The sequence below is a fragment of the Streptomyces sp. B6B3 genome (assembly GCF_039871525.1).
Lineage (GTDB): Bacteria > Actinomycetota > Actinomycetes > Streptomycetales > Streptomycetaceae > Streptomyces.
On the sequence record NZ_JBDPLU010000006.1, the window covers coordinates 112,022 to 169,345 of the forward strand.

46 protein-coding genes and 2 pseudogenes (1 of these 48 running past the window's edge) are annotated in these 57,324 nt (G+C 73.0%); 27 read left to right on the top strand and 21 right to left on the bottom strand.

The genetic code is table 11. The features are described 5' to 3' along the window. Positions 1–409, top strand: the 3' end of a protein-coding gene (locus ABGB06_RS15170; RefSeq protein WP_347589399.1) for a helix-turn-helix transcriptional regulator. The gene continues 767 nt to the left of window position 1, outside the view; only the last 409 of its 1,176 coding nucleotides appear in the window; the start codon falls outside the window, past its left edge; the stop codon is at positions 407–409. Between the two features lie 79 nt (positions 410–488). Here the strand turns inward: ABGB06_RS15170 and ABGB06_RS15175 are convergent. Both ABGB06_RS15175 and ABGB06_RS15180 read right to left on the bottom strand, forming a co-directional pair. Next, positions 489–1,622 (bottom strand): annotated as a pseudogene (locus ABGB06_RS15175) (cellulase family glycosylhydrolase); the annotation flags it as partial. A gap of 691 nt (positions 1,623–2,313) precedes the next feature. Continuing rightward, positions 2,314–3,231 carry a glycoside hydrolase family 16 protein gene (locus tag ABGB06_RS15180; protein WP_347589401.1) on the bottom strand — a complete coding sequence of 306 codons (918 nt, stop codon included), beginning with the start codon at positions 3,229–3,231 and terminating at the stop codon, positions 2,314–2,316. Between the two features lie 558 nt (positions 3,232–3,789). Between ABGB06_RS15180 and ABGB06_RS15185 the strand changes: the two genes are divergently transcribed. The 13 genes from ABGB06_RS15185 to ABGB06_RS15245 all read left to right on the top strand — a co-directional run bounded on the left by ABGB06_RS15185 (position 3,790) and on the right by ABGB06_RS15245 (position 17,261). Beyond that, positions 3,790–5,505: an ABC transporter substrate-binding protein gene (locus tag ABGB06_RS15185; RefSeq protein ID WP_347589403.1), complete on the top strand. Its 1,716-nt coding sequence runs from the start codon at positions 3,790–3,792 to the stop codon at positions 5,503–5,505. Between the two features lie 2 nt (positions 5,506–5,507). Further along, the gene (locus tag ABGB06_RS15190; protein WP_347589405.1) at positions 5,508–6,470 is read left to right on the top strand and encodes an ABC transporter permease; all 963 of its coding nucleotides are present in this window, start codon (positions 5,508–5,510) and stop codon (positions 6,468–6,470) included. Continuing rightward, complete coding sequence (locus tag ABGB06_RS15195) at positions 6,470–7,465, top strand: ABC transporter permease (RefSeq protein ID WP_347589407.1); 996 nt, start codon at positions 6,470–6,472, stop codon at positions 7,463–7,465. The genes ABGB06_RS15190 and ABGB06_RS15195 overlap by 1 nt, the downstream gene beginning before the upstream one ends. Continuing rightward, a complete protein-coding gene (locus ABGB06_RS15200; RefSeq protein ID WP_347589409.1) occupies positions 7,462–8,424 on the top strand; it encodes an ABC transporter ATP-binding protein in 963 nt (320 codons plus the stop codon). The genes ABGB06_RS15195 and ABGB06_RS15200 overlap by 4 nt, the downstream gene beginning before the upstream one ends. Further along, positions 8,421–9,302, top strand: coding sequence for an ATP-binding cassette domain-containing protein (locus ABGB06_RS15205; RefSeq protein WP_347589411.1), 882 nt, complete (start codon positions 8,421–8,423; stop codon positions 9,300–9,302). Before ABGB06_RS15200 ends, ABGB06_RS15205 begins: the two co-directional genes overlap by 4 nt. Then, positions 9,299–10,597, top strand: coding sequence for an alpha/beta fold hydrolase (locus ABGB06_RS15210; RefSeq protein WP_347589414.1), 1,299 nt, complete (start codon positions 9,299–9,301; stop codon positions 10,595–10,597). The genes ABGB06_RS15205 and ABGB06_RS15210 overlap by 4 nt, the downstream gene beginning before the upstream one ends. Before the next feature lie 86 nt (positions 10,598–10,683). After that, positions 10,684–11,595: a dihydrodipicolinate synthase family protein gene (locus tag ABGB06_RS15215; protein WP_347589416.1), complete on the top strand. Its 912-nt coding sequence runs from the start codon at positions 10,684–10,686 to the stop codon at positions 11,593–11,595. Between the two features lie 44 nt (positions 11,596–11,639). After that, a complete protein-coding gene (locus ABGB06_RS15220) occupies positions 11,640–12,593 on the top strand; it encodes a proline racemase family protein (RefSeq protein ID WP_347589832.1) in 954 nt (317 codons plus the stop codon). Between the two features lie 50 nt (positions 12,594–12,643). After that, positions 12,644–13,369: a GntR family transcriptional regulator gene (locus ABGB06_RS15225; RefSeq protein WP_347589418.1), complete on the top strand. Its 726-nt coding sequence runs from the start codon at positions 12,644–12,646 to the stop codon at positions 13,367–13,369. Then, entirely contained in the window at positions 13,366–14,529 is a 1,164-nt protein-coding gene (locus tag ABGB06_RS15230; protein WP_347589420.1) for an FAD-binding oxidoreductase, read from the top strand. The genes ABGB06_RS15225 and ABGB06_RS15230 overlap by 4 nt, the downstream gene beginning before the upstream one ends. Further along, positions 14,526–14,801: a (2Fe-2S)-binding protein gene (locus ABGB06_RS15235; RefSeq protein ID WP_347589422.1), complete on the top strand. Its 276-nt coding sequence runs from the start codon at positions 14,526–14,528 to the stop codon at positions 14,799–14,801. The genes ABGB06_RS15230 and ABGB06_RS15235 overlap by 4 nt, the downstream gene beginning before the upstream one ends. Beyond that, positions 14,798–16,276 carry an FAD-dependent oxidoreductase gene (locus ABGB06_RS15240; RefSeq protein WP_347589424.1) on the top strand — a complete coding sequence of 493 codons (1,479 nt, stop codon included), beginning with the start codon at positions 14,798–14,800 and terminating at the stop codon, positions 16,274–16,276. The genes ABGB06_RS15235 and ABGB06_RS15240 overlap by 4 nt, the downstream gene beginning before the upstream one ends. Before the next feature lie 157 nt (positions 16,277–16,433). Next, on the top strand, positions 16,434–17,261 hold the full coding sequence (locus ABGB06_RS15245) for a hypothetical protein (protein WP_347589426.1): 828 nt from the start codon (positions 16,434–16,436) through the stop codon (positions 17,259–17,261). A 55-nt stretch (positions 17,262–17,316) separates the two neighbouring features. On the opposite strand, the gene ABGB06_RS15250 is transcribed toward ABGB06_RS15245, so the two are convergent. From ABGB06_RS15250 to ABGB06_RS15260, 3 genes are read right to left on the bottom strand one after another with little or no spacing between them, the layout of a single operon-like run. Next, a complete protein-coding gene (locus ABGB06_RS15250; RefSeq protein ID WP_347589428.1) occupies positions 17,317–18,168 on the bottom strand; it encodes an alpha/beta hydrolase fold domain-containing protein in 852 nt (283 codons plus the stop codon). Between the two features lie 3 nt (positions 18,169–18,171). After that, positions 18,172–19,443: a kynureninase gene (kynU, locus tag ABGB06_RS15255; RefSeq protein WP_347589430.1), complete on the bottom strand. Its 1,272-nt coding sequence runs from the start codon at positions 19,441–19,443 to the stop codon at positions 18,172–18,174. After that, positions 19,436–20,251, bottom strand: a complete 816-nt coding sequence (locus ABGB06_RS15260; RefSeq protein WP_347589432.1) for a tryptophan 2,3-dioxygenase family protein — start codon at positions 20,249–20,251, stop codon at positions 19,436–19,438. The genes kynU and ABGB06_RS15260 overlap by 8 nt, the downstream gene beginning before the upstream one ends. A gap of 636 nt (positions 20,252–20,887) precedes the next feature. On the opposite strand from ABGB06_RS15260, the gene ABGB06_RS15265 reads away from it, so the two are divergent. The 3 genes from ABGB06_RS15265 to ABGB06_RS15275 all read left to right on the top strand — a co-directional run bounded on the left by ABGB06_RS15265 (position 20,888) and on the right by ABGB06_RS15275 (position 24,453). Further along, entirely contained in the window at positions 20,888–22,084 is a 1,197-nt protein-coding gene (locus ABGB06_RS15265; RefSeq protein ID WP_347589434.1) for a hypothetical protein, read from the top strand. Between the two features lie 261 nt (positions 22,085–22,345). Continuing rightward, positions 22,346–23,533 carry a DUF5005 domain-containing protein gene (locus tag ABGB06_RS15270; protein ID WP_347589435.1) on the top strand — a complete coding sequence of 396 codons (1,188 nt, stop codon included), beginning with the start codon at positions 22,346–22,348 and terminating at the stop codon, positions 23,531–23,533. A gap of 272 nt (positions 23,534–23,805) precedes the next feature. Next, a complete protein-coding gene (locus ABGB06_RS15275) occupies positions 23,806–24,453 on the top strand; it encodes a lytic polysaccharide monooxygenase auxiliary activity family 9 protein (RefSeq protein ID WP_347589437.1) in 648 nt (215 codons plus the stop codon). A 1,092-nt stretch (positions 24,454–25,545) separates the two neighbouring features. On the opposite strand, the gene ABGB06_RS15280 is transcribed toward ABGB06_RS15275, so the two are convergent. After that, positions 25,546–26,592 carry a LacI family DNA-binding transcriptional regulator gene (locus tag ABGB06_RS15280; RefSeq protein ID WP_347589439.1) on the bottom strand — a complete coding sequence of 349 codons (1,047 nt, stop codon included), beginning with the start codon at positions 26,590–26,592 and terminating at the stop codon, positions 25,546–25,548. A 295-nt stretch (positions 26,593–26,887) separates the two neighbouring features. On the opposite strand from ABGB06_RS15280, the gene ABGB06_RS15285 reads away from it, so the two are divergent. The 3 genes from ABGB06_RS15285 to ABGB06_RS15295 are packed head-to-tail and all read left to right on the top strand — an operon-like array spanning position 26,888 to position 30,033. Further along, positions 26,888–27,823, top strand: a complete 936-nt coding sequence (locus tag ABGB06_RS15285) for a sugar ABC transporter permease (RefSeq protein WP_347589441.1) — start codon at positions 26,888–26,890, stop codon at positions 27,821–27,823. Further along, a complete protein-coding gene (locus tag ABGB06_RS15290) occupies positions 27,816–28,697 on the top strand; it encodes a carbohydrate ABC transporter permease (RefSeq protein ID WP_347589443.1) in 882 nt (293 codons plus the stop codon). The genes ABGB06_RS15285 and ABGB06_RS15290 overlap by 8 nt, the downstream gene beginning before the upstream one ends. A gap of 25 nt (positions 28,698–28,722) precedes the next feature. Next, a complete protein-coding gene (locus ABGB06_RS15295; RefSeq protein WP_347589445.1) occupies positions 28,723–30,033 on the top strand; it encodes a sugar ABC transporter substrate-binding protein in 1,311 nt (436 codons plus the stop codon). A gap of 30 nt (positions 30,034–30,063) precedes the next feature. Here the strand turns inward: ABGB06_RS15295 and ABGB06_RS15300 are convergent, their stop codons facing one another. After that, positions 30,064–30,480, bottom strand: a complete 417-nt coding sequence (locus ABGB06_RS15300; protein WP_347589447.1) for a DUF2267 domain-containing protein — start codon at positions 30,478–30,480, stop codon at positions 30,064–30,066. A gap of 184 nt (positions 30,481–30,664) precedes the next feature. Here ABGB06_RS15300 and ABGB06_RS15305 point away from each other — a divergent pair, with 184 nt between their 5' ends. After that, positions 30,665–32,185 (top strand): MFS transporter, encoded by a 1,521-nt coding sequence (locus ABGB06_RS15305; RefSeq protein WP_347589449.1) that lies wholly within the window; start codon positions 30,665–30,667, stop codon positions 32,183–32,185. Between the two features lie 48 nt (positions 32,186–32,233). Here ABGB06_RS15305 and ABGB06_RS15310 read toward each other — a convergent pair whose 3' ends face one another. The 3 genes from ABGB06_RS15310 to ABGB06_RS15320 form a co-directional block, all read right to left on the bottom strand. Beyond that, positions 32,234–33,067, bottom strand: a complete 834-nt coding sequence (locus ABGB06_RS15310) for a geranyl diphosphate 2-C-methyltransferase (protein ID WP_347589451.1) — start codon at positions 33,065–33,067, stop codon at positions 32,234–32,236. 43 nt (positions 33,068–33,110) lie between these two features. Continuing rightward, positions 33,111–34,241 (bottom strand): family 2 encapsulin nanocompartment cargo protein terpene cyclase, encoded by a 1,131-nt coding sequence (locus ABGB06_RS15315; RefSeq protein ID WP_347589453.1) that lies wholly within the window; start codon positions 34,239–34,241, stop codon positions 33,111–33,113. Positions 34,242–34,558: 317 nt separating this feature from the next. Continuing rightward, on the bottom strand, positions 34,559–35,185 hold the full coding sequence (locus ABGB06_RS15320) for an HAD-IA family hydrolase (RefSeq protein ID WP_347589455.1): 627 nt from the start codon (positions 35,183–35,185) through the stop codon (positions 34,559–34,561). Between the two features lie 78 nt (positions 35,186–35,263). On the opposite strand from ABGB06_RS15320, the gene ABGB06_RS15325 reads away from it, so the two are divergent. Together ABGB06_RS15325 and ABGB06_RS15330 are read left to right on the top strand one after the other, a co-directional pair. Next, complete coding sequence (locus tag ABGB06_RS15325) at positions 35,264–35,620, top strand: VOC family protein (protein WP_347589457.1); 357 nt, start codon at positions 35,264–35,266, stop codon at positions 35,618–35,620. Between the two features lie 119 nt (positions 35,621–35,739). Beyond that, positions 35,740–36,075 carry a hypothetical protein gene (locus ABGB06_RS15330; RefSeq protein WP_347589459.1) on the top strand — a complete coding sequence of 112 codons (336 nt, stop codon included), beginning with the start codon at positions 35,740–35,742 and terminating at the stop codon, positions 36,073–36,075. Positions 36,076–36,084: 9 nt separating this feature from the next. Here ABGB06_RS15330 and ligD read toward each other — a convergent pair whose 3' ends face one another. Genes ligD through ABGB06_RS15345 form a run of 3 tightly spaced genes read right to left on the bottom strand, consistent with a single transcriptional unit; the run spans position 36,085 to position 39,442 of the window. Beyond that, positions 36,085–37,020, bottom strand: a complete 936-nt coding sequence (ligD, locus tag ABGB06_RS15335; RefSeq protein ID WP_347589461.1) for a non-homologous end-joining DNA ligase — start codon at positions 37,018–37,020, stop codon at positions 36,085–36,087. Then, positions 37,017–38,111, bottom strand: a complete 1,095-nt coding sequence (gene tal, locus ABGB06_RS15340; protein WP_347589463.1) for a transaldolase — start codon at positions 38,109–38,111, stop codon at positions 37,017–37,019. Before tal ends, ligD begins: the two co-directional genes overlap by 4 nt. Continuing rightward, positions 38,108–39,442 carry an NAD(P)/FAD-dependent oxidoreductase gene (locus tag ABGB06_RS15345; RefSeq protein ID WP_347589465.1) on the bottom strand — a complete coding sequence of 445 codons (1,335 nt, stop codon included), beginning with the start codon at positions 39,440–39,442 and terminating at the stop codon, positions 38,108–38,110. Before ABGB06_RS15345 ends, tal begins: the two co-directional genes overlap by 4 nt. 181 nt (positions 39,443–39,623) lie before the next feature. Between ABGB06_RS15345 and ABGB06_RS15350 the strand changes: the two genes are divergently transcribed. Next, positions 39,624–41,462 (top strand): transketolase, encoded by a 1,839-nt coding sequence (locus ABGB06_RS15350; protein ID WP_347589467.1) that lies wholly within the window; start codon positions 39,624–39,626, stop codon positions 41,460–41,462. 16 nt (positions 41,463–41,478) lie between these two features. On the opposite strand, the gene ABGB06_RS15355 is transcribed toward ABGB06_RS15350, so the two are convergent. After that, positions 41,479–41,880, bottom strand: coding sequence for a pyridoxamine 5'-phosphate oxidase family protein (locus tag ABGB06_RS15355; protein ID WP_347589469.1), 402 nt, complete (start codon positions 41,878–41,880; stop codon positions 41,479–41,481). Between the two features lie 112 nt (positions 41,881–41,992). Continuing rightward, entirely contained in the window at positions 41,993–42,361 is a 369-nt protein-coding gene (locus ABGB06_RS15360; protein ID WP_347589471.1) for a tetratricopeptide repeat protein, read from the bottom strand. 175 nt (positions 42,362–42,536) lie between these two features. On the opposite strand from ABGB06_RS15360, the pseudogene ABGB06_RS15365 reads away from it, so the two are divergent. Beyond that, positions 42,537–43,968 (top strand): annotated as a pseudogene (locus tag ABGB06_RS15365) (MFS transporter); the annotation flags it as partial. Between the two features lie 83 nt (positions 43,969–44,051). Here ABGB06_RS15365 and ABGB06_RS15370 read toward each other — a convergent pair. Both ABGB06_RS15370 and ABGB06_RS15375 read right to left on the bottom strand, forming a co-directional pair. Further along, positions 44,052–44,906: a substrate-binding domain-containing protein gene (locus tag ABGB06_RS15370; RefSeq protein ID WP_347589473.1), complete on the bottom strand. Its 855-nt coding sequence runs from the start codon at positions 44,904–44,906 to the stop codon at positions 44,052–44,054. Continuing rightward, positions 44,903–47,398, bottom strand: coding sequence for a glycoside hydrolase family 2 protein (locus ABGB06_RS15375; RefSeq protein ID WP_347589475.1), 2,496 nt, complete (start codon positions 47,396–47,398; stop codon positions 44,903–44,905). The genes ABGB06_RS15370 and ABGB06_RS15375 overlap by 4 nt, the downstream gene beginning before the upstream one ends. 149 nt (positions 47,399–47,547) lie before the next feature. Here ABGB06_RS15375 and ABGB06_RS15380 point away from each other — a divergent pair, with 149 nt between their 5' ends. Next, positions 47,548–49,710, top strand: coding sequence for an alpha-galactosidase (locus ABGB06_RS15380; RefSeq protein WP_347589477.1), 2,163 nt, complete (start codon positions 47,548–47,550; stop codon positions 49,708–49,710). A gap of 47 nt (positions 49,711–49,757) precedes the next feature. Here ABGB06_RS15380 and ABGB06_RS15385 read toward each other — a convergent pair whose 3' ends face one another. Genes ABGB06_RS15385 through ABGB06_RS15400 form a run of 4 tightly spaced genes read right to left on the bottom strand, consistent with a single transcriptional unit; the run spans position 49,758 to position 55,548 of the window. Beyond that, on the bottom strand, positions 49,758–50,669 hold the full coding sequence (locus ABGB06_RS15385) for an ATP-binding cassette domain-containing protein (protein ID WP_347589479.1): 912 nt from the start codon (positions 50,667–50,669) through the stop codon (positions 49,758–49,760). Further along, complete coding sequence (locus ABGB06_RS15390; RefSeq protein ID WP_347589481.1) at positions 50,666–52,837, bottom strand: ATP-binding cassette domain-containing protein; 2,172 nt, start codon at positions 52,835–52,837, stop codon at positions 50,666–50,668. Before ABGB06_RS15390 ends, ABGB06_RS15385 begins: the two co-directional genes overlap by 4 nt. A gap of 16 nt (positions 52,838–52,853) precedes the next feature. Continuing rightward, positions 52,854–53,843 (bottom strand): ABC transporter permease, encoded by a 990-nt coding sequence (locus ABGB06_RS15395; RefSeq protein ID WP_347589483.1) that lies wholly within the window; start codon positions 53,841–53,843, stop codon positions 52,854–52,856. 13 nt (positions 53,844–53,856) lie between these two features. Beyond that, the gene (locus tag ABGB06_RS15400; RefSeq protein ID WP_347589485.1) at positions 53,857–55,548 is read right to left on the bottom strand and encodes an ABC transporter substrate-binding protein; all 1,692 of its coding nucleotides are present in this window, start codon (positions 55,546–55,548) and stop codon (positions 53,857–53,859) included. A 221-nt stretch (positions 55,549–55,769) separates the two neighbouring features. Here ABGB06_RS15400 and ABGB06_RS15405 point away from each other — a divergent pair, with 221 nt between their 5' ends. Further along, positions 55,770–57,083, top strand: a complete 1,314-nt coding sequence (locus tag ABGB06_RS15405; RefSeq protein WP_347589487.1) for an ROK family transcriptional regulator — start codon at positions 55,770–55,772, stop codon at positions 57,081–57,083. Positions 57,084–57,324 lie beyond the last annotated feature (241 nt).

Genomic DNA, 57,324 nt, shown 5'->3' on the forward strand with positions numbered 1-57,324 from the left:
GGCGCTGCACGTGCGTGTGGTGGAACGCGCCGCCCCTGCGCGGGGCAACGTGCTCCGGATGAACGACGGCTGCGGCGGTGCCCTGACCCCGCGGTTCTTCGACGTGGATCTCGACGCGGCGCGTCCGGTGGCCCGGTCGGTCGCGGGCAACGACACGGGCACGGAGATCCCCGCCGTGACCTTTCCCTACCGCGTCTCCGCCGACGATCCCGAGGTCCTGCTGGTCGACGCCCGCACCGTGGACTGCGACTGCAGGTGGTACCTGGAGCTGGAGTGGTCGAGCCAGGGGCGTTCGGGCTCGGTGCGCATCGACGACCACGGCAGCCCGTTCCGCACCAGCGGCGTCGAAGGGCTCCCGCAGTACGGGTACGACTGGGCCGCGGAGCGGTGGACGGCCGCGATCTCCTGATCCGCCGCGGCCGCCCCACCCCGTCCGCTCCCCGACCGGGTGGCGGGGAACGGACAGGGCCTGGCCGGTCGGCGGGTCAGTCGGCGGGGCCGCCCGGGACGACGCAGGACTGGCTGTTCTCCCAGCCCCACCCGTCACCGTCCGGGTCCGTCGCGCTGCCCTGCCGGCAGTACGGGTAGCCGTTCGGGGCGGTGCCGCCGTCCCCGCCGGAGCCGTAGATGGTGGCCTGCCTGGAGGTGGCGGCGATGCCGTTGCTGCCGTTGATGAGGCGCTGGCCCCAGCTGGTCAGGGAGTTGGGGTCGAAGCCGTTGACGATGTCCAGGTACTCGACGCCGCCGCCGTTGCCGCTCCAGGACCAGCCGATGTAGCCGACGCGGAGCGACTGGGCGGTGGCCATGATGGCGTCCTCGTCGGGATTGCCGTCGCTGTGGTTGTTGCCGAACTCGCCCACGACGATGGGCAGTCCGGCGCTGACGAAGGAGTTGAGGTAGCTCTGGACCTCGGCGGAGGTGTCGTAGACCCCGTACATGTGGATGGAGAAGATCGTGTTCCGGTCGGGGTCGGAGTTGAACACCGACGAGGCGTTGGCGCGCATGGTGCCCGTCCAGTCCTGGCCCCAGTTGGGGGCGTCGACCATCAGGGCGTGGTCGAAGCCGGCGCTCCGCATCCGGCCGATGGCGTTCTGGGTCGCGGAGGTCCACTCGCCGTAGTTGTTGTTGCCGTAGGGCTCGTTGCCGATGTTGATGACGACGTAGTTCTCCTGGCCGTCCAGGACGCTCTTGATGCCGGTCCAGTAGTTCACGGCCCGGTCGAGCGAGACGGCGGCCCCGTCCTCGCCGTAGCCGGTGGTGTCGTGGACCTCCAGCACGCAGATCAGGCGGTTGGCCTTGCACTGGCTGATGACGTTGGCGACGTCCGAGGCCTCGTTCCTGGTCCAGCGGTCGCCGCTGCTGAGCACGACGCGCACCGTGTTGGCGCCCGTGGCCTTGATGTCGGCGAGCGACCCCGTCTCGTTCGGGTACCAGGTGTGCGCGTGGTTGATACCGCGCAGCACGAAGTCGCTGCCGTTGCCCTCCAGAACGCGACCGTTGCTGACGTGTATGCCGGTGGCGGCCTGGGCGGTCTGCGCCATGCCGAAGACGGACAGCACGACGCCCAGCGCCGCGACCGCGCCCAGGGCCACTGCCCGGATGAGCGCCTTTTCTGATCTCATTCTCATGGTTCTCCTAAGAAAATGATCGAGCGGCTCTCGCGAGGGTGAACCCGCCCTCGCTTCCGGCATGAAGCATTCGGAGCTTAACCGATTAAGTCAATACCGTTCACCGGTCTTGTTCCTGTCTGTTGTTCACGGTTTTCCGGCGCGCCGAAGCCGCCGCCCTGATCGCGACGATACGGTGGCTGAACAGCTCTTCTTCGGCGGTCAGGCAGCCGGCGACACGCGCCGCACGCCGCTACGGAACAGCGCCGACACGCACCCGCGCGCGGAAATACGAGAGGCGTCCCGCGGGCCATCTGAAAAGGTGGCGGAGAAAAGTCGTCGCGGTGACGGAACAGGTGTCGCTGATCGGGCCGGGGACGAGGCGAGACGGGTTCGCCGGAAAGGGCGCCGCGAAGGGTCCCGAGAAACCGGCCCGTCCGCCGCCGGGCGCCGATCCGCCGCCCGACCACGGCTCGCGTTCGTCCGCCGGGTGGCGTGGTGTCAGTCTTCGTCGTCTGGCTTCACGAGCATCACTCCTCGCCAGCGCGCCATTGACATGCACGGATCAGCATCGGGATCTAAACCGGTTAAGTCAATGGCTCTGACGCCGGTTTCCCAGGGCCGTTCCTGCGGCGGGCCGCCGCCGGGAACAGCCTGGCCGGCCCGCCGGAGGGAAGGGCGGGCCGGCCAGGTGACGCGGTGGTGGCTACCGGACGGAGACGGACACGTAGTCGACCAGCAGCGTCCCGCCCGACGCGGTGGCGCCGGTGGGGGTGCCGAAGCCGGCGACGCCGTTCGGGAACGCTCCACCCATCGCCAGGTTCAGCAGGATGAAGTGCCCGTGGTTGGTCGCGTCGGCCCAGGTCTGCTCCCCGACCTGCGCCGAGCTGACGGTGTGGAACTGCTGGCCGTCGCGGTACCAGCGGAGGTACTCCGTGGCGCCGGTGCGGTCCAACTCGATCGCGTACTGGTGGTACGCGGTGCCGCAGTTCGAGCACGGCAGCGAGGCGCCGATGCCGTTGGTCTCGTTGCACGGGCCGCCGGGGTTGACGCCGCAGTGCAGCACGCCCCAGGTCTGGCCGACGCCGTTGACGTTCTCCATGATGTCGAACTCGCCGATCCCCGGCCAGTTCCAGTAGTTGCCGCGGTACTGGGCCCCCAGGGTCCAGAACGCCGGCCAGTAGCCGAGGGCCGCGTCGCCGGAGACGTTGGGCAGCTGGATTCCGGCCTCGATGCGCATCACCCCGCCCTCGGGGGCGGCGAAGTCGGTGCGCTGGGTCTCGATCCGGCCCGAGGTCCAGCCGCCGGAGCCGTCGCGGAGCGCGGTGATCGCCAGATGGCCGTTGCCGTCGAGCTTCAGGTTGTTCGTGCTGTTCGTGTACGTCTGCACCTCGCCGGTGCCCCAGTTGGCGGGCCCGCCGGGGTAGCTGGTGCCGGTGTCGATGATCCAGTTCGAGCCGGACGGCAGGGATCCCGCCGCGCCGTTGAAGTCCTCGCGCCAGATCTCGGCCGCCGCCGCGGCCTCCGCACCGGCCGCCACGGCCCGTTCCTGCGCCCCGGCCGTGGGGAGGGTGAGGGTCACCACGGCGGCCAGCGCGGCCAGCGCGGTCGTGGGAACGGTCATCCAGGATCTCAATCTGATCAGGTGCATGACAACCTTCTCTCCGTTGCGCGAACGAATGACATCCTCCCGAGCGACAGACTGAGAGCGCTCTCAGGCCGCAACCGCACAGTGCCGTCGGCGGCCGACACCGTCAAGGCCCCGCGCTGCAAAGGGGCCGGAAACCGACGGAGCGCGCCTCGTTGCCTCGGCCGCGGGACACGGGCCGCGGTGGTCACGCGGTCGTTCATCGCGCGGACGGCGGTCCCCCACCGAACGCGTCGCGCCGCCTGAGGGTTCGATCCCCGCCGCGGCTCAGCGCCGTTGGGGGCCGGGCGATCCCAAGTCGGCGTTACACGAATCTTCCCAGGACGTCATCTCGTCCATATGGTGTGACAGTGCAATGTCACCTGCCACATTCTCCCGAGTGGCCGTGATGACCCGCTCCCGCCCCCTTCACGGCTGGTTGGCTCGCTGCGCGGCCCGCCTGCGGCGGCAGGTCGGAGCCCCGCGGTCGCCGCTGCGGAGGTGGTGACGGACGGACCACCGTCCCGATCGCCCGGACACGACCGGAGGAGTCCGATGAGAGTTCCTGTCCTGACCAGGGCCGCGGTGGCGGCAGCGTCCGCGATCCTCGCGCTGAGCGCGTGCGGCGGCGGTGGTGGCGCGTCGAGCGGCGGCGCGTTGGACTTCACCGACACGCCGGCGCGCGGCGGCACCGTCACCGTGTTGCAGAACGCCGACTTCTCCTATCTCGACCCGGTGCGCGGCTTCGACGGCGGCGTCAACAACTTCTACCGGCTCGTCTACCGGACGCTGACCACCCCGGCCCCCGGGAACTCGGAGAACCCGTCCGAGGTCGTGCCCGATCTGGCGACCGATCTCGGCACCCCGTCAGCGGACGGGTTGAGCTGGACGTTCACCCTCAAGGAGGGCGTCCGCTTCGAGGACGGGACGCCGATCACCTCGGCGGACGTCAAGTTCGGGGTCTCCCGGGCCTGGGACCCGGAGCTGGGCATCGGGTCGCCCTACGCCCGCCAGGTCATCGACGCGCCCGAGGACTACGAGGGCCCCTACCGGTCGGGGCCGCTGGACACCATCGAGACGCCCGACGACCGGACCATCGTCTTCCACCTCAAGGAGCCGTTCCCCGAGTTCGGGTCGGTCGTCGCCCAGAACACCTTCGTGCCCTTCCCCGAAGGCACCGGCGCCGGCGACGAGTTCATCAACGACATCATCGCATCGGGCCCCTACCGGCTGGAGTCCTACCAGCCCGGCAGCTCCATCAAGCTGGTCCGCAACGAGGAGTGGGACCCCGAGACGGACGACGTGCGCGCGGCGTACCCGGACGCCTGGGAGTTCGTCATCGGTCTGGATCCGGCCACCATCGACGAGCGGATGCTCGCCGGGCAGGGCTCGGACGTCAACGCCATCTCCGCCAGCCCCTCGATCCTGCCCGCGACGCTGGCGCGCCTGCAGAGCCCGGAGTTCCGGGGGCGGACGATCGAACTGCCGAACGTCTGCACCACCTACATGGGGCTGAACACCACCAAGGAGCCCTTCGACGACGTGCGGGTCCGCCAGGCCGTCAGCCTCGCCGTCGACCGCGCCGCCGTGCAGAACGCGAGCGGCGGCACCCGGCTCGCCGACATCGCCACCACGATCCTGCCGCCGTCCGTCTCCGGCCACCGCGACTTCGACGTCTACCCGAGCGAGGGACACCGGGGCGACGTCCAGGCCGCCCAGGCGCTGCTCGACGAGGCCGGACTGTCCGAGGGCTTCGACATGACCCTGGACATCCGGGCGCAGCCGAGGATGCAGGCGCAGGCGGAGGCCGTCCAGCAGGCGCTCGGCCGGATCGGGGTGGACGTCGAGCTGAACGTCATCGACGTCTCCACGTACTACGAGACGATCGGCAAGCCCGCGCGCCAGCACGACGCCGCGATCACCGGCTGGTGCCCGGACTGGGCGTCGTCGGCCAGCACCTTCCTGCCGCCGCTCTTCGACGGCCGCGTCATCACCGAACAGGGCAACACGAACCTCGCGCAGATCGACGACGAGGGCATCAACGCCAGGATCGACGAGATCCGGGCGATGACGGACCTGGAGGCGGCGAACGAGGAGTGGGGCCAGCTGGACGAGGAGATCCTGGAGTTGGCGCCGATCGTGCCGCTGGTCGTCGAGGCCATCGTCAACGTGCCCGGGGAGAACGTCACCGGGCTGTACTCCTCCCCCGGAGCCGCCTCCGGCGGCATCGACTTCGTGCTCGTCGGACTGCGGGACCCCGAGCGGAGCTGACGATGGCGACTCTCTCCTCGCGCCCCGTGGCCAAGGAGGACGGCGCGCCGCCACCCCCGGGCGGCGGCGCGCCCCCGCCGCCGCCCCGGCGGACGCTGCGGGCGCTCGGCCGCGATCCGGGAGCCGTGCTCAGCGCGGCCTACATCCTGCTGGTCGTGATCATGGCCGTGTTCGCCCCGCTCATCGTGCGGATCAGCGGATGGGGTCCCTACGAGTTCGACCAGTCGGCCATCGACCCGAACCTCGGCGGGGTGCCGTTGGGCGGCTGGGGCGGCGCGGGCTCGGAGCACTGGTTGGGCGTCGAACCGGGCAGCGGCCGGGACATCTTCGCCCGCATCGTCTACGGGGCGCGGGCGTCGATGCTGATCGCGCTCTCCGCGACCGCGCTGACGACGCTGCTCGGCGTCGTGTTCGGCCTGCTCGCCGGGTTCTTCGGAGGCAGGGTGGACTGGGTGATCTCGCGCGTCATGGACTTCCTGATGGCGTTTCCGGCGCTCATCTTCATGATCGCGATACTCTCCGCGCTGCCGGCGGGCAACCGCGCCACGCTGCTCGTGGTCGTCATCTCCGCCTTCGGCTGGCCCTACCTGGCGCGCATCGTGCGCGGGCAGACGATGTCGATCGCGCGCCGCGAGTTCGTCGAGGCGGCGCGCGCGTCGGGGGCCGACCGGAGGACGATCGTGTTCCGGGAGATCCTGCCCAACCTGCGGTCCACCATCATCGTGATGACGACGCTGGCGGTCCCGGGGTACATCGGCACGGAGGCCGGGCTGTCGTTCCTCGGGGTCGGGGTGGTGCCGCCGACGCCGTCCTGGGGTCAGATGATCGCCTCCTCGGTCACCTGGTACTCGGTGGTGCCCACGTACTTCGCTATCCCCGGCGCGTTCCTGTTCCTCCTGGTGCTCTCCTTCACCGTGCTCGGCGACCGGCTCCGCGCGGTGCTCGACCCGGACGGGGTGCGCTGATGGCCAGGTTCCTGCTCACTCGGCTGGGCGGCGTCGTGCTGATCCTGACGCTGGTGTGCCTGTTCACGTTCGGCGTGTTCTTCGTGCTGTCCCCGGATCCCGCGGTGCAGATCTGCGGGAAGAACTGCACGCCCGAGCTGATCGACCAGATCCACGCCAACCTCGGGCTCGACGAGCCGCTGCTCACGCAGTTCCTCACGTTCCTCGGCGGGCTCTTCGCCGGCCGGACCTACGGCGTCGGCGAGAGCGCGACGCACTGCTCCGCCCCGTGCCTGGGCTACTCGTTCCAGTCGAGCCAGCCGGTGTGGGACATGATCACCGACCGGCTGCCGGTCTCGGCCACGGTCGCCGTCGGCGCGGCCGTGCTGTGGCTGCTGGCCGGCGTCGCCGGGGGCCTGCTCGGCGCCCTCAGGGAGGGCACCTGGTGGGACCGGGGCGCCATGGTGGTGGCCCTCTCCGGCATCTCGATCCCGAACTACGTCTTCGCGCTGGTGCTCCAGTACGTCCTGGTGGTGGAGCTCGAGTGGCTGCCGTTCCCGGCCACCGTGACGTTCGCGGAGGATCCGACGCGGTGGTTCCAGAACTACCTGATGCCGTGGATCGTGCTGGCCTTCGCCTACGCGTCCGTCTACGCGCGGCTCACCCGCGCCAACGTGATCGACACGCTCTCCGAGGACTACGTGCGCACCGCGCGTGCCAAGGGGTTGCCCCGCCGTCAGGTGATCCGCCGCCACGCGCTGCGGCCCGCCCTGACGCCGGTCGTGACGATCTTCGGGATGGACTTCGCGGGTCTGCTCGGCGGCGCGCTGATCACCGAGACGGTGTTCGGCCTGAACGGCGTCGGCAAGATGACGGCGGACGCGATCAACCGCAACGACCAGCCGGTCATCATGGGCGTCACGCTGCTCGCGGCGCTCTTCGTGGTGGTCGGCAACCTGGTCGTCGACCTCGTGTACACGGCACTGGACCCGAGGGTGAGGGTGAGCTCCGCATGACCGCGAAGGACAGTGCCCAGGACATCGGGCAGGACATCGGGCAGGACATCGCGAAGGACGCTGCCCCTCCGCTGCTGGAGGTCGAGGACCTCACCGTCGCGTTCCCGACGCCCGACGGCCCGGTGGACGTGGTGCACGACCTCAGCTTCGCGCTGGAGCCCGGCGGATCGCTCGGCATCGTCGGGGAGTCGGGATCCGGCAAGTCGATGGCCAGCCTGGCCGTCATGGGCCTGCTGCCGCCGCGCGCCCGACGCACCGGCCGGGTGCGGCTGGCCGGCCGCGAGATATCCGGCCTGTCCGACCGTCAGCTGCGGCGGATACGCGGCGACCGGATCGCCATGGTGTTCCAGGATCCGCTCTCCTCGCTCAACCCGTACTACACCGTCGGGAGCCAGATCGCGGAGGCGTACCGGGCGCACCGGCAGCGGGTGACCAGGCGCCAGGCGCGGCGGGTCGCGATCGAGGCCATGGAACGGGTGCACATCGCCGACGCGGCGCGGCGGGTGGACCACTACCCGCACCAGTTCTCCGGAGGCATGCGCCAGCGCGTCATGATCGCGATGGCGCTGTGTACCGAGCCGGACCTCCTCATCGCCGACGAGCCGACCACCGCGCTCGACGTCACCGTGCAGGCGCAGATCCTGCGGCTGCTCGCCGAGGTGCGGCAGGACACCGGGGCGGGGCTCGTGCTCATCACCCACGACATGGCGGTGGTGAGCGAGATGGTGGACGAGGTCGTGGTGATGCGGGCCGGGCGGTGCGTGGAACACGCGCCCGTGGAGCGGCTGTTCTGCGATCCGCGGCACCCGTACACCCGGGCGCTGCTCGACGCGGTGCCCCGGCTGGACGACCCGTTCGACGAGGCCGCGGGAGCCGGGCGGGCCGACGCGGCGGCGCCCGGGCCCGGCCCGTCGGCGGGCGTCGAGAAGACCGCGGAAGCCCCGGGAGGCGAACGATGACCACCACCGCACGGGACCCGGCGGTGCTGCTGACCGCGCGCGGCCTGGTCAGGGAGTTCACGGTGCGCGGCCAGGGCGGCGCCCTGGGGCGCAGGCGGGTGCTGCGCGCGGTCGACGGCGTCGACGTGGAGCTGCGCGCCGGCGAGACGCTGGCGCTGGTGGGCGAGTCGGGGTCGGGCAAGTCGACCACCGCCCGGCTGGTGGCCCGGCTGCTCGACGCGACCGCGGGACGCGTCGAGTTCCAGGGCGAGGACGTGACGCGGCTGTCGGGGGCGGCGCTGCACCGCTTCCGCTCCGAGGTGCAGGTGGTCTTCCAGGACCCGTTCTCCTCGCTCAACCCGCGGCACACCGTCGAACGCATCGTCACCGCCCCGCTGCGGTACCAGGGTCGGCAGGTGCCGGGCGGCGCCCGTTCCTTCACCCGCACGCTGATGGAGCGCGTCGGCCTGGACCCGAACCACAGCGGGCGCTATCCGGCGCAGTTCTCCGGCGGCCAGGCGCAGCGCATCGGCATCGCCAGGGCGCTCGCCGTCGGCCCGCGGGTCGTGGTGTGCGACGAGGCGGTCTCGGCCCTCGACGTCTCCGTCCAGGCCCAGGTGATCGCGCTGCTGCGGCGGCTCCAGCGCGAGGAGGGGTACAGCTACCTCTTCATCGCGCACGACCTGGCGGTGGTCCGGCAGATGGCGCACCGGGTGGCGGTGATGCACGAGGGCCGGGTGGTCGAGGCCGGCGACTGCGCGTCGCTCTTCGCGGCGCCGCGGCACGAGTACACCCGCACCCTGCTGGCCGCGGTGCCCCGGATCAGACCCGAATGGGAGGCGGCCCGCCGGGCGCGGGCCCGCGAACGGGAGACCGCCGAGGAAGGAGGGACGGCATGACGTCCACCGAGTACGTGCTGCCCGGGCTGTGGATCCGGGACCACCGGGTCACGGTGCCGCTGGTGTGGGACGCGCCGGACGAACGCCGCGTCGAGGTGTTCGCGCGCGAGGTGACGGCGCCCACCCGGCGGACGGAGGACCTTCCGCTGCTGCTGTTCCTCCAGGGCGGTCCCGGCGGGCGCGGCCCGCGGCCCCTGGACACCTCGGGCTGGCTGGGCGAGGCGCTGCGGCACTACCGGGTCGTCCTGCTCGACCAGCGCGGCACCGGCCGCAGCAGCCCCGTCGACGGCGGGGTGATGACCGCGCTCGGCAGCGGGGCGAACGGCGCCGAGTACCTGAGCCACTTCCGCGCCGACTCCATCGTGGCCGACGCCGAACACCTGCGCCGGACGGTGTACGGGGGCCGGCGGTGGGCCACGTTGGGGCAGAGCTACGGCGGGTTCCTCACCCTGACCTACCTGTCCCGCGCGCCCGAGGCGCTCACCGCCTGCTATGTGACCGGCGGCCTGCCGGGGCTGCCGCCCGACGCGGCCGAGGTGTACCGGCGCACCTATCCGCGGATGGCCCGCAGGAACCGTGCCTGGCAGCGGCGTTACCCCGAGGACACGGCGCGGGCGGCGGCGGTCGCCGACCTGCTCGCCGAGCGGGACGTGCGGCTGCCGGACGGCGACCGGCTGACGGTGCGCCGGTTCCAGTCGCTCGGCCTCGACCTGGGCATGAAGCCGGGGGCCGCGCGGCTGCACTGGCTGCTGGACGAGGCGTTCGCCGGGCCCGACCGGCTGTCCGACGTGTTCCTGCAGCGGGTGCTGGTCCGCAGCTCCGCGGTGGAGAGCCCGCTGTTCTGGGTGCTGCAGGAGTCCATCTACGGCGACGGGCCGAACGGGCCGACCGGATGGGCGGCGCAGCGGGAGCTGGACCGCCATCCGGAGTTCGCCGCGGACGCCCGACCGCTGTTCTTCACCGGCGAGATGGCGTACCCGTGGATGACCGAGGAGATCCGCGCCCTGCGCCCCTTCCGCGCGGCCGCCGAGGCCCTGGCGGCCCGGGAGGAGTGGAGCCGGCTGTACGACGTGGACCGGCTGGCCGCCAACGACGTTCCGCTCGCCGCCGCCGTCTACCACGACGACGTGTACGTGGACGCCGGGCTCCAGCTCGCCACGGCCGACCTGCTCGGCAACGCCCAGGTGTGGGTCACCAACGAGCACGAGCACGACGGGCTCGGCAGCGGCAGGGTGCTGTCCCGGCTGCTCGCCATGGTCCGCGACGAGGGCGGCGAACGCCCCACTAGTATCTGACATATGTGACATTGCACCTCGCGCACCCACCCCGCTCGCTCTACTCGCCCTACCCGCCACGCCCCTCACGACATGACAGGAGTCCCATGCCCAGCACCGCCCGGCCGAGGCCGTGGCACGGCGTCCACGTCGCCACCGCCCTGCCGTTCACCGCGGACCGCGCCGTCGACCACGACGCGTACGCAGAGCACGTCCAGTTCCTGGCCAAGCACGGCTGTGACGGCGTGTGCCCCAACGGGTCGCTGGGCGAGTACCAGACGCTCACCGACGCCGAGCGCGCCGCCGTCGTGGAGACGGCGGTCGCCGCCGCGCCGGACGGCTTCGGCGTGATGCCGGGGGTGGCCGCCTACGGAGCGCTGGAGGCCGCCCGGTGGGCGGAGCAGGCGGCCGGCGCGGGCGCCACCTCGGTGCTGCTGCTGCCGCCCAACGCCTACCGCGCCGACGCCGACGCCGTCGTCGAGCACTACCGCGAGGTCGCGGCCGTCGGCCTGCCCGTGGTCGCGTACAACAACCCGACGGACACCCGGGTCGACCTGGTGCCCTCGATGCTCGCCCGGCTCTTCGAGGAGGAGCTGATCGTCGGCGTCAAGGAGTTCTCCGGCGACGTGCGCCGCGCGTACCAGATACGCGAGCTGGCGCCCGGCCTGGACCTGATCGTGGGCGCCGACGACGTGCTGCTGGAGCTGGGTATCGCCGGCGCCGTCGGCTGGGTGGCCGGCTACCCCAACGCGCTGCCGGCCAGCACCGTCGAGCTGTACCGGCTGGTCACCTCGGGCGACCCCGCCGACCTGGCCGCGGCGCTGCCGCTGTACCGCGCGCTGCACCCGCTGCTGCGCTGGGACTCCCGGACGGAGTTCGTGCAGGCCATCAAGCTGTCGATGGACGTCGCGGGGCGCCGCGGCGGCGGCTGCCGGCCGCCGCGCGGGCCGCTGCCGCCGGAGTCCGCGGAACGCGTGGTCCGCGACACCGAGGCGGCGCTCGCCCGGGGGCTGCGGTGAGAAGCACCCGGGTGCTGCAGGTCGTCGACTCGCACACCGAGGGCATGCCCACCCGCGTGGTGACCGGCGGCGTCGGCGTGCTGCCGGGCGCCACCATGGCCGAGCGGCGGCTGTGGTTCCTGGAGCACAGCGACGAGCTGCGCCGGCTGCTGATGTACGAGCCGCGCGGGCACGCCGCGATGAGCGGCGCCATCCTGCAGCCGCCGACCCGCCAGGACGCCGATGCCGGGGTGCTGTTCATCGAGGTCAGCGGGGTGCTGCCGATGTGCGGCCACGGCACCATCGGCGTGGCCACGGTGCTGGTGGAGACCGGCCTGGTGCCGGTGCGCGAGCCGGTGACCACGGTCCGGCTCGACACCCCGGCCGGTCTGGTGACCGCCGAGGTGGCCGTCGAGGACGGCGCCGCCCGGTCGGTGACGATCCGCAACGTGCCGTCGTTCGCCGTCGGCCTGGACCGCGTCGTCGAGGTGCCGGGCCTGGGCAAGGTCATGTACGACCTGGCGTTCGGCGGCAACTTCTACGCCATGGTGCGGCTCGCCGAGCTGGGGCTCCCGTTCGAACGGTCGGCCGGTCCCCGGCTCATCGAGGCCGGCCTGGCGATCATCGACGCGATCAACGCCACCGACCGGCCCGTCCACCCGGAACGCCCGGACATCGCCGGCTGCCACCACGTCTACCTGGCGGCGCCCGACTCCACGGCCCGGCACTCCCGGCACGCCATGGTCATCCACCCCGGCTGGTTCGACCGGTCGCCGTGCGGCACCGGCACCAGCGCCCGGATGGCGCAGCTGCACGCCCGCGGGGAGCTGCCGCTCGACGTCGACTTCGTCAACGAGTCGTTCATCGGGACCCGGTTCACCGGCCGGCTCGTCGCGGAGACCAGCGTCGGCGGCACGCCGGCCGTGCTGCCCGCCATCACCGGCCGGGCCTGGCTCACCGCGATCGGGCAGCACCTGCTCGATCCCACCGATCCCTTCCCCGCCGGCTTCCTGGTGTAGGAACGACCGGTATCGGGGGGAAGCACCGGCACCTGCCTGCGGAGGGCACCATGGAAATAGGAACAGCGCCGATCGCTGGACTGCGGCCGCTGACGAAACGCGAGCGGCTCCGGGAGATGGTGGCCGACGCGCTGCGCGCCGCCGTCATCTCGGGGGAGATGAAGCCCGGCGCGGTGTACTCCGCGCCGACGCTCGGCTCGATGTTCGGTATCTCGGCCACACCGGTGCGTGAGGCGATGCTCGACCTGGTGCGCGAGGGCATGGTCGAGGCGCTGCCGAACAAGGGGTACCAGGTCCGGGTGGTGCCGGAGGAGGAGCTGGACCAGGTCACCCACGTGCGGCTGCTCCTGGAGCCGCCGACGCTGCGCGACATCGTTCCCCTCGTGCCCGCGGCGGACCTCCCCGGCCTGCGGGAGCTCGCCGAGGCGATCGTGGCGGCGGTGCGGGACGACGACCTGGTCGCGTACATCAACGCCGACCGGGTCTTCCATCTGGCCCTGCTCGACTACGCCGGCAACGCGCAGCTCTCCTCGATCGTCTCCGAGCTGCGGTCCCGCACCCGCCTGCTGGGGCTCACACCGCTGCTGAAGTCCGGCCGGCTGGAGGAGTCCGCGCGGGAGCACCACGAGTTGCTCGACCTCATCGAGGCGGGCGACGCCACGGGCGCGCAGCGGCTGATGGAGCGCCACATCGGGCATGTGCGCGGGAAGTGGGCCGGCGCGTCCGGCCGGCCGGCCGAGCCGGCGCGCGCCCCAGACCGGGAGCGGGACGGATGACCGGGCGCCGGGCGGACCTGACCTGCGACGTGGTGATCGTGGGCGCCGGCGCCGTGGGCGCGGCCACCGCGTACTTCGCCGCCCTGGCCGGTCTGCGGGTCGTCGTGCTGGAACGCGGCGCGCTCGCCGGCGGGACGTCCAGCGCCGGCGAGGGCAACGTGCTGGTCTCCGACAAGGACACCGGGCCCGAGCTCGACCTGGCCCGGCACTCCCAGCACGTCTGGCGGCACCACCTCGCGGAGCACGGGCCGCGCTGGGAGTTCGAGGACAAGGGCGGGCTCGTCGTCGCCGCCTCGGAGCGCTCGCTCGCGGCGCTGCGCGCGCTCGTCGCGCGGCAACGGGCGGCCGGGGTGCGGGTCGAGGACGCCGGCCCCGCGGACCTGCGCGCCCGCGAGCCGCGGCTGCGCGACGGGCTGGCCGGCGGGGCGTTCTACCCCGAGGACGCGCAGGTCCAGCCCATGCTGCTGGTCGCCCACCTGCTGCGGCTGGCCCGCGGGCTCGGCGCGCGGGTGCTCACCCACGAGGCCGTCACCGGCGTGCTCCGGGCCGGCGGCCGGGTGATCGGCGTGCGCACGCCGCGTCGCCGCGTCGACGCCCCGGCCGTGGTCAACGCCGCCGGCACCTGGGCCGGCGAGGTGGCCGGGCTCGGCGGCGTGCGGCTGCCGGTGAGCCCGCGCCGCGGCTTCGTCCTCGTCACGGAGCCGCTGCCGCCGACCGTCCGGCACAAGGTCTACGCGGCGGAGTACGTGGGCGACGTCGGCAGTTCCGACGCCGCGCTCCAGTCCTCTCCCGTCGTCGAGGGCACGCCCGCCGGCACCATCCTCATCGGCTCCACCCGCGAGCGGGTCGGCTTCGACCGGAGCACCTCGCGCGAGGCGCTGACCCGGCTGGCGCGGGGGGCGCTCGGGCTGTTCCCGTCGCTGGCCGGCGTCCGGGTGATCCGCTCGTACCACGGGTTCCGCCCGTACTGCCCGGACCACCTGCCGGTGATCGGCCCCGATCCGCGCGCGCCGGGGCTGTGGCACGCCTGCGGGCACGAGGGCGCCGGCATCGGCCTCTCCGCCGGCACCGGCCATCTGCTGGCGCAGGCCCTGACCGGGGCGCGGCCCGCCCTCGACCTCGCGCCGTTCGCGCCCGACCGATGGGAGCCGGCGGCATGAGCGCGGAGTTGCGGATCGTCTTCTGTGACCGCGAGCTGCCGGCCCGCCCGGGCCAGACCGTCGGCGGCGCGCTCGTCGAGAACGGCGTCACTGCCTGGCGCACCACGCGCGGGCAGGGCCGCCCGCGCGGGCTGTTCTGCGGCATCGGAACGTGCTTCGACTGCCTCCTGACCATCGACGGCGAACCCGGCCAGCGGGCCTGCCTGGTGCCGGTGCGCGACGGCATGCGGCTGTCCACCACCGAGCCGGGCACGCGAGAGGACGGCCCGTGAGCGGCCGTCAGGACCACCACGACGTCGTGGTCGTCGGCGCGGGACCGGCCGGGCTCGCGGCCGCGGTGACGGCCGCCGCCCGCGGCTCCTCGGTGCTGCTCCTGGACGCCGGCGACCGCCCCGGCGGCCAGTACTGGCGGCACCGACCGGACGACGACGGCGCGGGACACCACGGCTGGCGCACGTTCACCGCGCTGCGCCGCGCGCTGCGGGCCCACCGCGCCCGGGGGCGGGTGACCTACCGGCCCGGGCAACAGGTCTGGTTCGTCACCCGGGACGGCGACGGCTTCCTCGTCGAGGCCACCCCCAGCCATCCGGGGGTCGCGCCGCTGCCCGGGCCGGCCCGGGCCGGCGCGCTCGTGCTGTGCCCCGGCGGCGCGGACCGCCAGCTGCCGGTGCCCGGCTGGACCCTGCCGGGGGTGCTGGCGGCCGGCGGGGCGCAGGCGCTGCTCAAGGGGCAGGGCACCGTGGCCGGCCGCCGGGCCGTCGTCGCGGGCACCGGCCCCTTCCTGCTACCGGTCGCCGCCGGCCTCGCGGACGCCGGCGTTCACGTCGTGGGCGTGTGGGAGGCCAACGCGCCGCTGGGATGGGCCCGGCACCTGCCGGCCGTGGCCCGGGTCCCGGCCAAGGTCGCCGAGGGCGCCGGCTACGCCGCCGCGCTCGCCCGGCACCACATCCCGTACCGCACCCGCACGGTGGTGTCCGAGATCGTCGGCACCGACCGGGTGCGCGCGGTCCGCCGCGCCACGCTCGACCGGTCGGGAGTCCCCCGGCCGTCCGGCGGCGACGAGATCCCGGTGGACCTCGTCGCGCTGGGCTGGGGCTTCACGCCCGCGCTCGAACTGCCGCTGCAGCTCGGCGTCGCCACCCGGGTGGACGTCGACGGCTCCCTGGTGGCGGTGGTGGACGACGACCAGCGCACGGACGTCCCCGGCGTCCACGTCGCGGGCGAGGCGACGGGGGTGGGCGGCGCGGCGCTCGGCGTCGCGGAGGGCACGCTCGCCGGACTCGCCGTGGGCCGGGCTCCCGCGCCCGCCGGCCCGGTCCGGCGGCTGCGCGCCACGGTCCGGGCCCACCGCGCCTTCGCCCGCGCCATGCACCTGTCCCATCCCGTGCCGGCCGGCTGGGCCCGGTGGCTGACCGACGACACGCTGCTGTGTCGCTGCGAGGAGGTCACCTGCGCCGCCGTCCGCGCCGCGCACGACGACCTCGGCGCGGACGACGCCCGCACCGTCAAGCTGCTCACCCGGGCCGGCATGGGCTGGTGCCAGGGCCGGGTGTGCGGCTTCGCGACGGCGGCGCTCACCGCCCACCTCGCCGGCCGGCGCCCCGACCACACCGATCTGCTCGCCAACGCCTCCCGCCCGCTGGCCGCCCCGGTCCCCCTGGACCAGATCGCCCGGGGTCCCGAACCGTCGGCCGAGGGGGAGCCGCCGCCGACCGACGAGGACGGCGCGCCGGATCGGGAAGGGTGAGGCTCCCCCCGGTCGGCCCGACCCTGGCGGCCCGCGCGGAGTTTGACGCCGGAACGCGGCTTCAGCACGATGTCGGTGGTGTCAAGGACGCACCGCCGAGCGGTGCTTAGGTAACGGGGGACGTCACACCATGAGTTATCAGCAGCCCGGACCGCCCATGGGCCAACCACCTTACGGGCAGCAGCCGCAGGGCTACCCGCCGCAGGCGCCCGGACCCTACGGGCCACCGCAGGGCCAGTACCAGCCGCAACCACAGCCACAGCCACCGTACGGCGGGTACCCCGGCCAGCCGCCGGCACCGCGGCCGAGGGGGCGCGGGCGCGGAGGGCTCGTCGTACTCGCCGTCGTCGTCGCCGTCGCGCTGCTGGCCGGCGGGGCCTTGTTCCTCCTCAGCGGCGGCGGCGACGGGCCCAGCGACGACGGCAGGGACTACACCCTCACCGTCCCGGAGGCGGTGCAGGGCCTCAACCTCAGCCCGGACCTCACCGACCAGATCGGCGAGGAGGGCGAGATCACCGACGAGGAGGCCCGCCAGCTCGGCGTGACGGCGGAGGGGCGCACGTTCGGCATCTACGCCGCCCTCGCACCGCTCGCACCGGGCGACAACCCCGGCTACGCCCACTACGCCGGCATCTACGGCACGGTCGAGGACCCGGAGGCGGCCGTCGACACCTTCTTTCAGAACGGTGCGGGCCGCTTCACCGAGGAGCGGTACGCCATGCTGACCGGTGAGCGCACCGAGGTCAGCCCTTCCGGCCTGGACAACGCCGTCATGAAGTGCCAGACGTACCAGCCGCATGAGCCGGAGCCCGGCGAGCCCGCCCAGGCGCCGATCTGCGCGTGGGCCGACTACGACACGTTCGCGTTCGCCTTCGTCACCAAGAGCGAGGACGTGGAGGAGCCCCAGCCGCTGACCATGGACCGGGCAGCGGAGTTCGCCGCCGCCCTGCGCGGCCTCGCGTTGGAAGACCAGGGCCCGGAATGAGCTGGAGCGACCGCCGCTCCTCGTCGGGTCCGCACGGTGGTCCGGACGAAACGACCTAGGTGAGGCGGGTGATCTCCTCCGTGACGACGGCCGCCGCGGCGGTTGACGGGTCGATGAGGGCGAAGTGGCCGACATCGGGGAGGAGGACGAGGCGGGGCCGCTCGCCGGCCCTGGCCGCCGCGCCGGCATAGCACCGCGCGACGTGCGGCGGGACGTCGCTGTCGGTGGCGCCCTGCACGATGGTGGTGGCGACGCCGGTGGGGACGAGCGCCGCGGGGTCCGTGTGGGGCAGCCGCGCCTCGACGTGCTCGGCACCGCCGAGGAACTGGACGACGGCGTCGTGGCACACGCCCAGATCCCGCGCGGCCCGGAGGTCCGCGATGGGCGCGAGGGCGACGACGCCGCACCACGGGGGAGGCGTCGGGCGGTGCCAGGGAGAGTCGGACGGCAGGACGTGGCGGGCGGCGGCCCACAGCACCAGATGGCCGCCGGCCGAGTGGCCGGAGAGCACGGTCAGGCCCGGATCGACGACGCCCTCGCCGAACGCCTCGGCGGCCAGGGCGGGGGCGGCGTCGGTGGCCGCCGCCACGTCGTCCAGGGTGTCGGGCCACCGGCCGGCGAGCGCGCCGCCGCCACCCCTCCGGTACTCGACCGACGCCACGGCGCAGCCGTGTCGCCGGGCCAGCAGGCCGGCGAGCGGCGAGAGGTGCCGCCGGTCGTGGGCCGCCCGCCAGGCCCCGCCGTGCAGCAGCACGACGAGCGGCGCGGGCCGGGCGGGCCGCCGCCCGGCCCGGCCGGCGCCCGGGCGGTAGAGGTCGACCAGCTGATCCGGGTGGTCGCCGTAGGACGCGGTCGCGTCCGGGGGCACGGGTGGCTGCGCGAACGCCGACTCCTGCTCGCCCGACATGTCTCAGCCGCTCCCCTCCAGGACGGATCCGAGCGTCCGCGCGGCCCGCAGCGCGTCCGCGAAGCGCGTGTACAGCGGGGTGAAGCCGAACCGGAGGAGGTCGGGCGGCCGGTAGTCCCCGACGACGCCCCGGTCGATCAGCGCGCGCATCACCCGGTCGGCGTCCGCGCGGCGCAGGGCGATCTGGCTGCCGCGGTCCGCGTGGGCGAGCGGGGTGACCGGCTCGACCGCCCCGGCGGGGACCAGCGCCGCCACGCATTCCAGGAAGAAGTCGGTCAGCGCCAGGCTCTTGGCGCGCACCGCCTCGATGTCCACCCCGCCCCAGACGTCGAGGGCCGAGTCCAGGGCCAGGAGGGAGAGGATCTCGGGCGTGCCCACCCGGCCGCGGGCGCTGCCCTCGGCCGCCCGGTAGCCGGCCTCCATCGCGAAGGGATGCCGGTGCGAGTTCCATCCCGGCAGCGGCGAGTCGAAGTGCGGCTGCAGCGCGCGGCGCACGTAGAGGTACGCCGGCGCGCCCGGCCCCCCGTTGAGGTACTTGTAGGTGCAGCCCACCGCCAGGTCGACGCCGTGCTCGTCCAGGCCGACCGGGAGCGCCCCGGCGCTGTGGCACAGGTCCCAGACGACCAGGCCGCCGGCCGCGTGGACGGCGGCGGTGATCCCGGGCAGGTCGTGGAGCCGCCCGGTGCGGTAGTCGACGTGGTTGACCAGCGCCGCGGCGGTGCGCTTCCCGGCCGCGGCGGCCATCTCGGCGGCCGGCACGGGCCGGATCCGGCAGCCGGTCATCCGGGCCGCGGACTCCGCGACGTAGCCGTCGGTCGGGAAGGACGCGGCGTCGACCAGCACCTCGTCGCGCGGTCCCACCGCCATCCGAACCGCCGCGACCACGGCCTTGAAGACGTTGACGCTGGTCGAGTCGCCGACCACTACCTGGCCCGGCGCCGCGCCGAGCAGCGGCGCTATCCGGTCGCCGACCCGCTCGGGGGCGGTCCACCAGCCGCTCTCCTCCCAGGAGCGGATCCGCAGTTCCCCCCACTCGCGGGCGACGACGTCCCGCAGCCGCGGTGCCACGCCGGCCGGCAGCGCACCCAGCGAGTTCCCGTCGAGGTACACGACGTCGTCGAGGACGAAGCGGTCGCGCACCGCCGCGAGTTCGTCGGCCGCGTCCAGACGCTCCGCGCGCCCGGCCAGGTCGGCCGGGTCGGCCGGGTCGGCCGGGTCGGCCGGCGCCGCCGGCGTGGTCGGAGTGGTCGCCTTCGTTCCCGTCCGCTCAGACATGGCCACGGGCCGTCCAGAGCTCGGGGAAGACGATCTTCGCCGCGCGCTTCTCCAGCCAGGCCACCCCCGCGGAGCCGCCCGTGCCGGGCTTGGCACCCATCGCGCGGCGGGTGGCGACCAGATGGTCGTTGCGCCAGCGCCAGACCAGTTCGGCGATCTCGGTCAGCGCCTCGCCGAGCCTGATCTCGTCGCCGTCCTGTTCGGGGACGGTGTAGATCTCCCGCCAGACCCGCTCCACCCCGGGGTGCGCCTCGTAGCGCCGGGCCGGGTCGCGCCGCAGCACCGCGGCCGGCACGGCGTGGCCGCGGCCCGCGAGGAAGGCCAACGCCTCGTCGTACAGGCTGGGCTCCCGGAGCGCCCTCTCCAACTCGGCGTGCACCCGCGGCGTGCCCCGGTGCGGGACGAGCATCGACGCCGACTTCTCGCCGAGCAGGAACTCCATTCGCCGGTACATGGCGGACTGGAATCCGGAGCCCTCGCCGAGGGCGCCGCGGTAGGCGTTGAACTGGACGGGGGTGAGGGCGGCGAGCGGCTGCCACGACGCGTTCAGCGACTGGAGCTCGCGCGCGCTCCGCCCGAGCGCCGCCATCGCCGCCGGCAGGTCGTCGCGGCGCAGCGCCCGGCCCGCGGTCCGCCACTCGTGGACGATGACGGTGAACCACAGCTCCATGACCTGCGTGGTGACCAGGAAGACCATCTCCCCCGGGTCGTCCGAGAGCGGGTGTTGGAGATGGGTGAGCACGTCCGCCTGAACGTAGTCCTCGTAGGGGGTGGTGTCGCGGACGTCGAGGGATGAGGGGTGGGACATCGGTGTCTTCTCCGTCGAGATGGCTACCGGGTAGCGGTCCGCCCCGCACCCGTCGGTCGCGGAGCTCCGGTCCCCTCGGGCCCGGGCGCCTCACGCGTCTCCGGTACCCACCGTCGATCATGCGGGCATCGCCGCGCCGCGGCAAGCGCTCCCGACGGTGTCGGGTGCCCGCGCCGGCGCGGATCGCCGCGGCGTCCGGGGCCCGACACCCCGCGCCGATCGCGGCCCGACGGCAGGAATGTCCATCGGGAAACCAATTCCGCAAACATGCGCAAGGCGCTCCGGAATATTCCGCCACCACCCCCCGCAAAGGGCCGCGGAGAGGCGTTTCTCGTCATTCCGCTTGACACGCCTTTTCGCCCGTCCCTAGCTTGCTTGCGCGTTCGATCCGCCCCGCGACTTTTTGGTGAGCTGCGGGACCACGGGCGCCGCGACGTGCCGGGACCAGCCGCCCAGATCCCGGAGAAACGACGCGTGGTCCGCCCTCGCCGAGCCGCTGACGAGCCCGCGACCACGGCCACGAGAGCTCGGCTCATCCGGCGCTCGGCGCCGGACGCAATTCCACCCCGTCCGTTCGGGGGACCGTCGCACCGCGAGCGGACGAACCGTCTCCTACTCGCCACGAGGAGAATTCCCTTGACGGCCTCATTCCGCATCAGTCGCAGGGCCGCACTCGCCGCCCTCGCGGGAACCGCGGCCGGCGGCACCGCCCTCGCCGCCACCGCCACCGGCACCACCAGGGCCGGCGCCGCCGCGTGCTCGCCGCTGCCCGGGAACCTTCCCTCCCCCGGATCCCTCCCGTCGATCCCCGAACTGCCTGACCCGTTCACCACCTACGAGGGCACCCGGCTCGCCAGCCCGGACGAGTGGGCCTGCCGCCGGGCGCAGCTCAGCGAGTTGATCCAGAACTACGAGTACGGGCACCTGCCGGCCGGTTCCGCCACCGGAAGCCGGAACGGCAGCACGCTGACCGTGAACGCCCGCGGCCTCGTCGGCTCGGCCTCGTTCACCGCGACCGTCCGCCTGCCCAGCGGCTCCGGACCGTTCCCGGCCCTCATCCTGCTGAACGGGCTGGCCGCCAGCGCCACCAGCCGCGGATACGCCGAGGTCACCATCAATCCGAACGCCATCGCCGCCGACGGCGGCCCCAAGACGGGCGCGTTCTGGCAGGCCAACGGCACGGCGGGGGTGGACACCGGCGGGCTGATGGCCTGGGCCTGGGGCGTGCACCGCACCCTGGACGCGATCGAGGCCGCGGTGCCGGAGATCGACGCCACGAAGGTCGGCGTGTCGGGCTACTCCCGGTACGGCAAGGCGGCCCTGGTGGCCGGCGCGTTCGACGAGCGGATCGCCCTGACCGTCCCCGGCTCCTCGGGCACGGCGGGCATGGGCAACTACCGCTTCTTCTACTCCAACGACCGGGAGGACATCGACGACATCGTCCTCGGCGCCCCCTACTGGGTCACGCCGGAGATGGTCGGATTCGCGGGGCAGCCCACCCGGCTGCCCATCGACCAGCACTCGGTCGCGGCGCTCGTCGCGCCCCGGCCGCTGCTGACCACCAACGGCACCGAGGGCTCGGACATCAGGACCAACCCGCAGGGCATCGCCGCCACCCACCGGGCGGCCCGGATGGTCTACACGTACCTCGGCGCCGAGGACCGGATCGGCATCGCCTACCGCCCCGGCGGCCACCAGCTCGACATCAACGACTACAACGCGATCATGGACTTCGCCGACTGGCATCTCCGCGGCCGGCAGCCCACCCGCGACTTCAACCAGATCCCCTATCCGGAGGACCCCGCCGCGATCCCCTGGACGATTCCCGGCTGAGCTCTCTGCCCGGCTGAGCCCGGGAACCGGGAGTCGGGTCCGCGAACGAGGCGACGGGCCATCAGCACGCCGGAACGGTGGGCCCGTCGCCCCCGCGCACCGCCCTCGGCGACGACCGGGCGGACCGGGCGATGACGGAGGGGTTCTCAGCGGCAACAGCCGTGGTTATCGTTAACACGGCTCCACGCCTCCCGGCTGGGAGCGTCCCCGACGGCTGGAGGTAGCGACGCGATGGGCGGTTCCAGGTTGACGCGGAGGGTCGTGCTGCGTCGGATCGCGTTGCCCGCGACGGCGGCGCTGGTGGCCGCCGCGGCCGCCGTGCCCGGCAGCGCCGCGACGCCCGCGCCGCCCCGGGCGGCCGAGGTGTGCGCCGGCGTGCCTGCGCCGAGCGTCGAGAGCGCCGCCCCCGACACCGCCCTGACCGAGGACTTCGCCCGGTACGCGACCGAGCCGACGACCGGTGCGGGGCACTGGACCGGCGCGGACAGCACCTACTCGGCGGAGCTGCCCGGCGGGGACCGGCTGTGGATCTTCTCGGACACGTTCCTCGGCCAGGTGAATCCGGACGGCAGCCGATCCCCGACCGTCGGGGACGGGGGGACGACGCCGTTCCTCAACAACACCTTCGTACGCACCCGGCCCGACGGCGACCTGAGCACCATCACCGGCGGGACCGAGCAGGACCCGGAGTCGCTGCTCCCGCCGCCGGCGGCGGACCACTGGTACTGGGCCCGGGACGGGATGGTGCTGGACGGCGAACTCAACGTGATCTACAGCGAGTTCCGGCGGACCGGCTCCGGATCGCTCGACTTCGCCTGGGACCGCAACGTGCTGGCGCGCTTCCCGCTCGACGGGCTCGGCGAGCCGACCAGCGTCACGGAGATCCCCTCGGCGACCGGCATCTCCTGGGGCGCGTGGCTGCTCAGGGACGGCGGCCACACCTACGTCTACGGTTCGGAGGACCTCGGCGCGGAGAAGTTCATGCACGTCGCCCGGGTGGCCGGCGCCGATCTTCAACAGCCGTGGGAGTACCGGACGGCGGACGGCGGCTGGTCGACGCGGGAGTCGGACTCGGCCCGGATCGACGCCGACGCCGGGTCGAGCGTCCTCGTGTCCAACGAGTTCAGCGTGGCCCGGCACGGCGACGTCTACGTGCTGGTCACCCAGGAGTTGGACGAGCCCTTCTCGGCCGAGATCGACCTGATGTTCTCCTGCTCGCCCACCGGCCCGTTCGTCCACGAGACCACCGCGTACCGCACGCCGGAGACCGGCGCGACCGGCTCGTACGGGAACCCCAACGTCTTCACCTACAACCCGCACGAACACCGCGGGCTCGGCGACGACGACGAGTTGCTGGTGTCCTACAACGTCAACAGCCTGGTCGGCAGCGACCTGTACGCCGACGCGTCGATCTACCGCCCGCGGTTCGTCGAGATCACCCTCGGCTGAGCCGCGGGGCGGGCGGCGGCAGGAACCGGGCGGCGGCCTCGGACCGCCGCTCGGGGCCGCCGCCGGAGGACGCCCAACCGCCCCGTGTCGAGGCGGATTCCGGGCGCTTCGAGGCGCTCGGAGGGCGGGTCCGCAGGCGCGCATTGAACGTTTCAATCGGCCCCTGGCCGGGTAAGACGCCGAACATTGGGAGCGCTCCCAACCGGTACTCATCCCACCCCCCTCCCGGACGAGGAGTCGCAGTGTTAACGCTTCGACACAGACACACGGACATGCGCGGCTGGTCCCTCCGCGCCCTCCTGGCGGCGCTGGCCGCCGCCGTCCTGCTGGTGACGCCGTGGTCCACCCCGAGCGCCTCCGCCCACGGCTCGACCGCGGACCCCCTGTCCCGCAACTACGGCTGCTGGCAGCGCTGGGGAAGCGACTTCCAGAACCCGACCATGCAGCAGCAGGACCCCATGTGCTGGCAGGCATGGCAGCACGACACCAACGCCATGTGGAACTGGAACGGCCTGTACCGCGAGGGCACCGGAGGCAACTTCCCGGCCTTCATCCCCGACAACCAGCTCTGCAGCGCGGGCCACACCGGTGACGGCCGGTACAACTCCATGGACAACCCGGGCGCGTGGAAGACCTCCGATATCGGCAACAACTTCACGGTCGACATCCTGGACCAGGCGTACCACGGCGCCGACTACCTCCAGGTCTACGTCACCAAACAGGGCTACAACGCCCAGACGGACGCCCTCGACTGGGGCGACCTGGAGCGGGTGGCCAACACGGGCAGGTACGCGCCCGCCAACCACTACACCGTCAACGTCAGTGCGCCCGGCCGCTCCGGGCACCACGTCGTCTACACGATCTGGAAGGCCTCGCACGCCGACCAGATCTACTTCTTCTGCAGCGACGTGACCTTCTGAGCCGTTCGCTGACGCGCGCCACACCTCGCCTGGTCCGCCCGGACGCCTGTCGCATCCGGGCGGGGCCAGCGAACGGCGCCTCCCGCGCGTGACCCTGGTGGACGACGATGCCCCGCCCGACTCGGTCCGGGCGCGGGCGCTCCGTCATGTCGGCGGGGCTCCGGAGCGTTGGCGGCTGGCGGCGCGGCCGGCACTGGGCGCCCGGCGCGGCGCGCGCCGCCTGGAGCGCGGATGCGGGAGGCCGAGCGCTCACGCTGCGACGGGTCGCGCTGTGGGCGCCCACGTGGACGGACGAGCTGAGCACCGCGCTGACCGCCGCTGGTACCGGCCGGACATGGGTGACCTGGCCGGTCTCTTCGCCCCGCCACGCGGCGAAGGAGTAGCAGGTCGCGCTCTTCGGCGACAGAGCGTGCGTGGACCCGCTGGCGGCCGGTCCCGCCCCCTGCCCGCGCCGCCGGCGCACCCGGGGGCGGAGCGTCCTCCGCGCCCCCGGCAACTCTTCGCCGTGCGGAGGCGACCAGAGAGGTGACACGCGGGGCGCGCACCTCACCCCCACACAACCCCGCGTGCGCACCCCTAGGAGGTTCCTGTGCGTTTCCGGTTGATCGCTCCCCTCGCCACCGCCTTCGCCGCCACCCTCGCCCTTCCCCAGGCGGCCTCGGCCGCCGAGACCGGGCCCGAGCCGCTCATCATCGGCGGCGAGGTCGTCTCCGACGCCCCCTGGGCGGCGGCGGTCTTCAACAACGGGGGCCGGCCGGGTGAGGTCGCCCCGATCCCACCCGGCCGGGCCTCGCCAACCCGGGCCGCCGCGCCACGTCGTGGGGGCGGGGGGGCCGGGCGGCCGGGCGCCGGGGTACGGGGTGCGCGAGGAGTCCCACCTAACGGGACTCCTCGCGCACGAACGCCCGACGCGGCCACGCCAACCCACGGTTCCGGCATCTCGCGTGCGACAGGCCCTACGAGCGGTGGCTGTTGATCGAGCCGGCGATCACGGCATGGCACGACGGGCACCGTGCGGACCCGCCGGGGCGCGGCACGGGCCGGCGCCGGCGAGCGGCAGCCGCCGGGCGGCTTCTCCGGACACGCCGGGAGCTAGGGTGTGTGGCCGGGCGCGGGCCCCGTGGACTCCCGCAGGATGACGCGGTTGAGATCGCGGACGTCCAGCTGGCTCACCGGCGGCTCCCCGCGCAGCAGGGTGAGCAGCCGGCGGACCGCCACCCGCCCCTGATTCTCCCGGTCCACCCTGACGGTGGTCAGCGGCGGCGTGAAGTAGCGGCCCACCTCGTCGTCGTCCCAGCCGAAGACGCTCACGTCCCGCGGCACGTCGACGCCCAGGCTCCGCAGTCCGCCGATGACGCCGAACGCGACCGGATCGGACGCGGCGAACACGGCCGTGGCTCCAGAGCCGGCGATGACCTCGACCGCCGCCTCCCAGCCGGCCCTCGCGGTCCAGTCGCCCTCGACCACCGCCCGCGATTCCAGCCCCAGTTCGGCGAGGGTCGCCTCGTACACCTCGCGGCGGCTCCGCGCGCTGGCCCACTCCGGGGGCCCGGTGACGTGCGCGAACCGGCGGTGCCCGAGCGCCGCCAGATGCCGCAGGATGTCGGCGGCCACCGCGGCGTCGGCGAAGACGCCGCGCGAGCGCATGTCGTCGTCGTACGCGCCGTCGACCAGGGTCGGCACCCGTGACTCGGAAAGCGCCGTGCGCTCCGCCTCGCCCAGCGGGCTGAACGACAGGATGCCGTCGACGCTCTCCGGCCGGAGCAGCGATTCGAGCCGGGCCGCCCGCTGGGCCGAGTCGCCGCCCAGGCTCACCACGTCCAGCAGGTATCCGGCGTCGTGCGCCTCGGCCGCGGCGCCGCCGAGCACGTGCGTCGGCACCCGCTCCGTCGCGTTGGGCAGGATGACGGCGATCCGGTTCGACCGGCGGGTCCGCATGGTCCGGGCCGCCAGGTTCGGCCGGTACCCGAGCTCCGCCACCGCCTGCGACACCCTCTGGAGGGTGTCGGGGCGCATGGTCGGGTCCTTGCGCAGGAAACGCGACACGGTCTGGTGCGAGACGCCGGCCAGCCGGGCCACCTCGTAGATCGTCGGAGGCTTCTTCCCGGAGGCCGTCGGCGCCGTCGGTTGCTCCACCATGCGCGTACCCCTCCCTGTGGTCAGCCCCGCCGGTGCGGGGCCGCAGTCTACCGGGACGAGCGGGGAGTAACCCGGGAATAACGGCGCCCCGCCCCGGTAACCGGCGCCGGATCAAACGACGCAAAGGTCTTGTGTGATCGATAACTTAACCCTAGAGTCCAGTCCCACTGCAAGCGCTTACCGCAGGTGGGACGCCTGCTGCCGCGGCACAGGTCTCAACCGCGGGGCACTCAGGCAGAGGTACTCGAGGAGGAGCACACGTGCATCCGATACACCGACGCACGGGACGGCCCCGATGAGTGCGCTGGGCGAGTTCCGGTCGCTGCGGCGGTCGCGCTCCCGGGCGAGCACGAGCGAGGAGACGCGGGACAGCAAGGCCGCGGCGATCTTCCTGGCTCCGTGGCTGATCGGCCTGCTCGGCATCACGATCGGGCCGATGATCGCCTCGCTCTATCTGGCGTTCACGGACTACAACCTGCTGCAGGACCCGGAGTTCACCGGGCTGGAGAACATCCGCCGGATGTTCTCCGACGACCGGCTCGCGCAGTCCCTCCAGGTCACCTTCACCTACGTGATCGTGTCCGTCCCGCTGCAGTTGGTGGCCGCCCTGGGCCTGGCCCTGCTCCTGGACCGCGGCATCCGCGGCCTGCCGCTGTACCGGTCCATCCTCTACCTGCCCTCGCTGCTGGGCGCGAGCGTGGCGATCGCCGTGCTGTGGCGCCTGGTGTTCGGCGCCGACGGCCTGGTGAACTCCTTCCTCGACCTCTTCGGCATCGAGGGCCGGGGCTGGGTCTCCGACCCGGACACCGCGCTGAGCACGCTGATCATCCTGCACGTGTGGACCTTCGGCGCCCCGATGGTGATCTTCCTGGCCGGGCTGCGGCAGATCCCCCGCGAGCTGTACGAGGCAGCCGCCACCGACGGCGCCTCCCGCAGGCGGCAGCTGTTCTCCATCACGCTGCCGCTGCTGAGCCCGATCATCTTCTTCAACCTCGTGCTCGGCCTGATCGGCAGCTTCCAGTCCTTCACCCAGGCCTTCATCGTCTCCAACGGAACCGGCGGGCCCAACGACTCCACGCTGTTCTTCTCGCTGTACCTCTACCAGGAGGGCTTCACCAGCTTCCGCATGGGCTACGCCTCCGCCCTCGCCTGGCTCCTGCTGATCATCATCGGCGCCTTCACCGCACTGAACTTCTGGGCCTCCAAGTATTGGGTCTTCTACAATGACTGACGCCACCGACGCCCTCCCGCCCACCGCGCGGCGCAGAAGCCCCGCCCGACGCCGGACCCTCAGCGTCCTCAAGCACACCGGCCTGGTCATCGTCTCGGCGCTGATGCTCTACCCGCTCCTGTGGATGGTGGCCAGCTCCCTGCGGCCCAACGACGACATCTTCACCAGCCCCGGCCTGCTGGTGGACACCTTCGACCTCGACCACTACCCGACCGGCTGGAACGCGCTCAGCTACCCGTTCAACACCTACCTGCTGAACTCGTTCTTCGTGGTGCTCGGGTCGGTGATCGGCAACCTGATCTCCTGCTCGATGGCGGCCTACGCCTTCGCCCGGCTACGCTTCCGCGCCCGGCGCCTCGCGTTCCTGATCATGCTGGTCACGATCATGCTGCCGATCCACGTGCTGATCATCCCGCAGTACGTGATGTACGCCCAGATCGACTGGATCAACACCTACCTGCCGCTCATCGTGCCGAAGTTCCTGGCCACGGACGCCTTCTTCATCTTCCTGATGGTGCAGTTCATCCGCGGCATCCCCCGGGAACTGGACGAGGCCGCCCGCATCGACGGCGCCGGACACGCCCGGATCTACACCCAGATCATGCTGCCGCTGATGGTCCCCGCCCTGGCCACCACGGCCATCTTCACCTTCATCTGGACCTGGAACGACTTCTTCACCCAGCTGATCTTCGTCACCAAACCCGACCTCTACACGGTCCCGGTCGCCCTGCGGTCCTTCATCGACGCCCAGACCACCTCGGACTTCGGCGCGATGTTCGCCATGAGCGTCGTCTCCCTGGTCCCCGTGTTCCTGGTGTTCCTGTTCGGCCAGCGATACCTGCTCCGCGGCATCGCCACCACCGGCGGCAAGTAGGGAGAGGAAGAACATGATCCTTCGTGTGCGACGGAGCACGCGCGCGGTCCTCGCGGCCGCGAGTGCCGGTCTTCTCCTCGCCGCCTGCGGCGTCGGGGCGGACCCCGTGCAGAACCCGAAGCTGTCCGAGGACGAGGTGACCATCAGCATGAACTGGTGGGGCGCCGACGCCAGGACGCAGCAGACCCTCGACGCCATCGAGCTGTTCGAGGAGGAGCACCCGAACATCACCGTGGAGCCGCAGTACGCCGACTGGGTCGGCTACTGGGACCGGCTGGCCACCACCACCGCCGGCGGCGACATGCCCGACGTCTCCCAGTTCGACGCGCTCTACCTCGCCTCCTATGCCGAGCGGGGCGCCCTGCTGGACCTGTCCACGGTCTCCAACATCCTGAACACCTCGGCGCTGCCGGACAACATCCTCGACACCGGCCGGGTGGGCGGCGACCTGTACGCCGTCCCCACCGGCGCCACCACCAACGGGGTCCTCATCAACACCTCGCTCTTCGAGCAGTACGGCGTCGAGATCCCGGACACCGACGACTGGACGTGGGAGGAGTTCGAGCGCGCCGCCGTGGAGCTGACCGAGGCGTCCGACGGCGAGGTGCACGGCATGAGCCCCTGGGGCTCCGACTCCTTCAGCCTCACCGTCTGGGCGCGCCAGCACGGCGGGCAGCTCTTCGACGCCGAGGGAGACCTCGCCCTCGACCCCGACCTCCTCGCCAGCTACTGGCACCGCACCCTCGACTTCATCGACAGCGGCGCCGCGCCCTCGGTGGCCCAGATCATCGAGGGCGACGGCCTGCCGCTGGACCAGGTCAGCGTGGTGACGGGCAAGTCGGCCATGTCGTTCATTCCCGCCGGACAGTTCATCGCCTACCAGTCGGCGGCGCCCGACTTCAACTACGACCTCGCCAACTGGCCCACCGACGGCGACACCCGGGAGGGGTTCCAGTACCTGAAGCCCTCCATGTACTGGTCGGCGGCGTCCACCACTGAGCATCCGGCCGAGGCGGCGCTGCTGATCGACTTCCTGACCAACGACACCCGCGTCGCCGAACTCTTCGGCCTCGACCGGGGCGAACCGGGGAACCCGGCCTTCCGCGAGGCCGCGGAGCCCCATCTGGACGACGCCGGTCGGGAGTCGCTCGCCTTCACCGAGGCGATGGCCGACGAGGTCGGCGACACCCCGCCGATCATCCCGAACGGGGCCAGCGACATCGACGCCCTGCTCAAGCGCTACTACCAGCAGGTGCTGTTCGGCGACGCCTCCCCCGAGGACGCGGCGGAGGCCTGCCTCAGCGAGCTCCAGGACTCGATCAACGCGACCGGTTGACCCGCTTCCGGGGCGGCCCGCGCGGCGGGCTCAGGAGCCGGAGTGACCCGTGCTGCCGGAGAACAGCAGCGCGGCGAGCTCGTCGTCCAACGACTGCCTGACCCGCCGCATCAGGGCCCCCTGGGTGGCCTCGTCCACGACCTCCACCACGCATCTGGCCTCGTACACCGCCTTCGGCACGTCGGCGCCGCTGCGCTCCGACACCCGGTCGAAGAACTCCCGGCTGGTCATCCGCATGCCGGTGTCCGGGAGGTCGGGCGACCTGGCCACCCGGCGCAGATGCTCCCCGATCTCCCGCGGCAGCTGCGCCGCCACATGCTCCGCGAGCGTGGGGGTGATGCGCTCGCCGAGAGTCTCCAGACTCGCCCGGGAGGCCGACTCCGCGGCGCCGCGACTGTCCAGCCGGGCCCTGGCCTGCACCTGACCGATGAACTCGTCGTGCTCCATCTCGCTGTCACTCCTCGTGATCGCCTGTGCCCCTCCCACCCGGACGCGCCGGGGCCGGTGACGAGAGCGCGAGTCCCCGCCGCCCCTCGAACTAAACGGTCATAACGCTCCGCAACGCTCATACGCCACTTCTCGCGAGAAGTCGAAAAGTGGTGATATGGCCGGCTGAGCCGACAATGGGGACATGGCGCCGACGGCGGAAGCGGGGACGGCGGGGCAGGTGGCGTTCGCCTCCGCGGACGGGCGCCGGGTACTGGCCTGCGCCGTGCTGGGCTCCGGGATGGCCTTCCTGGACGGGACGATCGTCACCGTGGCGCTGCCCCGGATAGGCGCCGATCTCGACGTTCCGCTGTCCGACCTGCAGTGGACCCTCAACGCCTACATGCTCACCCTCGCCGGCCTGCTGCTGCTCGGCGGCGGGCTCGGTGACCGGTACGGGCGGCGGCGGATCTTCGCGCTCGGGACCGTGTGGTTCACCGTGGCGTCCCTGCTGTGCGGCGCCGCGCCCACCGGCGGGACGCTCATCGCGGCCCGGGCCCTGCAGGGTGTCGGCGGGGCGCTGCTGACCCCGGGGTCGCTGGCGCTGATCCAGTCCACGTTCCGTCCCGGTGACCGGGCCAAGGCCATCGGCCTGTGGTCGGGCCTGGGCGGGGTGGCCACCGCCGGGGGCCCCTTCCTGGGCGGCTGGCTGGTGGACGGGCCCGGGTGGCGGTGGATCTTCTTCATCAACGTGCCGTTCGCCGCCGGCGTGCTGTGGCTGTCGCGGGGCGTTCCGGAGAGCCGCGACTGGCAGGCCAGCGGCAGGTTCGACCTGGTCGGTGCGGCCCTCGCCGCGCTGGCGCTGGGCGGCCTGACCTACGCGCTCATCCAGCGGGAGGTCGTGGCGGCGGTCGTCGCCGTGGTGGCCGGCGCGGCGTTCGTGGGGTGGGAGCGGCGCGCGCCGCGGCCCATGCTGCCGCTGGGCATGTTCCGCTCCCGGCTGTTCAGCGTCGTCAATCTCGTCACCCTGTGCCTGTACGCCGCCATGGGCGGCGTGTTCTTCCTGCTGCCGACCCAGCTGCAGAACGCGCTGGGCTACTCCGCCCTGTCCGCCGGCGTCGCGGCGCTCCCCACCACGGTGCTGCTGACCGCGCTGTCCGGGCCGGCCGGGGAGCTGGCCCAGCGCATCGGGCCGCGGCTGCCGATGACCGTGGGGCCGCTCGTCGCGGCCGTCGGCGTGGCGCTGCTGCACCGGGTGCATCCGGGCGGCTCGTACTGGCCCGACGTGTTCCCCGCCGTGGTGCTGCAGGGCCTGGGCATCAGCCTGTTCGTGGCCCCGCTGACGGCGACCGTGCTCGCGTCGGTCGAGGTGCGCCGGGCCGGCGTGGCGAGCGGGGTGAACAACGCCGCCGCGCGCGTCGCCCAGCTCCTCGCCGTGGCCGCGCTGCCGCTGCTCGTCGGCCTGTCCAGCGACCAGTACCGGGACGCGAACGCGCTGGACGACGCGTTCGGCGCGGCCGTGCTGATCTGCGCCGGGCTGATGGTGGTGGGCGCGGTCGTCTCGTTCGTCGCCGTGCCCAGCGAGCTCGTCGCGGCCCGGCCCGACGAGGAGGTCACCAGGCCGCGCTGCGCCCACCACTGCGCGGTGTCCGCTCCCCCGCTGGAGCCGGGTCGGGACGTCCCCCGCCGCGAGCGGGCGGGGGACGGCCGGGAGCGTCCCGGCTGAGCCGGGCGCCGGATCGGAACGGATCGGACGGATCAGACGTCGGACGGATCAGACGCGGTCGGCGGCGATGAGGAGGTACTGGAAGCTGCCGTCGCGGTAGGCGGTCAGGAAGCTGTCCTCGATGCCGGTGGCCACCGAGGAGGTGGCGCGCAGCTCCCAGTAAGGAATGGTGGCGGCGGTGAGGTCCACCACGCTGATCGGCACGAGGCGGTGCGCGAGCATCGACCTGAGGTAGCTGCCGCGGGCGTGCACGCTGCAGATGTAGCGGGCGTTGATCTCGCTGACGGCCCGGGACGGTAATCCGTAGGTGTCGTTGTAGCAGCCGGTGATGGTGACGTACCGGCCGCCGCGGGCGAGCAGCCTGGAGTGCTCGGCGAAGAGGTCGTCCAGGTTGACGTACATGGTGGACTCGTTGTTCCAGACGGCCTGGTACGCGCCCGTCTCGAAGCCGGTGTCCAGCATGTTGGTGAGGTGGAAGCGGACCCGCTCCGCGACTCCGCGCCGCTCCGCCTGCTCGGTGGCGAAGGCGACCTGGGACTCGGAGATGGTCACGCCGTCGACGCCGCAGCCGAACCGCTCGTGGGCCATGAAGCTGGTCCCGCCGCGGCCGCAGCCGGCGTCCAGCACCCGGCCGGAGGTGGGCACCTCGCCGAGGTTGTCGATGAGGAACGTCGCCTGCGCCGTCTCCAGCCGGTGCATCTCGGCGATCACCCGCTGCTCGCGGGTCTCCTCGGGGCCTTCGAGGACGGACGGGTCCACGGCGCCGATGCCGTAGTGATGGTGGTAGGTGCCGTCCACGTCGCCGAGGCGGATGTTGACGGGGTCCTTCTCACGGTTCCAGTACTCGGCCACGGACTGCTGGTACGGGCTGGCGAGAATCATGGTTCCGGACGCTCCTGTTCGCATGGGTGCTGGTGCTGGTCGATCAGACGGCGTGATAGCGGTGGGAGCTGGAGTGCCACTCCTTGCCGCCCCCCATCCACGCCCACACTCCGCCCAGGAAACGGCGCAGCTGTGGCGAGCCGGCGGCGCTCAGGGCGGCGGCCTCGGCCTCGAAGGCGTGCATCATGTCGTCGTGGATCTCGGCGGTGCGGTCGACCGCCTCCTGTAGCGAGCAGTGCTCCTCGGCGACGATCAGGTTCGGCAGGTTGGTGTCCGTGGGGTCCTCCTTGCCCATCGAGTACAGGTCGTTGAGCAGCACGCTCGCGGTGCCGGCGATCAGGTACGTGCGGCGCACCCGCGGGTCGGCGTACTCCTCCGCGGGGACCTCGTAGCCGCCGATCGGGTCCACCAGGGCCATGCAGGGGAAGAACGCGTTCTCGTACCGGTGCAGCAGGTACTCCCACACGGCGGGGGTACGTCCCGAGGTGCGCCACTGGGCCTCCTGGCCGTACCCCACGAACATCACCGCGAGCTCGTGGCGCAGCCGGGCCACCTGCGTCCAGCTCGCGTACCGCGCGAGGTAGTTGAGGGAGGAGCGGAAGGCGCGCAGGACGGGCTCCTGCTCGACGACCTGCTCGAACTGGTGCACGTAGCGGGCCGGCATCCGCACCGGGTCGACCACCGCGTGGGCGAGTGCCAGGCGGTTGCCGATCAGCTCGGGGTCGGCGTGCTCCCCCTCGTCCACCCAGTGGTCGTCCACGGCCCACTCCGACAGGGCGCACCGGGCGGCGGCCTCGAGCCGCGCCGGGTCGTCGCAGTCCGGGTGGACCAGCATCATCAGCCGCCCGAAGTCGTGGGAGCGCAGCCGGTCGATCCGGCCCTCGTAGATGCCGATCTCCTCCGCCCAGGCGACCAGCCGGTCGTTGACGTCGGCGGCGAGCGCGGGGTCGTCGCGTACGGCGTCGGGGCAGTACAGCTCCGGCACCCGGACCGCGGGGGCGTCGCGTTCGGGCTCGGGCTCGGTCGCGGGCTCGGTGGCGGGCGACGGCTCGGCGAGGGGGCGGAGTCGGGCGGCGGCGGTGCCCAGGCCGGTGGGACCGGACAGCGGCAGCGAAGGCGGTGGTGCCGGGGGTGGTGTCGGCGGCGGTGCCGGCGGGACGGAGAACGGGTGCATCGACGGCCCTTTCGGATTCCGGGGCAGGAGCGGGGGCGGCGATGTCGACGCGGCGAGCGCGCCGAGGGCATCGGGAACGGGACTGACCACGGGTGGTGACTGCCCCGACACCGGCGGAGTGACGCGCCCGAGGGCCGGTCCGAGCCCTGCCCCGCCGCTCCCGTAACCGGGCAATCTGACGATATGGCGAGGTAGCAGGGGTGTCCGGGGAACCGATGGGCAGCGGTTGCGTGGGAGCAAGGAGAGGCGTGCCGCGCGCCCCCCGCGCCGGGGTGGTCCTCCAGTGGAAGGTTTCCGCGCTACCTGGCGCCCTGACCTCAGGAGGGCGACGCGTCGAGCAGGGCGGCCAACGCGTGGCGGAGGTCGCCCGGACGCCGGTAGTGGAGCGCGGTCATGCCGGCCTCGCGGGCGGCCGTGACGTTGGCCGGGGTGTCGTCCACGAACAGGCAGCGGTGCGGGGCGGCCCCGACGCGGGCGGCGGCGACGGCGTAGACCCGGGGATCGGGCTTGGCCACGCCGATGCGGGCGGTGTTCACCACGGCGTCGGCCAGGTCGGCGAGCCCCTGCCGGTCGAGGTCCCACTCCAGGCGGGTGGTCGCGTTGGAGACCAGGGCGACGGAGACCAGCGCCCGTGCCCGGCCGAGCAGGGCGACGACGTCCTGGTCGACCCGGGGCAGCAGCGCCGACCAGGCGGCGACGGCGGCGCGGGCCCGGTCCGCCGACCCGCAGGCGGCGGCGAGGTCCACGGCCACGGCCGCGCGCCACTCCTCGTCCGTGACGGCGCCGGTGATCGCGGGCCCGAGGCGGGCGGGCGCGAAGGCGGCCGCGGCGAGCGCCCCGGTCGGGAGCCCGTGCGCGCTCTCGAGGGCGTCGGCGGCGGGCCAGTGCCGGAGCACGCCGTCGATGTCACACAGCACGGCGTCGAAGGGCGGCGCGGCGGTCATGGGTTCTCCTGGGGGACTCGCGGGCTGCTGACGATGATGGCGCACGCCCGCGGGACGCCGAGCGGCTAGGTTCGCGGAATGACCTTGAAATGGGAGCAGGTGGTGGTCGACGCCGCGGACCCGGCGGCGCTGGGCCGCTGGTGGGCGGACGCGCTCGGCTGGGTGGTGGTCCACGAGTCGGCCGAGGAGTGCGAGATCCGGCCCGAGCCGGACCGGCTCCCCGGACTGCTCTTCGCGGTGGTCGAGGACGGCAAGCTCGTGAAGAACCGGCTGCACCTCGACTTCCGCCCGGACGACCAGGACGCGGAGGTCGCCCGGCTCCTGGCGCGTGGCGCGCTGCCGGCCGACGTCGGGCAGACCGGGGGCGAGCCCTGGGTCGTCCTGGAGGACCCCGAGGGCAACGAGTTCTGCGTGCTCGCGCAGCACCACGACTGACCGCGGCGGGCCCACCTCGGAAAACCCGGTGCCCGGCGGAGGGCTGGTGCCTACCGTGGTGGCCTGCCACGGAGCCGACGGGAGAGGACGAGGCAATGGCGGTCGCGGAGGAGCCTCGCGTGTACGAGATCGCGGTGCGCGGGTGCGCGGGCGTGGACGAGGCGCTCGCCCTGCAGGAGCCGATCGCCCGGCTGCTGTGTCCAGAGCCGGACCACGACGGGCCCTGCCCGGTGCCGTGGGAGTTCACCCTCGGCGACGCCGAGGACCCGGACGCGGACGACGGGAAGGCGTCCGCCGTGCTGCTCCTCGGTGTCCACGCCTCGCGCGCGGGGGCGGCCGAGGTCGCGGCCCGGGTGCGGGAGCTCGCCGGCGACGCCCGGCAGGTCTCCCTGGCCGAGGGCGCGCCCGGGCGCTACGAGGCCCTGCTGGAGCAGCACCGGGTGGAACGCGGCTGACTTGCCGACTCAGTCGGCCTCCTCGCGGACGAGTTCGGCGAGGCGGCGGCGGGCCGGGCCCAGGGCGCGGCGGCAGCGGCCGAGGCCCTTCCAGGCGTCGCCGTGCCGGCGCAGCCGGTCGGGGACCGTGCGCAGCGTCCAGCGGCGCGGTCTGGTGTTCCCGTCCCGCAGTTCGTCCCAGCTCAGCGGCGTGGCGACCGGGGCGTGCGGGCGGGCACGGACCGCGTACGGGGCGACCGAGGTCTGCGCGTAGGCGTTGCGCTGGGTGTCCAGGTAGAGCCGGTCGCCGCGCTTGTCCTTGCGGGCCTGGGTGGTCAACCGGTCGGGGTGGCGGCGCGCCAGCAGGTCAGCCGTCTGCCGGGCGAAGTCGCGGGCGTCGTCGAAGCTGGTGCTGCGCGGCAGTGGCACCAGAACGTGCGCGCCGCGCGATCCGGTGGTCATCACCGCCGGCTTGAGGCCCAGTTCGGTGAGCAACCGGCCGGTGGCCAGGGCCGCCCAGCGGACCGTCTCGAAATCGTCGTCCGCCGGATCGAGGTCGATGACCAGCCGGTCGGGGACGTCCAGCCGGTCGGCCCGGCTCAACCAGGGGTGCGGCGTGATGCAGGCCTGGTTGGCCAGGTAGGTGAGGGTCGCCGCGTCGTCGCAGACGGTCATGTCGAGGGTGCCGTTCTCCTTGGGCACCCGCTCGCGGCGGATCCAGTCGGGGAAGTAGTCCGGCACGTCCTTGTGGAAGAACGATCTGCCCCGGTAGCCGTCCGGGTAGCGCTCCATGGCCACCGGGCGCTCCCTGAGGTACGGCAGCAGGGCGCGGGCGTGGCCGCGGTAGTAGTCGACCAGCTCCGCCTTGGTGATGCCGTCCTCGGGGAACATCTCCTTGTCCGGGTTGGTCAGCGGAACGGTCCGTCCCCCGACCCGGAGCTCCCGCCTCGCGCCCCGTCCGCTCACAGCTTCTCCCCCAGCGTGTCCAGGAGCTCGTGCCAGGACGACTCGAAGCGGGCCACGCCGTCGTCCTCCAGGTCACGGACCACCTCCTGGTACGAGACGCCCACGGTGCCGAGTTCGTCCAGCACCCGCTGGGACTCCTCGTAGCTGCCCCGGATGGCGTCGCCCCGCGCCCGCCCGTGGTCGGCCACGGCCTCCAGCGTGGACCCGGGCATGGTGATGACGACGTTGGGCGCGGCGAGTTCGTCGACGTAGCGGGTGTCCTCGTAGGAGGGGTCCTTCACGCCGGTGGACGCCCACAGCGGTCGCTGCGGCCGGGCGCCCGCCGCCGCGAGAGCGCGCCAGCGGGGCGTCTCCAGCGAGCGTTCGAAGCGCTGGTAGGCCAGCCGGGCGTTGGCGATGGCGGCCCTGCCGCGGAGTGACCTGGCGGCCGCCGTGCCGATCTTGTCCAGCCGCTCGTCGACCTGGGTGTCCACCCGGCTGACGAAGAACGAGGCCACGGACGCGATCTGGGACAGGTCGTGGCCGGCCTCGCGGGCGGCGTCCATGCCGTCCAGGTAGGCGGCGATGACCTGCTCGTAGCGGTCCAGCGAGAACGTCAGCGTGACGTTGACGCTGATGCCCTCGGCGAGGGCGGCGCTGATCGCCGGCAGGCCCTCCTCGGTGGCCGGGATCTTGACGTAGAGGTTGGGCCGGTCGACGCGCCACCACAGTTCCCGGGCCTCGGCGATGGTCGCGGCGGTGTCCCAGGCGAGGCGCGGGTCGCATTCGATGGACACCCGGCCGTCGAGATGGTCGGTGGCGTCGAACGCCGGGCGCAGCACGTCGCACCCCCAGCGCACGTCGTGGGCGGTCACCACCCGGGCGGCCTCCTCCGCGCCGACCCCGCGCAGCGCCAGGTCGCGCAGTTGGTCGTCGTAGCGGTCGCCGGCGCTGACGGCCTTGGCGAAGATCGTCGGGTTGCTCGTCACGCCCACCAGCGCGCGCTCCCGCATCAGCCGGGCCAGCCCGCCGCCCGCCAGCAGCTCGCGGTTCAGGTCGTCCAGCCAGATCGCCACGCCGGTGTCGGTCAGTCGTTTCACGGGGTCGGTCATGAGTGCTCTTCCCCTCTCGTGTGGTCGGGTGGGGTGCGGGCGAGTTCGGGTGAGGCGGTGCCGAGCGGGACCGACCCGGAGCGGACCATGCCCAGCTGCACCGCCTGGCGGGGCAGTACGGCGTCCAGCAGCCAGTCGGTGGCGGTGCGGACGCGGTTGCCCGGCATGGCGGCCAGGTGGTAGCCGCGGGTCACCGCGCCGGCGAGCGGCCCCGCGATCGGCACGTGCCACGGATTGGCGGCGGCCTGGACGCCGCCGAGGTCGACGGCGAAGCCCTTGTCGTGGTGGCGGTAGGCGACGCGGTCCCCGCCGTCCAGGTGGGCCCGGAGGTTGCGGGCGGCGACGCGTCCCTGCCGCACGGCGTGTTGGGCGGTCATCGGCGTGTACTCCCCCGGCCGGGTCAGGTCGGGCACGGCGGCGGCGTCCCCGCAGGCGAAGACCTCGGGGTGGTCCGGCACGTTCAGGTACTCGTCGACGATGAGCCGGCCCTTCTCGGTGGGCAGGTCGAGGTCCTCCACGAGGGGGTCGGGCCGGACGCCGACGCACCAGATCAGGCTGCGGGTCGCTACGAAGTCGCCGTTGTCGAGCAGCACGCCGTCGGGCGTGGCCTCCTTGACCGAGGTGTGCGGGCGGACCTCCACGCCGCGCCGGCGCAGCACCCGGTCGGCCGTGCGGGACAGCCGCTCGTCGAGTTCGGGCAGTACCCGGGGCGCGATGTCCAGCAGCAGCCAGCGCGGACGCACGCCGCGCTGTCCGTCGGCCGAGCGGGCGGCCACGGACCGGGCGAACAGCTGGCCGAGGGCGGCCACCTCGGTGCCGGTGTAGCCGGCGCCGACGACGACGAACGTGGCGCGGGCGCGGCGTTCCGCCTCGTCCTCGGACTGTGCCGCGAGTTCCAGCTGCCGCACGATGTGGTCGCGCAGGTAGAGCGCCTCCGGCAGCCCGCGGAAGCCGTGCGCGTGCCGGGCCACGCCGGGGACGGGCAGCAGCCGGTTGACGCTGCCGACGGACAGCACCAGCGCGTCGTAGCCCAGCTCGCCCGGCCGGTCCTCGGGGTCGGTGTAGCGCACCCGGCGGTTCGCGAGGTCCACGTGGTGCGCCTCGCCGAGCACCAGTCGCACGCCGGGCAGCGTCCCGGTGAGCGAGACGGTGACCCGCCGGGGTTCGAGGATGCCGGCCGCCACCTGCGGCAGCAGCGGGAGGTACAGGAAGTAGTCGGTGGGATTGACCAGCACCACCTCGTGGCGCCCCCGGGCGGCCTTGGACAGGCCCTTGGCGGTCTGGTACCCGGCGAATCCGGCTCCGACGACCACCACGCGAGACCGGCTCACGTCGCACCTCCTGGTTAACGGCCCGGTAGACGGGGCCCGAGTACCCGAGTGATCCGTGGTGATGCCACCCGTTCTCGCCCCACGCCGCGCCCACGCCGGCGGGGGGGCGCCGGCGTGCGCTGTTAGCCGGGCGGGCGCGGGGGTACCCGGGGCGCACGTAGCCGAACCCGGGAGCCGTCGCATGACTACTGACCAGGACCTGGCCGAGCTCGGCCAGCAGTTTCGGGTGGACGCGGTGCGCGCCACCGCGACCGCCGGTTCCGGCCACGCCACGTCGTCGATGTCCGCGGCCGATCTGATGGCCGTGCTGCTCGACCGGCATCTGCGCTACGACGTCAACTGGCCGGCGCATCCGGGCAACGACCGCCTGATCCTGTCGAAGGGGCACGCCTCGCCGCTGCTGTACGCCATGTTCAAGGCCGCCGGGCTGATCACGGACGAGGAGCTGCTGACGTTCCGCGAGCTGGGCAGCCGGCTGGAGGGCCACCCGACGCCCCGGCTGCCGTGGGTGGACGTGGCCACCGGATCGCTGGGGCAGGGACTGCCCGTCGGCGTCGGCATGGCGCTCGCCGGCCAGCGCCTGGGCGAGGTGCCGTACCGGGTGTGGGTGCTTCTGGGCGACAGCGAGATGGCCGAGGGCTCGGTGTGGGAGGCGTTCGAGGCCGCCGGCTACGAGCGGCTCTCCAGCCTCACCGCCATCGTCGACGTGAACCGGCTCGGGCAGCGCGGTCCCACCCGCCACGAATGGGACCTGGAGGCGTACGGCCGGCGCGCCCGGGCGTGCGGCTGGCACACGGTGGAGATCAACGGGCACGACCCGAAGGCCATCGACGCCGCCTACGCCGAGGCCGCCTCGGTCACCGACCGGCCCACGGTGGTCATCGCCCGCACCCTGAAGGGCCGCGGCGTCGCCGCGGTGGAGAACCGGGAGGGCGCGCACGGCAAGCCGGTGCCCGACGCCGAGGAGGCGGTCGCGGAGCTCGGCGGCGAGCGCCGGCTGAACGTCGAGATCCGGCCCCCGGCCGCCACCACGGCGCCCCGCCGGCCGCCCGAGACGCCGGTGACGCTGCCCCGGTTCGAGGTGGGCGACAAGGCCGCCACCCGGGACGGGTACGGGCAGGCGCTGGCCGCGCTCGGCTCGGCCCGCGAGGAGGTGGTGGCGCTGGACGGCGAGGTGAGCGACTCGACCCGCGCCGAGTTCTTCGCCAAGGAGCACCCCGACCGGTTCTTCGAGTGCTACATCGCGGAACAGCAGCTCGTGGCCGCGGCCGTCGGCATGCAGGTGCGGGGCTGGACCCCGTTCGTCTCGACGTTCGCGGCGTTCCTGACCCGGGCCCACGACTTCCTCCGGATGGCGGCGGTCAGCCGGGCCGGGATCAACCTCGTGGGCTCACACGCGGGCGTGGCCATCGGCCAGGACGGGCCGTCCCAGATGGGCCTGGAGGACCTGGCGATGTTCCGCGCGATCCACGAGAGCACGGTGCTCTACCCGTGCGACGCCAACCAGACGGCGCGGCTGGTGGTCGCCATGGCGGACGCCTCGGGCGTGCGCTACCTGCGCACCTCGCGCGGCGCGACCCCGGTGATCTACGGGCCCGACGAGCGGTTCCCGATCGGCGGGAGCAAGGTGCTGCGCGGCGGGGACGGGGACGGGGACGCGGTGACGCTTGTCGCCGCCGGCGTCACGGTCCCCGAGGCGCTGGCCGCCGCCGACCGGCTGGCCGCCGACGGGATCCGGACCCGGGTGATCGACCTGTACTCGGTGAAGCCGGTGGACGCCATGACGCTGCGCGCGGCGGCCGAGGAGACCGGGTGCCTGATCACGGTGGAGGACCACCGGCCGCAGGGCGGTCTGGGCGACGCCGTGCTCGACGCCTTCGCCGACGGCCGCCCGGTGCCGCGGCTGGTGCGGCTGGCGGTCACCACCATGCCCGGTTCCGCGTCGCCGGAGGAGCAGCTGCACGAGGCCGGCATCGATGCCGCGTCGATCGTCGAGGCGGCGCGCCGGGCCGTCGCCTGACGGCCGGGACCGGGGGTCAGTGCGCGACGCCGGCCATCAGCCAGCGCCGGACCGGGACCTCCAGGAGGACCCGGGCGACGCCCGGCCGGTACGGCGCGGTCACGTCCCAGTCGTACTTCGCGGCGAACGCGGCGGTGACGTCCGCGGGGAACCCGTGGTGCGTCCGTGCCGTGCCCTCGGCGACGACCGGCGCCCGGCCGTCCTCCAGCGCCAGCGACACCCGCGGGCTGGTCTCGATGTTGCGGACCTTCACGGAGCCGGCGTCGGTGCCGATCCACCACGTGTCCCGGAGGAAGACGAACCAGACCGGCGTCGTGTGCGGTGAGCCGTCCGGGCGGACGGTGCACAGCCAGACGTTCCACTCCCGGGCGAGGCGGTCGCGGACGGCGGGGCCGGGCTGCGGCGGTCGATCGCTCATCCGACCATCCCACCCCCTCCCCCGCCGGGCCGCCTCGGTCCACGGGCTCGGACCTTCGCCCTAGGACGCGCCGCCGCACGCGGTGCTCGGGGTCAGCGGGGGGTCAGCAGGGTCAGCGAGGAGGCTCGAACCGGGCGGCGGCCAGGAAGTCGGGGCGCGGGTCGAGGGCGGCGGCCAGCCGGAAGTACCGCAGCGCCTCGTCGTCGCGGCCGGCGCGCTCGAGCGTGCGCCCCAGCGCGAAGTGCGCGTAGGCGTTGTCCGGCTCCCGCTCGACCACCAGCTGGAACTCCAGTTCGGCGGAGCGGAGCTGGGCGGAGGAGAAGAAGGCGCGGGCCCGCAGCAGCCGGGCGGCGGTGTTCTCCGGGTGCGCGGTGACCAGCGGGTCGAGCAGCTTCAGCGCGCCGCGCGGGTCCTTGGCGGCCAGCAGCTGCTCGGCGGCGCGGAAGGCGATGACGTTGGTCTCCGGGGTGGCTTCGGGCACGGCACTCTCCTTGGGGATCTAGGTCGAGGCGTCGGCACGTGTGCCAGAGTCGGCGCAACACCGCGGTCGGGGACTGTATTCCCTTCTGTGTTCCCTTCTGTATTCCCCCGTTCCTTCCCGATCGCGCCGCCGGCCCGCTGATGCGGTGCCGTCCCGATGGAGAGCCTGGTTTCAGATGTCCGACGAGCCGCCCCCCGAACCGGCCCCCGAGCTCTCCCGCCGCCGTCGCCTGCTGGTGCTGGCGGTGTGCTGCATGAGCCTGCTGATCGTGAGCCTGGACCTCACCGCGCTCAACGTGGCGCTGCCCTCGCTGCAGCGGGAGCTCGGCGCCGAGGTCTCGGGGCTGCAGTGGACGATCGACGCGTACGCCGTCGTGCTGGCGTCGTTCCTGATGCTGGCGGGTTCGACGGCGGACCGGATCGGCCGGCGCCGGGTGTTCCGCACCGGCCTCGTCGTCTTCACCACCGGGTCCCTGCTGTGCGCGATGGCGCCGGGGCTCGGCTGGCTGGTGGCCTTCCGCGCGCTCCAGGCGCTGGGCGGCTCGATGCTCAATCCGGTGGCCATGTCGATCATCACCAACACCTTCCGCGACCCGAAGGAGCTGGCCCGCGCGATCGGCGCGTGGGGCGGGGTGGTGGGCATCTCGATGGCGGTGGGACCCATCGTCGGCGGCTCGCTGGTGCACTCCTTCGGGTGGCGTTCGATCTTCTGGCTCAACCTGCCCATCGGGCTCCTCGCCCTGGTCCTCACCACCCGCTTCGTGCCGGAGTCGCGGGCGCGGCGGCCCCGGCGGCTGGACCCGGTCGGGCAGGTGCTGGTGGTGGCGCTGCTCGGCTCGCTCACCTTCGGCATCATCGAGGGCGGCGGTGCCGGCTGGACCTCCCCGCGGATCATCGGCTGCTTCACCGCCAGCCTGGTCGCGCTGGGCGCCCTGCTGGTCTACGAGCCGCGCCGCCGGGACCCGCTGCTGGAGCTGCGCTTCTTCCGCAGCGCGCCGTTCAGCGGCGCCGTCGCGATCGCCGTCGCCGCCTTCGCGGGTCTGGGCGGCTTCCTCTTCCTCAACACGCTCTACCTCCAGGACGACCTCGGCCTGAGCCCGCTCGCGGCCGGCCTGCACCTGCTGCCGATGGCCGCGATGACGCTGGTCTTCTCGCCGGTGTCGGGACGGCTGGTCGGGCGTTTCGGGCCCCGGCTGCCGTTGCTGCTGGCGGGCGTCGCGATCACCACGAGCGGGGCGCTGTTCGCCGCGCTGGACACCGACGTGTCCACCCCGCGGCTGTTCACCTGCTACGTGCTGTTCGGGATCGGCTTCGGGCTGGTGAACGCGCCGATCACCAACACGGCGGTGACCGGGATGCCGCGGGCCCAAGCCGGGGTCGCCGCCGGCCTCTCCTCCACCGGCCGGCAGATGGGCTCGGCGCTGGGCGTCGCCGTGGTGGGCACCGCGCTCGCCGCCGGTTCCCGCGCCGGCGGCGATGGGGGTACCGCCCAGCCCCAGGGCCTGGGGGAGGATCATCACCGGCTGCGGGGCGCTGGTGCTGCTGCTCGGCGCGCTCACCACCGGCCGGTGGGCGCGGGCCACCGCCGAACGCGCCACGGCCCGGGTGGCCGCGGATCCGGGGGCGAAGCCGCCGCGCCTCTCCTCGCCCGCCGACCGCGCGGGCCGCGATGACCCGCGTCGCCGGCCGGCTCAGGGCGCGGGCGCGGTCGTCCCGCGGGCCACGAACCGCGCCGGCGGCGCCATCCGGAGGGTGACCGGACGGCCGTCGACCAGCTCCAGCACCGTCTCGGCGACCGAGACGCCGTACTGGTGGACGTCGACGCTCATGGTGGACAGCGCGGGTGTGGCCAGCCGGCACAGCGTGGAGTCGTCCCAGGCGATCAGGGAGAGCCGTTCGGGCACCGCCACGCCGGCGTCCTTGGCGGCGCCCAGGCCCGCCACCGCCATCACGTCGTTGTCGTAGAGGATCGCGGTGGGCGGCTCGTCGCGCTTGAGCAGCCGGGCGGTCAACCGCTCGCCCGCCTCGGCGGAGTAGTCGCCCTCCACCACGACCGGAGCGATGCCCACGGCCTGGCAGCCCTCCCGCAGGGCCTCCGTCCTGGTGCGGGTGTGCAGCAGCTCGGCGGGGCCGGTGACCCGGGCGATCCGCCGGTGGCCGAGGTCGAGCAGGCGGCCGAGCGCCTCGCGGACGCTGTCCTCGTTGTTGGTGCCCACGTACGCGGTCGCCGGCTCGCCCTTCCAGGTGCCGACGACCACGGCCGGAAGTCCCAGCTCGCGGAGCACGGCCGGCCGGCGGTCGTCGGTGGTGAGGTTGACCACCACCACGGCGTCGACCAGGCCGCGCTCCGCCCACCGTCGGTGGGTGGCGATCTCCTCGGACTGGGCCGGCACGACGTGCAGCAGCACGGACATCCCCCGCGCGGACAGCCGCTCCTCTATCCCGGCGATGAACTCCATGAAGAACGGCTCGACGCCCAGCAGCCTGGCGGGCCGCGCGAGCACCAGACCGACGGCCCCCGGGGCGGTCGTCCCGCGTTGGGTCACCGGCGGTCCTCCGTCCGTTCGTCCCTCAGGGAGTTGGCGCAGCGCAGCACCAACGGGTCGGCGAACGCGGCCGGGTCCACGGTGGCGGCGGTCCGCACCGTGAACGAGCGGGTCTCGCCGGCCAGCAGGGACACCAGTTGCTCGTCCACCTCGGCGTCGGGTGCCACCCGGTCGGCCAGGATCGCCACGTCGCGGGCGAACGATTCGGCGCGCACGTCCACCCGGTACCCGCCGGGCATCGCCACGGCCTCGGCGCGGAGCGGCGTGGGCGCGTACCGCGCGTCCCGGTCCTCGGCGAACGGATGCACCGCGCGGGCGTCCGCGGTGGTGGCCACCAGCACCTCCCCGGTCGCGTCGGCCGGCTTCACCAGCGAGTCCGGCAGCTCCAGTTCGGCGACGGAGTGCGCCGAGACGTCGAGGGAGATCGTAGCGTCGTCCAGGGGGTCGCCGTCGAACGTCAGGCGCTGGACGCGGAGGTCGCCGCGCCACGCGGCGTCGGTGTCGTTCACGGCCAGCAGCGCGGTCCTGCCCTGCCGGGGCTGCACGGTCAGCAGGCGCGGGGCGAAGGCGTGGCGCAAGCCGTACCACAGTGGCTTGCGGCGCCCGTCGCCGTCCACGGCGGCCCAGGAGGTCACCGGCCAGCAGTCGTTGAGCTGCCAGACCAGGGCGCCGGCGGTGCGCGGCCAGTGGGACCTGAAGTGCTCGATCCCGAAGGCGACGGCGCGGGCCTGGTTGAGCTGGGTGGCCCAGTGCCAGTCGGCGAAGGTTCCTGGTTGGGGCAGGTGCGGTGCCATGCCGCGGTCCAGCTTGCCGTTGCCGTCCTCCGCCTTCTGGTGCAGCAGGAAGCCGGGGGAGGTCGGGGTCAGCGGCTCGTCGTGGATCCACCGGGTGAGGGTGGCCCAGTTGGGCGGGCCCTGGAAGCCGAACTCCGAGCAGAACCGCGGCACGTGGTCGCGGTAGGTGGTGTAGTCGAGCTGGTTCCACACCTTCCACTCGTGGCGGGTGCCGTGGTCGGCGTCGTTGGGGTGGAGTTCCTCGGGGGTGAAGCCCGGGGTGTAGGGGCTGCCCTCGGAGTACGGGACGGTGGGGTCGAGTTCGGCGACGACGCGGGGGAACAGCTCGGTGTAGTAGCGACGGCCCCAGGTCCGGCCGGCGAGTTCGTCCTGCCAGCCCCAGTCCATCCAGCCCCAGAGGTTCTCGTTGCCGCCGTTCCACAGGGCGAGCGAGGGGTGGCCGGCGAGCCGGGCGACGTTCTCCCGCGCCTCGGCCTCGAACTCGCCCCAGAGCGGTTCCTCCTCGGGATAGGCGGCGCAGGCCAGCGGGAAGTCCTGCCACACCAGGACGCCCCGCTCGTCGCAGACGTCGTAGAAGTCGTCGGTCTCGTAGATACCGCCGCCCCACACCCGCAGCATGTTCATGTGGGCCTCGACCGCCTGGTCCACCCGGCGTTCGAGGCGCTCCCGGGTGATCCGGGTGAGCAGGTGGTCGTCGGGTATCCAGTTGGCGCCCTTGGCGAAGATCGGCCGGCCGTTGACGACGAGGGTGAACGGGGTGCCGACGTCGTCGGGCTCGGTGTCGAGGGTGACGGTGCGGAAGCCGATCCGGCGCTCGGTCGTGTCCAGCGGCTCGGCGGACGCGTCGTCCGCGGCGTCGAGGGTGACCGTCAGATCGTAGAGCGGCTGGTCGCCGTGGCCGGCCGGCCACCACAGCCGGGCGTCCGGCACCTCCACGGTGACCACGGCGGTGTCCGTGCCGGCCGGCACGGCGGCGGTGGCCCGGTGGTCGCCCACGGCGGCGGTGAGCCGCAGTTCGGCGTCCGGGCCGAGCCCGGAGCGTTCGACGGTGGCGTGCACCGCGACCCGCCCGGTGCCGTCCTCGGCGACGGTCACCAACGGGCGCGCCTCGGCCAGCCGCGCGGTGTGCCAGCGCTCCAGCCGGACCGGCTTCCAGATGCCGGCGGTCTGCAGGTCGGGGCCCCAGTCCCAGCCGAAGGAGCAGGCCATCTTGCGGACCATGTTGAACGGGTGCGAGTAGGCGCGGGGCCGGGCCTCCAGCCGGCGCACGTGCTCCTCCGCGTACTCCAGGGCCGGGCGGAAGGTGACGCCGAGCTCCTGCGGGCCCGCGCCGACCAGGTCCCGGACGTCGAAGCGGTAGGAGCGGTGCATGTTGGCGGTGCTGCCCAGCCGCGTGCCGCCGAGTTCCACGGTGGCCACCGTGTCGAGTCCGTCGAAGACGAGGTCGACCCGTTCGTCGGGGGAGGGCGCGTCGGCGGCGAGCGTGGTGGCGTACCGCCAGTGGGCCCGGTGGGCCCAGACCAGTTCCTCCTCGACCCGGTCCAGGTACGGGTCGGGGATGAGGTCGGCGGCGAGCAGGTCGAGGTGGGCGCAGCCGGGCACCCGGGCCGGGATCTCCCCGAGCTCCCCGATCTCCGCGGGCACGGGCCCGCCCACCGCGGTCAGGCGCCAACCGTCATGCACGGTGCGACGGATCATCGTGACACCACTCCCAGCTTCTCTTTCGGCGAGTTCGTCCGGCAGGTTCTCAGAGTCGACCGGATCATGAGATTCTTATTCAATCTAATAAAGTAAGTCAACGCCCCGTTTGGCGACGGCGGCCCGAATGCGAAGGACACCCGACCATCGTGGTACCTCGATCCCCCGACGGCGGCCCGCCGTCCGATCTGATCCAGCTGCGCGCGGCCGGCGTCAGCCTGGTGCTCGACCTCTCCGGGGCCCGGCTGCCCCGGGTGGTGCACTGGGGCGCCGACCTCGGCCCGCTCGGCCCCGCGGAGCTCGCCGCGCTGCGGCTCGCCCAACGGCCGCAGCCCATCGGCTTCTCGGTCGACGGCCCCGTCGAGGTCGCCGTGCTGCCCGAGCAGTCGGCTGGTTGGCTGGGCACGCCGGGACTGGTCGGGAACCGCGGCGGCGCGGACTTCTCCACCGCGTTCGCCGTGGTCGAGGTGACCAGGACGGCGGACGGCGTGCTGGTGCGGGCGCACGACCGCACCGCCGCGCTCGACCTGGAGCTGACGATCGAGCTCACCCCCGCGGGCCTGGTGCGGCAGCGGGCGAGTGTCACCAACCGCGGTGACACCCCGTTCGCCGTGGACGCCCTCCACCTGACCCTGCCGGTGCCGACGGCCGCCACCGAACTGCTCGACTTCACCGGCCACCACCTGCGCGAGCGCAGCCCGCAGCGCACCCCGTTCCACCAAGGGCTGTGGACGCGGGAGAACCGCACGGGACGCACCGGCTACGACGCGGCCTACCTGCTGGTGGCCGGCACGGCCGGGTTCGGCAACCGCGGTGGCGAGGTGTGGGGGGTGCACACCGCCTGGTCGGGCAACCACCGCACCTTCGCCGAACGCACCTACCACGGCGTCTCGTCGCTCGGCTCCGGCGAGCTCCTGCTGTCCGGCGAGATGTCGCTCGCGCCGGGCGCCAGCTACGCCTCGCCCTGGCAGTACGGCTCGCACGGCACCGGGCTCGACGAACTCTCCGCGCGCTTCCACCGGGAGCTGCGCGCCCGGCCGCACCATCCCGCCACGCCCCGTCCGGTCGTGGTCAACACCTGGGAGGCGGTCTACTTCGACCACGACCTGGACCGGCTGCGGCGGCTGGCCGACGCCGCCGCGGAGGTCGGCGCCGAGCGGTTCGTGCTGGACGACGGCTGGTTCGGCTCGCGCCGCGACGACCGCAGGGGCCTGGGCGACTGGTACGTCTCCGACGAGGTCTGGCCGGACGGCCTCACCCCGCTGACCGACCACGTGACCGGGCTCGGCATGCAGTTCGGGCTCTGGGTCGAGCCGGAGATGATCAACGAGGACTCCGACCTGGCGCGCGCCCATCCCGACTGGATCATGGCGACCGGCGACCGGCTGCCCGGCACCGCCAGGAGCCAGCAGGTCCTCGACCTGGCCAGGCCCGAGGCGTTCGCCCACATCCTGGAGCGGCTGGACACGCTGCTCGGCACGTACCCCATCGGCTACCTGAAGTGGGACCACAACCGGGACCTGGTGGAGGCCGGGCACCAGCCCTCGGGCCGGGCCGGGGTGCACGACCAGACGCTGGCCGTCTACCGGCTCCTGGACGAGCTGCGCCGCCGGCATCCCGGCGTGGAGATCGAGTCCTGCTCCTCCGGCGGCGGACGGGTCGACCTGGAGATCCTGCAGCGCACCGACCGGGTGTGGGTCTCCGACTGCATCGACGCCCTGGAGCGGCAGCAGATCCAGCGCTGGACCAACGCGTTGATCCCGCTGGAGCTGATGGGCACCCACGTCGGGGCCGGCCTGGCGCACACCACCGACCGGCGGCACCCGCTCGACTTCCGGGCCGGCACCGCGCTGTTCGGCCATTTCGGCATCGAGTGGGACCTCACCGGCGCGGAGCCGGCGGAGCTGGTGCGGCTGGCCGAGTGGGTCGCGCTCTACAAGGAGCTCCGACCGCTGCTGCACACCGGAACCGCGGTCCACGCCGACCACCAGGACCCGGCCTACCGGGTGCACGGGGTGGTGGCCGAGGACGGCTCCGACGCGGTGTTCGCGGTCGTGGCCGTCGCCACCTCGACGGCCTACCCGCCGGGCCCGGTGCGGCTGCCGGGACTCGACCCGGACGCCGTCTACCACGTGCGGCCGCAGCCGCCCGGCGACGTGCCGGACGGCAACGCCGCCCGCTGGGGCGCGGCGCTGCCGTGGTGGACCGGGGACGGCGTGCGGCTGCCGGGGCGCGCGCTGGAACGCGCGGGGTTGCAGGCGCCCGTGCTGTTCCCCGAACGGCTGGTGCTGGTCCGCGCCACCCGGGTCTGAGCCGGGCCGCGCGGGGCCGGAGGGCGCGCCCCCGGCCCCGCGCGCCGTCAAGTCGCGCCGCCGGAGGCTGCCCGGGACCGGTCCTCGTCCTGTTCCAGCCACGCCTTCGCGTGGTGGTCGTAGGTCCGGGTCAGCTCCTCGGGATCGATCTCCTCGGCCTCGCCGGTCAGCGACCGCCCGCGTTCCTCGGGGTTGGGCGCCGCCGCGGCGAGCAGCCGCGTGTAGGGGTGTTGCGGGGTGAGGATGACGTCGTCCGCGGGACCGCGTTCCACCACCCGCCCGCGGTACATCACGAGGATGTCGTCGGAGAAGTGCCGCGCGGTGGCCAGGTCGTGGGTGATGTAGAGCACCGCGAGCCGGTCCTCGCGCTGCAGCCTGGCCAGCAGGTTGAGCACGCCCAGGCGGATGGACACGTCGAGCATCGACACCGGCTCGTCGGCGACGACGACCCGCGCGCCCGGCGCCAGCGCGCGGGCGATCGCCACCCGCTGCCGCTGGCCGCCCGACAGCTCGTGCGGGCGGCGCTGGGCGAGCTGGCGCGCCGGCACCAGGTTGACGCGCTCCAGCAGCTGCTCCACCTGCGCCCTGGTCTCCGCCCGGCCCCTGGCCCGCCCGTGCAGCCGCAGCGGGCGGGCGAGATGGTGCTCGATGGTGTGGAAGGGGTTGAGCGAGGCGAACGGGTCCTGGAAGACCATCTGCACGTGGTCGCGGTACGCGCGGTGGGCGACCGGCCGCCCGTCGGGGCGGGTGGCGACGATCTCGCCCGCGGTGGGCCGTTCCAGGCGCGCGATCATCTTCGCGACGGTGGACTTCCCCGAGCCCGACTCCCCCACCAGGGCGACGGTGCGGCCCGGGGTCAGGGTGAAGGAGACCCGGTTCACGGCGCGCAGGGTGCCGTGCCGGAAGCCGTCCCTGACCGCGTAGTCCTTCACCAGGTCGCGGACCTCCAGCGTGGTCATCGGGGCGCTCCCTCGGTGTCGTTCTGCTGCGGCGTCGTCCCCGACAACGCCTCGGACGGTGGGGTGTCGGACCCGCGGACGAAGGCGCCGCGCTCGCCGGTCAGGCTCGGGAAGGAGGCGAGCAGCTGCCGGGTGTAGGCGTGCCGCGGCCTGGCGTAGATCTCGTCGGCCGGCGCGTACTCCACCACCCGGCCCTCGCGCATCACGGCGATGGTGTCGCTCAGCTCCAGCAGCAGCGGCAGGTCGTGGGTGATGAAGATCACCGCGAAGCCGAGCTCGTCCCGGAGCCGGATGATCTCCCGCAGGATGCCGCGCTGCACGACCACGTCCAGCGCGGTGGTGGGCTCGTCCATGATCATCACCTGCGGGTCGAGCAGCATCGCCATCGCGATCATGACGCGCTGCCGCATGCCGCCGGAGAGCTCGTGCGGGAAGGAGGACAGCCGCGCCGGGTCGACGCCGACCAGCCCGAGCACCTCCCGACAGCGCGCCACCCGCTGATCCTTCGGCATGTCGGGGCGGTGCGTGGTGAGCACGTCGTCGAGCTGCTCGTGGATGGTGATCACCGGATTGAGGGAGTTCATCGCGCCCTGGAACACCATGGACAGCTTGTCCCAGCGGAACCGGCGCAGCGGCTCCCGCCGCAGGGACAGCAGGTCGATGTCCTCGCCGCTCCGGTCGTGGAAGGTCACGGAGCCGTGGGTGACCTCGGCCGGCGGGCGGTGCAGCCGGTTGATCGCGTAGGCCAGGGTGGTCTTGCCGCAGCCGGACTCGCCCGCCAGGCCGAGGATCTCGCCGCGGCCCAGGGTGAGGGAGACGTCCCTGACGGCGTGGACGGGGTTCTCCGTCTGGTACACGACGTCGAGCGCGGTCACCGTCAACACGGGTGTCCTTCCCGGACCGCCAGCCGCCGTCTCGACGGTGCGGACCGCGGAGCCGGGATCCGCGGAGCCGGCCTTCGCCGAGTCGGCCGTCGCGGAGCCGGTGTTCGCGTGGCCGGTCTTCGCTGCGGCGGTCTCCGCGGAGCCGGCCTCCGCTACACCGGTGTTCGCTGAGCCGGCCTTCGCAGCGGCGGGATCCGCGTAGCCCGTGCCCGCGGAGGCGGACGCGGCGCCCGTGCCCGCGGAGGCGGTCTCCGCTACACCGGTGTTCGCTGAGCCGGCCTTCGCAGCGGCGGGGTCCGCGGTGCCCGTGTCCGCGGAGGCGGTCTTCGCGGAGGCGCTCACGCGGCCGGTGTTGGCTCCCCGGGCCGAACGGGGGACGCGCAGCTTGGGGTTGATGATCTCGTCGATGCTGAAGTTGATCAGCGCGAGGCCGCAGCCGAAGAGGGCGATCATCAGTCCCGGCGGCACGAACCACCACCACGCCTCGTACTGCAGCGCGAAGCCGTTCTGCGCGAAGTAGAGCATCGTGCCGAGGGTGTGGGAGTTCGACGCCCCGAGGCCCAGGAACGACAGGCCGGCCTCGGAGAGGATCGCGGCGATCACCGCGAAGACGAACTGCGAGGCCAGCAGCGGCAGCAGGTTCGGCAGGATCTCCACCGTGACGATCCGCCAGCGCTTCTCCCCCGCGACGCGCGCCGCGGCCACGTAGTCGCGGTTGCGCAGCGAGAGGGTCTGGGCGCGCAGCACCCGCGCCGAGGCGGCCCAGCCGGTGATGGCGAGCACCAACGCCACGGTCCACCAGCCGCGGTCCCTGGCCGGCACGAAGCCGGCGATCACGATGACCAGCGGCAGCCCGGGGATGACCAGCATGACGTTGGAGAACAGCGAGAAGCCCTCGTCCACGTAGCCGCCGACGTAGCCGCCGATGATGCCGAAGATCGCGGACAGCACCGTGGCCAGGATGCCGACCAGCAGGCCGATCTGGAGCGAACCCCGGGTGGAGTAGGCGAGCTGGGCCAGGACGTCCTGCCCCGTCTGGGTGGTGCCCAGCAGGTGGCCGTCGCCCGGCGAGGCCAGACCGGTGCTGCTGATGGCGTCCGGGTCGGTCACCAGCATCGGCCCGAGCACCCCGAAGAGCGCGATGCCGAGGACCAGGAACAGGCCGAAGCCGAGCTTCGGCGACCAACTGGGCAACAGGGAGCGCCAGCCGCTGCGCGGGGCGACGTCCTCGGCGGCGGGCGCCGCCGCGTCGGTGCTCTCGGGGAGCGGACTGAGATGGGTCACGATGCCAGCTCCTCGTTCACTTCTCGACCCGGGTGCGGGGATCTATGAGGCCGTACAGCAGGTCCACGATCAGGTTCGCGCCCAGCACGGCCACGGTGATCACCAGGAAGATGCCCTGCATCAGGGCGTAGTCGTTGTTCTCCACGGCCTGGAGCAGCTTGCTGCCGATGCCCGGGTAGGAGAAGACCTGCTCGGTGATGATGGATCCGGACACCACGAAGCCGAGGGAGATCGCGAAGCCGGCCACCGACGGGAGCACCGCGTTCCTGGCCGCGTAGCGGGTCATGATGCGGCGGTCGCGCAGACCCTTGGCCCGGGCGGTGAGGACGTAGTCCTCGTCCATGGTCGACACCATCATGTTCCGCATGCCCAGCAGCCAGCCGCCGACCGAGGAGACCACGATGGTCAGGGCCGGCAGGGTGCCGTGGTAGATCGCGGACTGGATGAACTCCGGGTTCCAGCCGGGCATCAGGGTCACGTCGTAGCCCTGTTGGAGCGGGAACCAGTCCAGCATGGACGAGAACACCAGGATGAAGATGAGCGCCAGCCAGAAGTACGGCACCGCGGAGAGCACCGTGGTGGCCGGCACCAGCGAGTCCAGCCAGGTGCCCCGCTTCCAGCCGACGACCGCGCCCAGCCCCACCCCGACCAGGAAGGAGAGCAGGGTCGCGATGCCGACCAGGGTGATGGTCCAGGGCAGCGCCTGGGAGATGACGTAGGTGACGTCCTCCGGGAAGGCGCTGACCGAGACCCCCAGATCGCCGCGGAGGATGTTGCCCAGATAGGACACGTACTGGTCCCACAGCGGCTCGCCGGTGTCGGTGCCGAGCAGCAGTTCGTAGGACCGGCGCACGGCCGGATCGACCGAGCCGCCACGCTGCTGGAGCTTGGCCAGCAGCGTGTCGACCGGGTTCCCCGGCATCATCCGCGGGATGAAGAAGTTCAGGGTCAGCGCCGCCCAGAGGGCGACGAGGTAGAACCCGAGCTTACGGACGTAGTACCTCATGACCTCGTGTCACTCACTCGCCGGCAGGTTGGAGGTGCTTCAGGATCTCGGCCTGGTCCGGCTTCTGCCAGATGGCGGGGAAGGCGTACAGATCGTCGGCGGTGGGCCAACCGGTGAACTTCTCGACGTTGACCTCGCTGGTGTTGCCGCCCACCATGATCGGGATGTACGGCATGTCCTCTTCGAGGCGGGTCTGGATGGTGTCGAGGTACGGCTGGCGGGCGGCGGTGTCCATCGGGTCGATCTGCCGCAGGGACTCCAGCGCCTCGTTCACCTCGTCGTTGTCGTAGCGGGCGAAGTTGGGGTTGGCGGTCTCGCCGACCGGCGCGGTGTTGTCGCCGGAGTAGAAGTAGCTGTAGCCCCAGTACGGGTCGCCCGAGGGGCCCGGGTACTGCGAGTCGATCAGCAGCTCGTAGTCGCCCCGGCCGCGCGCGCTGGACCACTCGTTGAAGGAGGACTGCTCCACGGTCAGCTCGATCCCGGCGGCCTCCAGCTGCTCCGCCATGGTGTTGATCGCCGTGATGTAGTCGTTCCAGCCCGCGACGACGCTCACGCTGAGGGAGACCTTCTCGCCGTCCTTGGCGTAGATGCCGTCGTCGCCCTTGGCGTAGCCGGCGTCCTGGAGGATCTGCTCGGCCTGGTCCACCTGGGCCGTCATCGGGGCGGTGCGCTCGGTCAGCTGGTCGGAGATGATCTCCTCGTCACGGCCGGGCAGCGCCATGCCGGGAGAGATCTCGGCCGCGGTGTTCTGGAACGCCAGGGCGTTGAGCTGGTCGCGGTCCATGGCGTAGTAGATCGCGTGGCGCACCGCCGGGTCCGTCTGCGGGCCCTCGCATCCGAGTTCGGCGCTGGAGCAGGTGAACAGTGCCATCTGGAAGACGTTGGCGGTGACCGCGTCGTATCCGGGGTACACCTCCGGGACGTTGTCCATGTTGGGCACGGGGCCGGTCTGCCAGTCGATGGTCCCGGCGGACAGGGCGTCGGCGCCGGCCTGGTTGCCGGACAGCGATACGTACCGCACGTTCTTCACGGCCGGCGCGCCGTCCCAGTAGTCCGGGTTGGCGGCGAGGGTGAACGCCTGCGGCTTGAACTCGGAGAGGGTGAAGGGGCCGGTGCCGATGGGCTCACGGACCTGGTCGGTGGAGGGGTCCTCGATGTTCTTCCAGATGTGCTCGGGGACGATCCAGATCTTGCCGAGCAGCTGCGGGGCGTCCATGTAGGCGGGGTTGTCGAAGCTGACCCGCACCTCGGTCTGGCTGACGACCTCGGTCTCGCCGGCGAAACCGACGGTGTTGATGGTGTCGTTCGCCACGAGCATGTCGAAGGTGAACTTCACGTCGTCGGCGGTGAATTCCTCGCCGTCGGACCAGGTCACGCCCTCCCGGAGGGTGATCGACAGCTCGGTGCCGTCCTCGTTCCAGGAGTACTCGGTGCCCAGGCGCGGCTGCGGCTCGTCGGGGCGTGCGATGTTGAAGAAGAACAGCGGCTCGAAGATCGTCCCCGGCCCCTCGTTCATGCCCGGGAGGTACGGGTTGAAGTTGCGCTGGAAATCCCCGGCCTGGCCGTTGTAGGCGATCAGGGTGTCGTCGCCGGCCGCCGTGCCGCCGCCGTTGCTCGAACCGCATCCGGTAGCCAGCAGGCCCAGCGCGAGCGCTCCGATCGCCGCGACGCGGGCGCGCCGGGATCTTCCGTGGTGTTGAAGCATGGACGTTCCTCTCGTGGCCGCTCGAGCAGCGGGCTGGCCGGGGTAGGATTGTTAAGCCGCTGAATTAACAAAGTCAAGCCTCAGACGAAACGAACCCGCGGCCGGGCCGCCGCGGAACCGTGCTCGACCCCCCGTGTCGGCGCCTACACTTGGGCGTCGCCCGGAGTGATCGGGAGGACACGTCGGGGGCCGGGAGCCCGCAGCAGATGGGGAGGACGCACGTGACCGAGCCGGGAGCCACCCCCCGCGCCACTCCCCACGCGAGCAGCCGCGCCGCCGTCCTGGACGTGATCAGGGCCGCCGGCACGATCAGCCGGGTCGGGCTGGTCAGGGCCACCGGCTTCACCGGAGCGACGATCTCCACCGTGGTCCGGCGTCTGATCGACGACGGCCTGGTCCTGGAGACCGGCCGCGCCGAGTCCACCGGGGGCAAACGACGGGTGCTGCTCCAGCTCAACCTGACGTCCCGGTACGCGGTGGGCGTGCACCTGGACCACGCCGGCCTCACGTACGTGCTCACCGACCTCGGCGGCGACGTGGTGGCCCGGATGTCGCGCGCCGGGGTGGGCGCCGACGACCCGCCGGTGGTCGTGGAGCGGATGGCGACCGAGATCGAGGCGCTGCTGGAGGGCGCCGACGTGGACCGCGGCCGCCTGGTGGGGCTCGGCCTCGTCGCGCCCGGGCCTATGAACCAGGCCAACGGCATGCAGCTGGTCCCGCCGGCCATGCGACGCTGGGAGGACTTCCCGCTGGACCGGGAGCTGGCCGCGGCCACCCGGCTGCCCGTGCTGCTGGACAACGACGCCACCGCCGCCGCGCTCGGCGAGCACTGGTCGGGCGGCGTCGGCGGCGCGTCCACCTTCGCCGCCGCCTACATGGGCACCGGCATCGGCGCGGGCCTGATGATCAACGGCATCCCCTACCGGGGGCCGAGCGGCAACGCCGGCGAGATCGGGCACATCTGCCTCGACCTGGAGGGCCCGGAGTGCTGGTGCGGCGCCCGCGGCTGCACCGAGACGCTGGCCGGCCCGGGCGCGGTGGTCGCCGCGGCGCGCGCGGACCGCGAGCTGGCGCGCGCGGCGGACCTGCCGCCGGTCGCGGACCCGGCGCGCCGGGCGGCCGACTTCGCCGCGGTCACCCGCGCCGCGCTGCGTGGCGAGCCGCGCGCCCGCACCCTGCTGGAGGGGTCCGCGCGGTACCTGGCGGTCGCGGCGCGCACCCTGGCGAACATCATGGACCTCGAACAACTGGTCCTCACCGGGCCGAGCCTGGCCATCGCCGGCTCCATCTACCTGCCGGTGGTGCAGCGCGAGCTCACCGAGTCCTTCTTCTCCCGCTCCACCCACCCGGTCACGGTGCGGCTGTCCCGTTCCGCCGCGACGGCCCCCGCCATCGGCGCCGCCGCGATGGTGCTGCAGTCGGAACTGGTGCCGTTGCGCGAGGGCCTGCGTCTGCCGGACAACCTCGCCGAGGCCGAGCCGGCGAACCACGAGGCCGGCGCCGGTCCGAGCGTCGCGTCGTCCGGGGTCGCGTAGCCGCCAGGGGCGCGTGCGGCGCCCGGGGCGCCGTCGCGCCAGCGCCCAAAATGATCACCGTCGGTGATACCTTTCGCCAGCTCTGTCCCCTAACGGGTTAATTATCAGCCGCGGGCACATGGCCCCGTCGGCACCCGGGGACACATCCGTCGTCCAGGCGACCAGGCGTCGCGCACCGCGACGCCGGCGATCGCGTCGCCCCGCCCGCCACCGACCCTCCCCCAGGCCCTGGGGGCCCGGG

Bases quoted from the DNA above. Each gene is read 5' to 3' on its own strand.
- ABGB06_RS15180 (WP_347589401.1), bottom strand. From the start codon at position 3,231: ATGACCGTTCCCACGACCGCGCTGGCCGCGCTGGCCGCCGTGGTGACC.
- ABGB06_RS15185 (WP_347589403.1), top strand. From the start codon at position 3,790: ATGAGAGTTCCTGTCCTGACCAGGGCCGCGGTGGCGGCAGCGTCCGCG.
- ABGB06_RS15190 (WP_347589405.1), top strand. From the start codon at position 5,508: ATGGCGACTCTCTCCTCGCGCCCCGTGGCCAAGGAGGACGGCGCGCCG.
- ABGB06_RS15195 (WP_347589407.1), top strand. From the start codon at position 6,470: ATGGCCAGGTTCCTGCTCACTCGGCTGGGCGGCGTCGTGCTGATCCTG.
- ABGB06_RS15200 (WP_347589409.1), top strand. From the start codon at position 7,462: ATGACCGCGAAGGACAGTGCCCAGGACATCGGGCAGGACATCGGGCAG.
- ABGB06_RS15205 (WP_347589411.1), top strand. From the start codon at position 8,421: ATGACCACCACCGCACGGGACCCGGCGGTGCTGCTGACCGCGCGCGGC.
- ABGB06_RS15210 (WP_347589414.1), top strand. From the start codon at position 9,299: ATGACGTCCACCGAGTACGTGCTGCCCGGGCTGTGGATCCGGGACCAC.
- ABGB06_RS15215 (WP_347589416.1), top strand. From the start codon at position 10,684: ATGCCCAGCACCGCCCGGCCGAGGCCGTGGCACGGCGTCCACGTCGCC.
- ABGB06_RS15220 (WP_347589832.1), top strand. From the start codon at position 11,640: ATGCCCACCCGCGTGGTGACCGGCGGCGTCGGCGTGCTGCCGGGCGCC.
- ABGB06_RS15225 (WP_347589418.1), top strand. From the start codon at position 12,644: ATGGAAATAGGAACAGCGCCGATCGCTGGACTGCGGCCGCTGACGAAA.
- ABGB06_RS15230 (WP_347589420.1), top strand. From the start codon at position 13,366: ATGACCGGGCGCCGGGCGGACCTGACCTGCGACGTGGTGATCGTGGGC.
- ABGB06_RS15235 (WP_347589422.1), top strand. From the start codon at position 14,526: ATGAGCGCGGAGTTGCGGATCGTCTTCTGTGACCGCGAGCTGCCGGCC.
- ABGB06_RS15245 (WP_347589426.1), top strand. From the start codon at position 16,434: ATGGGCCAACCACCTTACGGGCAGCAGCCGCAGGGCTACCCGCCGCAG.
- ABGB06_RS15250 (WP_347589428.1), bottom strand. From the start codon at position 18,168: ATGTCGGGCGAGCAGGAGTCGGCGTTCGCGCAGCCACCCGTGCCCCCG.
- kynU (WP_347589430.1), bottom strand. From the start codon at position 19,443: ATGTCTGAGCGGACGGGAACGAAGGCGACCACTCCGACCACGCCGGCG.
- ABGB06_RS15260 (WP_347589432.1), bottom strand. From the start codon at position 20,251: ATGTCCCACCCCTCATCCCTCGACGTCCGCGACACCACCCCCTACGAG.
- ABGB06_RS15275 (WP_347589437.1), top strand. From the start codon at position 23,806: ATGCGCGGCTGGTCCCTCCGCGCCCTCCTGGCGGCGCTGGCCGCCGCC.
- ABGB06_RS15280 (WP_347589439.1), bottom strand. From the start codon at position 26,592: ATGGTGGAGCAACCGACGGCGCCGACGGCCTCCGGGAAGAAGCCTCCG.
- ABGB06_RS15285 (WP_347589441.1), top strand. From the start codon at position 26,888: ATGAGTGCGCTGGGCGAGTTCCGGTCGCTGCGGCGGTCGCGCTCCCGG.
- ABGB06_RS15290 (WP_347589443.1), top strand. From the start codon at position 27,816: ATGACTGACGCCACCGACGCCCTCCCGCCCACCGCGCGGCGCAGAAGC.
- ABGB06_RS15300 (WP_347589447.1), bottom strand. From the start codon at position 30,480: ATGGAGCACGACGAGTTCATCGGTCAGGTGCAGGCCAGGGCCCGGCTG.
- ABGB06_RS15305 (WP_347589449.1), top strand. From the start codon at position 30,665: ATGGCGCCGACGGCGGAAGCGGGGACGGCGGGGCAGGTGGCGTTCGCC.
- ABGB06_RS15310 (WP_347589451.1), bottom strand. From the start codon at position 33,067: ATGATTCTCGCCAGCCCGTACCAGCAGTCCGTGGCCGAGTACTGGAAC.
- ABGB06_RS15315 (WP_347589453.1), bottom strand. From the start codon at position 34,241: ATGCACCCGTTCTCCGTCCCGCCGGCACCGCCGCCGACACCACCCCCG.
- ABGB06_RS15320 (WP_347589455.1), bottom strand. From the start codon at position 35,185: ATGACCGCCGCGCCGCCCTTCGACGCCGTGCTGTGTGACATCGACGGC.
- ABGB06_RS15325 (WP_347589457.1), top strand. From the start codon at position 35,264: ATGACCTTGAAATGGGAGCAGGTGGTGGTCGACGCCGCGGACCCGGCG.
- tal (WP_347589463.1), bottom strand. From the start codon at position 38,111: ATGACCGACCCCGTGAAACGACTGACCGACACCGGCGTGGCGATCTGG.
- ABGB06_RS15350 (WP_347589467.1), top strand. From the start codon at position 39,624: ATGACTACTGACCAGGACCTGGCCGAGCTCGGCCAGCAGTTTCGGGTG.
- ABGB06_RS15355 (WP_347589469.1), bottom strand. From the start codon at position 41,880: ATGAGCGATCGACCGCCGCAGCCCGGCCCCGCCGTCCGCGACCGCCTC.
- ABGB06_RS15375 (WP_347589475.1), bottom strand. From the start codon at position 47,398: ATGATCCGTCGCACCGTGCATGACGGTTGGCGCCTGACCGCGGTGGGC.
- ABGB06_RS15385 (WP_347589479.1), bottom strand. From the start codon at position 50,669: ATGACCACGCTGGAGGTCCGCGACCTGGTGAAGGACTACGCGGTCAGG.
- ABGB06_RS15395 (WP_347589483.1), bottom strand. From the start codon at position 53,843: ATGAGGTACTACGTCCGTAAGCTCGGGTTCTACCTCGTCGCCCTCTGG.
- ABGB06_RS15400 (WP_347589485.1), bottom strand. From the start codon at position 55,548: ATGCTTCAACACCACGGAAGATCCCGGCGCGCCCGCGTCGCGGCGATC.